Annotated in this window: 57 protein-coding genes and 1 pseudogene (1 of these 58 cut by a window edge); 13 read left to right on the top strand and 45 right to left on the bottom strand. The window is 40.0% G+C overall.

Annotation, left to right across the window (positions count from 1 at the left end; all coding sequences use genetic code 11):
- Positions 1-240, top strand: partial view of a DUF488 domain-containing protein gene (locus CD039_RS11710; RefSeq protein WP_103372458.1) — the 3' portion only. The gene continues 120 nt to the left of window position 1, outside the view; only the last 240 of its 360 coding nucleotides appear in the window; the start codon falls outside the window, past its left edge; the stop codon is at positions 238-240.
- Between the two features lie 82 nt (positions 241-322).
- Here CD039_RS11710 and CD039_RS11705 read toward each other — a convergent pair whose 3' ends face one another.
- The 23 genes from CD039_RS11705 to CD039_RS11595 form a co-directional block, all read right to left on the bottom strand.
- Positions 323-727 carry a F0F1 ATP synthase subunit epsilon gene (locus CD039_RS11705; RefSeq protein ID WP_040806347.1) on the bottom strand — a complete coding sequence of 135 codons (405 nt, stop codon included), beginning with the start codon at positions 725-727 and terminating at the stop codon, positions 323-325.
- 20 nt (positions 728-747) lie between these two features.
- Complete coding sequence (atpD, locus tag CD039_RS11700; RefSeq protein WP_002471643.1) at positions 748-2,160, bottom strand: F0F1 ATP synthase subunit beta; 1,413 nt, start codon at positions 2,158-2,160, stop codon at positions 748-750.
- Between the two features lie 21 nt (positions 2,161-2,181).
- On the bottom strand, positions 2,182-3,048 hold the full coding sequence (gene atpG / locus CD039_RS11695) for an ATP synthase F1 subunit gamma (protein ID WP_103372457.1): 867 nt from the start codon (positions 3,046-3,048) through the stop codon (positions 2,182-2,184).
- A 31-nt stretch (positions 3,049-3,079) separates the two neighbouring features.
- On the bottom strand, positions 3,080-4,588 hold the full coding sequence (gene atpA / locus CD039_RS11690) for a F0F1 ATP synthase subunit alpha (RefSeq protein ID WP_002471614.1): 1,509 nt from the start codon (positions 4,586-4,588) through the stop codon (positions 3,080-3,082).
- Positions 4,589-4,611: 23 nt separating this feature from the next.
- On the bottom strand, positions 4,612-5,151 hold the full coding sequence (locus tag CD039_RS11685) for a F0F1 ATP synthase subunit delta (protein ID WP_103372456.1): 540 nt from the start codon (positions 5,149-5,151) through the stop codon (positions 4,612-4,614).
- Positions 5,151-5,672 carry a F0F1 ATP synthase subunit B gene (locus CD039_RS11680; protein ID WP_103372455.1) on the bottom strand — a complete coding sequence of 174 codons (522 nt, stop codon included), beginning with the start codon at positions 5,670-5,672 and terminating at the stop codon, positions 5,151-5,153. Before CD039_RS11680 ends, CD039_RS11685 begins: the two co-directional genes overlap by 1 nt.
- Positions 5,673-5,767: 95 nt before the next feature.
- Positions 5,768-5,980: a F0F1 ATP synthase subunit C gene (gene atpE, locus CD039_RS11675; RefSeq protein WP_002471666.1), complete on the bottom strand. Its 213-nt coding sequence runs from the start codon at positions 5,978-5,980 to the stop codon at positions 5,768-5,770.
- Between the two features lie 43 nt (positions 5,981-6,023).
- On the bottom strand, positions 6,024-6,752 hold the full coding sequence (gene atpB / locus CD039_RS11670; protein WP_103372454.1) for a F0F1 ATP synthase subunit A: 729 nt from the start codon (positions 6,750-6,752) through the stop codon (positions 6,024-6,026).
- A 23-nt stretch (positions 6,753-6,775) separates the two neighbouring features.
- Positions 6,776-7,126, bottom strand: a complete 351-nt coding sequence (locus CD039_RS11665; protein WP_103372453.1) for an ATP synthase subunit I — start codon at positions 7,124-7,126, stop codon at positions 6,776-6,778.
- 160 nt (positions 7,127-7,286) lie between these two features.
- Entirely contained in the window at positions 7,287-8,417 is a 1,131-nt protein-coding gene (gene wecB / locus CD039_RS11660; RefSeq protein ID WP_103372452.1) for a non-hydrolyzing UDP-N-acetylglucosamine 2-epimerase, read from the bottom strand.
- Positions 8,418-8,438: 21 nt separating this feature from the next.
- A complete protein-coding gene (gene upp, locus CD039_RS11655) occupies positions 8,439-9,068 on the bottom strand; it encodes a uracil phosphoribosyltransferase (RefSeq protein ID WP_002471657.1) in 630 nt (209 codons plus the stop codon).
- 18 nt (positions 9,069-9,086) lie between these two features.
- A complete protein-coding gene (gene glyA / locus CD039_RS11650) occupies positions 9,087-10,325 on the bottom strand; it encodes a serine hydroxymethyltransferase (RefSeq protein ID WP_103372451.1) in 1,239 nt (412 codons plus the stop codon).
- A 20-nt stretch (positions 10,326-10,345) separates the two neighbouring features.
- Positions 10,346-10,870 (bottom strand): TIGR01440 family protein, encoded by a 525-nt coding sequence (locus tag CD039_RS11645; RefSeq protein ID WP_103372450.1) that lies wholly within the window; start codon positions 10,868-10,870, stop codon positions 10,346-10,348.
- A gap of 388 nt (positions 10,871-11,258) precedes the next feature.
- Positions 11,259-11,687, bottom strand: coding sequence for a low molecular weight protein arginine phosphatase (locus CD039_RS11640; RefSeq protein WP_103372449.1), 429 nt, complete (start codon positions 11,685-11,687; stop codon positions 11,259-11,261).
- On the bottom strand, positions 11,684-12,715 hold the full coding sequence (locus CD039_RS11635) for an L-threonylcarbamoyladenylate synthase (RefSeq protein WP_103372448.1): 1,032 nt from the start codon (positions 12,713-12,715) through the stop codon (positions 11,684-11,686). Before CD039_RS11635 ends, CD039_RS11640 begins: the two co-directional genes overlap by 4 nt.
- A gap of 174 nt (positions 12,716-12,889) precedes the next feature.
- Entirely contained in the window at positions 12,890-13,738 is an 849-nt protein-coding gene (gene prmC, locus CD039_RS11630) for a peptide chain release factor N(5)-glutamine methyltransferase (protein ID WP_103372447.1), read from the bottom strand.
- Positions 13,725-14,804 carry a peptide chain release factor 1 gene (gene prfA / locus CD039_RS11625; protein WP_103372446.1) on the bottom strand — a complete coding sequence of 360 codons (1,080 nt, stop codon included), beginning with the start codon at positions 14,802-14,804 and terminating at the stop codon, positions 13,725-13,727. Before prfA ends, prmC begins: the two co-directional genes overlap by 14 nt.
- The gene (locus CD039_RS11620) at positions 14,805-15,410 is read right to left on the bottom strand and encodes a thymidine kinase (RefSeq protein ID WP_049405694.1); all 606 of its coding nucleotides are present in this window, start codon (positions 15,408-15,410) and stop codon (positions 14,805-14,807) included. It lies immediately after the preceding gene.
- A 526-nt stretch (positions 15,411-15,936) separates the two neighbouring features.
- The gene (locus CD039_RS11615) at positions 15,937-16,197 is read right to left on the bottom strand and encodes a type B 50S ribosomal protein L31 (RefSeq protein ID WP_049405692.1); all 261 of its coding nucleotides are present in this window, start codon (positions 16,195-16,197) and stop codon (positions 15,937-15,939) included.
- 433 nt (positions 16,198-16,630) lie between these two features.
- A complete protein-coding gene (gene rho / locus CD039_RS11610; RefSeq protein ID WP_002471611.1) occupies positions 16,631-17,947 on the bottom strand; it encodes a transcription termination factor Rho in 1,317 nt (438 codons plus the stop codon).
- 421 nt (positions 17,948-18,368) lie between these two features.
- Positions 18,369-19,796, bottom strand: a complete 1,428-nt coding sequence (locus CD039_RS11605) for an aldehyde dehydrogenase family protein (protein ID WP_103372445.1) — start codon at positions 19,794-19,796, stop codon at positions 18,369-18,371.
- A gap of 175 nt (positions 19,797-19,971) precedes the next feature.
- Positions 19,972-20,295, bottom strand: coding sequence for a winged helix-turn-helix transcriptional regulator (locus CD039_RS11600; RefSeq protein WP_103372444.1), 324 nt, complete (start codon positions 20,293-20,295; stop codon positions 19,972-19,974).
- Between the two features lie 140 nt (positions 20,296-20,435).
- Entirely contained in the window at positions 20,436-21,695 is a 1,260-nt protein-coding gene (locus CD039_RS11595; RefSeq protein ID WP_103372443.1) for a UDP-N-acetylglucosamine 1-carboxyvinyltransferase, read from the bottom strand.
- Positions 21,696-22,559: 864 nt separating this feature from the next.
- Between CD039_RS11595 and CD039_RS11590 the strand changes: the two genes are divergently transcribed.
- Entirely contained in the window at positions 22,560-23,081 is a 522-nt protein-coding gene (locus CD039_RS11590) for a DUF2529 family protein (RefSeq protein ID WP_103372442.1), read from the top strand.
- Positions 23,082-23,278: 197 nt separating this feature from the next.
- Here the strand turns inward: CD039_RS11590 and CD039_RS11585 are convergent, their stop codons facing one another.
- The 3 genes from CD039_RS11585 to CD039_RS11575 form a co-directional block, all read right to left on the bottom strand.
- The gene (locus CD039_RS11585) at positions 23,279-24,892 is read right to left on the bottom strand and encodes a CTP synthase (RefSeq protein ID WP_103372441.1); all 1,614 of its coding nucleotides are present in this window, start codon (positions 24,890-24,892) and stop codon (positions 23,279-23,281) included.
- 355 nt (positions 24,893-25,247) lie between these two features.
- A complete protein-coding gene (gene rpoE, locus CD039_RS11580; protein WP_103372468.1) occupies positions 25,248-25,778 on the bottom strand; it encodes a DNA-directed RNA polymerase subunit delta in 531 nt (176 codons plus the stop codon).
- A gap of 212 nt (positions 25,779-25,990) precedes the next feature.
- The gene (locus CD039_RS11575) at positions 25,991-26,851 is read right to left on the bottom strand and encodes a GNAT family N-acetyltransferase (RefSeq protein ID WP_103372440.1); all 861 of its coding nucleotides are present in this window, start codon (positions 26,849-26,851) and stop codon (positions 25,991-25,993) included.
- A gap of 149 nt (positions 26,852-27,000) precedes the next feature.
- Between CD039_RS11575 and coaW the strand changes: the two genes are divergently transcribed.
- Entirely contained in the window at positions 27,001-27,798 is a 798-nt protein-coding gene (coaW, locus tag CD039_RS11570) for a type II pantothenate kinase (protein WP_103372439.1), read from the top strand.
- Positions 27,799-27,942: 144 nt separating this feature from the next.
- Here coaW and CD039_RS11565 read toward each other — a convergent pair whose 3' ends face one another.
- The 3 genes from CD039_RS11565 to CD039_RS11555 all read right to left on the bottom strand — a co-directional run bounded on the left by CD039_RS11565 (position 27,943) and on the right by CD039_RS11555 (position 31,177).
- Positions 27,943-28,608, bottom strand: coding sequence for a DUF2750 domain-containing protein (locus CD039_RS11565; protein WP_103372438.1), 666 nt, complete (start codon positions 28,606-28,608; stop codon positions 27,943-27,945).
- 188 nt (positions 28,609-28,796) lie between these two features.
- Entirely contained in the window at positions 28,797-29,993 is a 1,197-nt protein-coding gene (ldmS, locus tag CD039_RS11560; protein WP_103372437.1) for an L-aspartate--L-methionine ligase LdmS, read from the bottom strand.
- Positions 29,990-31,177: a M20 family metallopeptidase gene (locus CD039_RS11555; RefSeq protein ID WP_103372436.1), complete on the bottom strand. Its 1,188-nt coding sequence runs from the start codon at positions 31,175-31,177 to the stop codon at positions 29,990-29,992. The genes ldmS and CD039_RS11555 overlap by 4 nt, the downstream gene beginning before the upstream one ends.
- Before the next feature lie 270 nt (positions 31,178-31,447).
- Here CD039_RS11555 and CD039_RS11550 point away from each other — a divergent pair, with 270 nt between their 5' ends.
- Positions 31,448-31,918 carry an S-ribosylhomocysteine lyase gene (locus CD039_RS11550; RefSeq protein WP_103372435.1) on the top strand — a complete coding sequence of 157 codons (471 nt, stop codon included), beginning with the start codon at positions 31,448-31,450 and terminating at the stop codon, positions 31,916-31,918.
- Positions 31,919-32,058: 140 nt separating this feature from the next.
- Here CD039_RS11550 and CD039_RS11545 read toward each other — a convergent pair whose 3' ends face one another.
- The 3 genes from CD039_RS11545 to deoC all read right to left on the bottom strand — a co-directional run bounded on the left by CD039_RS11545 (position 32,059) and on the right by deoC (position 34,327).
- Positions 32,059-32,412 carry a DoxX family protein gene (locus tag CD039_RS11545; RefSeq protein WP_103372434.1) on the bottom strand — a complete coding sequence of 118 codons (354 nt, stop codon included), beginning with the start codon at positions 32,410-32,412 and terminating at the stop codon, positions 32,059-32,061.
- Positions 32,409-33,596 (bottom strand): phosphopentomutase, encoded by a 1,188-nt coding sequence (deoB, locus tag CD039_RS11540; RefSeq protein WP_103372433.1) that lies wholly within the window; start codon positions 33,594-33,596, stop codon positions 32,409-32,411. Before deoB ends, CD039_RS11545 begins: the two co-directional genes overlap by 4 nt.
- 83 nt (positions 33,597-33,679) lie before the next feature.
- Positions 33,680-34,327: a deoxyribose-phosphate aldolase gene (deoC, locus tag CD039_RS11535; protein WP_103372432.1), complete on the bottom strand. Its 648-nt coding sequence runs from the start codon at positions 34,325-34,327 to the stop codon at positions 33,680-33,682.
- A gap of 288 nt (positions 34,328-34,615) precedes the next feature.
- Between deoC and deoD the strand changes: the two genes are divergently transcribed.
- Positions 34,616-35,326, top strand: coding sequence for a purine-nucleoside phosphorylase (deoD, locus tag CD039_RS11530; RefSeq protein ID WP_103372431.1), 711 nt, complete (start codon positions 34,616-34,618; stop codon positions 35,324-35,326).
- A 105-nt stretch (positions 35,327-35,431) separates the two neighbouring features.
- Here deoD and CD039_RS11525 read toward each other — a convergent pair whose 3' ends face one another.
- From CD039_RS11525 to CD039_RS11495, 7 genes are all read right to left on the bottom strand, one after another.
- Positions 35,432-35,881 carry a Dps family protein gene (locus tag CD039_RS11525; protein ID WP_002471606.1) on the bottom strand — a complete coding sequence of 150 codons (450 nt, stop codon included), beginning with the start codon at positions 35,879-35,881 and terminating at the stop codon, positions 35,432-35,434.
- A 202-nt stretch (positions 35,882-36,083) separates the two neighbouring features.
- On the bottom strand, positions 36,084-36,488 hold the full coding sequence (locus CD039_RS11520; RefSeq protein ID WP_103372430.1) for a thiol-disulfide oxidoreductase DCC family protein: 405 nt from the start codon (positions 36,486-36,488) through the stop codon (positions 36,084-36,086).
- 142 nt (positions 36,489-36,630) lie between these two features.
- Positions 36,631-38,004, bottom strand: a complete 1,374-nt coding sequence (locus CD039_RS11515) for an EVE domain-containing protein (protein WP_103372429.1) — start codon at positions 38,002-38,004, stop codon at positions 36,631-36,633.
- 220 nt (positions 38,005-38,224) lie between these two features.
- Positions 38,225-39,205 (bottom strand): YeiH family protein, encoded by a 981-nt coding sequence (locus CD039_RS11510; RefSeq protein WP_103372428.1) that lies wholly within the window; start codon positions 39,203-39,205, stop codon positions 38,225-38,227.
- A 59-nt stretch (positions 39,206-39,264) separates the two neighbouring features.
- The gene (locus CD039_RS11505; RefSeq protein ID WP_002471655.1) at positions 39,265-39,498 is read right to left on the bottom strand and encodes a hypothetical protein; all 234 of its coding nucleotides are present in this window, start codon (positions 39,496-39,498) and stop codon (positions 39,265-39,267) included.
- Positions 39,499-39,517: 19 nt separating this feature from the next.
- A complete protein-coding gene (locus CD039_RS11500) occupies positions 39,518-40,453 on the bottom strand; it encodes a type I phosphomannose isomerase catalytic subunit (protein WP_103372427.1) in 936 nt (311 codons plus the stop codon).
- Positions 40,454-41,004: 551 nt separating this feature from the next.
- Positions 41,005-41,655 (bottom strand): SDR family oxidoreductase, encoded by a 651-nt coding sequence (locus CD039_RS11495; protein ID WP_103372426.1) that lies wholly within the window; start codon positions 41,653-41,655, stop codon positions 41,005-41,007.
- A gap of 152 nt (positions 41,656-41,807) precedes the next feature.
- Between CD039_RS11495 and CD039_RS11490 the strand changes: the two genes are divergently transcribed.
- The 3 genes from CD039_RS11490 (at position 41,808) to CD039_RS11480 (ending at position 44,236) form a co-directional block, all read left to right on the top strand.
- The gene (locus tag CD039_RS11490) at positions 41,808-42,113 is read left to right on the top strand and encodes an ArsR/SmtB family transcription factor (protein WP_103372425.1); all 306 of its coding nucleotides are present in this window, start codon (positions 41,808-41,810) and stop codon (positions 42,111-42,113) included.
- A gap of 11 nt (positions 42,114-42,124) precedes the next feature.
- Positions 42,125-43,093 (top strand): cation diffusion facilitator family transporter, encoded by a 969-nt coding sequence (locus CD039_RS11485; RefSeq protein WP_103372424.1) that lies wholly within the window; start codon positions 42,125-42,127, stop codon positions 43,091-43,093.
- A gap of 204 nt (positions 43,094-43,297) precedes the next feature.
- Positions 43,298-44,236, top strand: a complete 939-nt coding sequence (locus CD039_RS11480) for a hypothetical protein (RefSeq protein WP_103372423.1) — start codon at positions 43,298-43,300, stop codon at positions 44,234-44,236.
- An 86-nt stretch (positions 44,237-44,322) separates the two neighbouring features.
- Here CD039_RS11480 and CD039_RS11475 read toward each other — a convergent pair whose 3' ends face one another.
- From CD039_RS11475 to glmS, 3 genes and pseudogenes are all read right to left on the bottom strand, one after another.
- Positions 44,323-45,174 carry an HAD family hydrolase gene (locus CD039_RS11475; RefSeq protein WP_103372422.1) on the bottom strand — a complete coding sequence of 284 codons (852 nt, stop codon included), beginning with the start codon at positions 45,172-45,174 and terminating at the stop codon, positions 44,323-44,325.
- A gap of 58 nt (positions 45,175-45,232) precedes the next feature.
- Positions 45,233-46,022, bottom strand: a pseudogene (locus CD039_RS11470) (ABC transporter ATP-binding protein).
- A gap of 127 nt (positions 46,023-46,149) precedes the next feature.
- Positions 46,150-47,955, bottom strand: a complete 1,806-nt coding sequence (gene glmS / locus CD039_RS11465) for a glutamine--fructose-6-phosphate transaminase (isomerizing) (protein ID WP_103372421.1) — start codon at positions 47,953-47,955, stop codon at positions 46,150-46,152.
- Positions 47,956-48,573: 618 nt separating this feature from the next.
- Between glmS and CD039_RS11460 the strand changes: the two genes are divergently transcribed.
- Genes CD039_RS11460 through CD039_RS11445 form a run of 5 tightly spaced genes read left to right on the top strand, consistent with a single transcriptional unit; the run spans position 48,574 to position 53,751 of the window.
- Positions 48,574-50,115: a PTS mannitol transporter subunit IIBC gene (locus tag CD039_RS11460; protein WP_103372420.1), complete on the top strand. Its 1,542-nt coding sequence runs from the start codon at positions 48,574-48,576 to the stop codon at positions 50,113-50,115.
- Positions 50,116-50,154: 39 nt separating this feature from the next.
- Positions 50,155-50,979: a BglG family transcription antiterminator gene (locus CD039_RS12305; RefSeq protein ID WP_420853098.1), complete on the top strand. Its 825-nt coding sequence runs from the start codon at positions 50,155-50,157 to the stop codon at positions 50,977-50,979.
- Positions 50,980-51,003: 24 nt separating this feature from the next.
- On the top strand, positions 51,004-52,203 hold the full coding sequence (locus CD039_RS12300) for a BglG family transcription antiterminator (RefSeq protein ID WP_420853100.1): 1,200 nt from the start codon (positions 51,004-51,006) through the stop codon (positions 52,201-52,203).
- A gap of 7 nt (positions 52,204-52,210) precedes the next feature.
- A complete protein-coding gene (locus tag CD039_RS11450) occupies positions 52,211-52,645 on the top strand; it encodes a PTS mannitol transporter subunit IIA (RefSeq protein WP_103372419.1) in 435 nt (144 codons plus the stop codon).
- Positions 52,645-53,751 carry a mannitol-1-phosphate 5-dehydrogenase gene (locus CD039_RS11445; RefSeq protein WP_103372467.1) on the top strand — a complete coding sequence of 369 codons (1,107 nt, stop codon included), beginning with the start codon at positions 52,645-52,647 and terminating at the stop codon, positions 53,749-53,751. Before CD039_RS11450 ends, CD039_RS11445 begins: the two co-directional genes overlap by 1 nt.
- Before the next feature lie 128 nt (positions 53,752-53,879).
- Here the strand turns inward: CD039_RS11445 and glmM are convergent, their stop codons facing one another.
- The 3 genes from glmM to cdaA are packed head-to-tail and all read right to left on the bottom strand — an operon-like array spanning position 53,880 to position 57,000.
- Complete coding sequence (glmM, locus tag CD039_RS11440) at positions 53,880-55,232, bottom strand: phosphoglucosamine mutase (RefSeq protein WP_103372418.1); 1,353 nt, start codon at positions 55,230-55,232, stop codon at positions 53,880-53,882.
- A gap of 28 nt (positions 55,233-55,260) precedes the next feature.
- Entirely contained in the window at positions 55,261-56,193 is a 933-nt protein-coding gene (locus CD039_RS11435; protein ID WP_103372417.1) for a CdaR family protein, read from the bottom strand.
- Positions 56,194-57,000 (bottom strand): diadenylate cyclase CdaA, encoded by an 807-nt coding sequence (gene cdaA / locus CD039_RS11430; protein ID WP_049405639.1) that lies wholly within the window; start codon positions 56,998-57,000, stop codon positions 56,194-56,196.
- Positions 57,001-57,671: the final 671 nt, after the last annotated feature.

The raw sequence follows: 57,671 nt of genomic DNA, 5'->3' as shown, positions 1-57,671 counted from the left end.
AAAGAGGTGGCACCAACGAGTGATTTAAGAAAATGGTTCAACCATGATCCGCAATTATTTGGTGCTTTTAAAGAAAAATATGAAAAAGAGCTCAGAGAAAACGATGATCAAAAAGAAGCATTTGAAGAATTGAAACAAATTGTTAAAGAAAGCAAACAAGACGTCTTACTTCTCTTCGCTGCGAAAGACACTGAACATAACCAAGCGGTCATCTTAAAAGAATTGCTTGAAAATCAATAATCATCAAACGTACATTTACACACAACTCAATGACAAGAAACCAAAAAAAGAAGTTCCCATTACAGGAACTTCTTTTTCTATATTATTGCATGTTAGCGACACGAATTCTATTGTTCGCACGTTTCAAAGCACGTTTCGCTCTATAGATGTCGCTGTTATCATCTTCACTACTCAAATGAGATTCTGCTCTAGATTTTGCTAATTCAGCTCTAGCTACATCTATTTCAGTAGCAGGCTCTGCAGTTTGAACGATAATAGACAATTTGTGTTGTCTAATTTCAACAAAGCCTTCACTTACTGCAATGTATTCTGAACCATTCGCAAAGTTTACTTTGACGTGGCCAATATTAAGTGCTGCAACTGTAGGTATATGTCCATGCATAACACCCATTTCACCAGCTGTTGTCTTTAAGACAGCAAGTTCAACATCTTCGCGTTCATAAACAGAACCATTAGGAGTGACTATGTTTAGGCTTAATGCTTTCATCATCCATACCTCCTAATATATTAAACTTCAACACCCATATCTTTCGCTTTTTCAAGTACATCTTCCATACCACCAACAAGACGGAATGCATCTTCTGGGATATGGTCATATTTACCTGCTAAGATGTCTTTAAAGTCTTCAACTGTCTTCTTAACTGGTACATATGAACCTTTTTGACCTGTAAACTGTTCAGCTACGTGGAAGTTTTGAGATAAGAAGAATTGAATACGACGCGCGCGTTCAACTGTCTTCTTGTCTTCTTCTGATAATTCGTCCATACCGAGGATAGCAATGATATCTTGTAACTCACGGTATTTCTGTAATGTAGATTGTACGCCACGTGCAACTTCGTAATGCTCTTCACCAACGATAGCTGGTTCTAAAGCTCTTGAAGTAGAAGCAAGTGGGTCTACGGCTGGGTAGATACCCATTTCAGTTAATTTACGTTCTAAGTTTGTAGTTGAGTCTAAGTGAGCGAATACTGTTGCTGGCGCAGGGTCAGTATAGTCATCGGCTGGTACGAAGACCGCTTGGATTGAAGTTACTGAACCTTTAGTAGTAGAAGTGATACGCTCTTGTAATTGACCCATTTCAGTAGCTAATGTTGGTTGGTAACCTACTGCTGATGGCATACGTCCTAATAATGCAGACACTTCAGAACCTGCTTGAGTAAATCTGAAGATGTTATCGATGAAGAGAAGTACGTCTTGACCTTCTTCATCACGGAAGTATTCAGCCATAGTTAAACCAGAAAGTGCAACACGCATACGCGCACCTGGTGGTTCATTCATTTGACCGAAGACCATTGCAGTCTTGCTAATAACACCACTGTCGCTCATTTCGTAGTAAAGGTCGTTACCTTCACGAGTACGTTCACCAACGCCGGCGAATACTGAAATACCACCGTGTTCTTGAGCGATGTTGTTAATTAATTCTTGGATTAATACAGTCTTACCTACTCCGGCACCACCGAATAATCCGATCTTACCACCTTTAATGTAAGGTGCTAATAAGTCTACTACTTTAATACCTGTTTCAAGAATTTCTACATTCGTAGAAAGTTGATCAAATGCAGGTGCTTGTCTATGGATAGGATCACGACGTGCTGAGCTATCGATTTCACCATTTAAGTCGATTGGCTCACCAAGTACGTTGAATACTCTTCCTAAAGTCTTCTCACCTACTGGAACACTGATGCTTTGTCCGCTATCTTGAACTTCAGCACCACGTTTTACGCCGTCTGTTGAGTCCATAGCAATCGTACGAACGACATCGTCGCCGAGTTGTAACGCTACTTCTAAAGCAAGTTTATGTGTACCGTCTTCTCTTTCAACTTCAAGGAAAAGCGCGTTATTAATATTAGGGACTTCGTTATGTTCGAAACGAACATCAATGACAGGACCCATGATTTGTGTGACACGGCCTACTCCCATGCTTTATTCCTCCTTTAATTATTATTCAAAAGCTGTCGCGCCACCAACAATTTCAGTGATTTGTTGTGTAATGGCTGCTTGACGTGCGCGGTTATATTCTAATGATAAGTCATCAATAAGTTCGCTCGCATTATCAGATGCATTCTTCATCGCTGTCATACGTGCAGCGTGTTCACTTGCTTTAGCATCTAGAATTGTACCGTAGATTAAGCTTTCAACATATTGAGGTAAGATTACGTTCAATATAGAAGCCTTATCCGGTTCGAATTCGTATGAAGACATCTGTCCATGTCCAAGACTTGAATCTTCAGGAGATAATGGAAGAACTTTTTTCTTGCTTGGCTTGTTTTCTAAGACACTCACAAAGTGACTAAAGAAGATTTCTAATTCGTCAATTTCTTCATCACTATATAAATCTACTGCTTTAGTAGCGATAGATTGAATATCTTTGAATGTAGGTTGGTCAGGTACATCAGTCATTACTGTACGGATGTCATAGCCTCTATTTTCTAAGAAGTCTATACCTGATTGACCAATGACGAGCAATTCAAATTCATCTTGGCTATTGTGCTTCTCATCTAAAGTTTGAACGAGATTCTTAAGGATATTTGCGTTGTACGCTCCGGCTAAGCCTTTATCACTCGTAATCACTAAGTAACCGCTCTTTTTAACTTCACGTTGTCGAAGCATAGGATGGTTCGCTGTTTTGTCAGCACCTGCAACTGCAGTAATCGCATCTTGCATCTTGTCCATGTAAGGTTTGAATTGCTTAGTATTCTTCTCAGCACGACGAAGTTTAGAGTTAGAAACCATGTTCATCGCTTGAGTGATTTGTTTCATCTTCTTCGTCGATTTAATTCGAGTATCTATTTCCTTTAGAGACGCCATTATCTCACCACCTTCTCATTCACAAAGTTAATTATTCTGATACACTGAAGCTTCGTTTGAATTCGTTAATTGCTTGTTCGAATTTAGCATCGTCAGGTAAAGCACCTGAAGTTCTAATTTCGTTTAATAAATCACTTGCATTAACTTTAGCCCAATCATTAAATTCACTTTCGAAACGAGTGATATCTTCTGTTGGGATGTCATCTAAGTAGCCTTTAGTAAGTGTGTAAATAATTAACACTTGGTTCTCAACAGGTAGTGGTTTATTCTGCGCTTGTTTAAGCACTTCAACAGTACGTTTACCACGTTCTAATTTCGCTGCAGTAAATTCGTCTAAATCTGAACCGAATTGAGCGAATGATTCTAACTCACGGAATGAAGCGAGGTCGAGACGTAATGTACCTGCGACTTTCTTCATTGCTTTAATTTGAGCAGAGCCACCTACACGAGATACAGACTGTCCGGCGTTGATCGCTGGTCTTACACCTGAGAAGAATAAGTCAGATTGTAAGAAGATTTGTCCGTCTGTGATTGAGATAACGTTTGTTGGAACGTATGCTGAAATGTCCCCTGCTTGTGTTTCAATGATAGGTAAAGCAGTGATTGAACCGCCACCTAATTCGTCATTGAGTTTCGCTGCTCTTTCAAGAAGTCTACTATGTAAGTAGAACACGTCACCTGGGTATGCTTCACGGCCTGGTGGACGACGTAATAGTAATGAAAGTTCACGGTAAGCCGCTGCTTGTTTAGTTAAATCATCATAGACGATTAAGACGTCTTTACCTTGGAACATAAACTCTTCACCCATTGATACACCTGCATATGGAGCGATGTATAACATTGGAGAAGGTTCAGATGCTGACGCAGATACGACGATTGTGTAGTCTAATGCACCAGCTTGACGTAATTTCTCAACGTTAGCACGAACAGTTGATTCTTTCTGTCCGATTGCAACGTAGATACAAATTGTATCTTGGTCATGTTGGTTCAAGATTGTATCGATTGCGATTGTTGTCTTACCTGTTTGACGGTCACCGATGATTAATTCACGTTGACCTTTACCAATTGGTACAAGTGCGTCAATCGCTTTGATACCTGTTTGTAATGGTTCGTCAACTGATTTACGATCCATAACGCCAGTTGCTTTCTTCTCTACTGGACGTGTTTTTTCAGTATGAATTGGACCTTGTCCATCAATAGGTTGACCTAATGGGTTAACGACACGACCGATAAGTTCGTCACCTACAGGGACTTCCATGATTCTACCTGTACGTTTCACTTCGTCGCCTTCGCTAATGTCATCATATGGCCCTAAAATAACGACACCGACATTTGATTCTTCTAAGTTCTGTGCCAAACCTAGAACGCCGCTTTTGAATTCTACAAGCTCACCAGCCATAACGTCATTTAAACCGTGGATAAGTGCGATACCGTCACCGATTTGAAGTACCGTACCAACATCAGTTACAGACATTTCCGACTCATAATTCTCGATTTGTGAGCGTAATAATGCACTGATTTCTTCAGCTTTAATGGCCATCTATGTCACTCCTTCTTCGTTTATTAATTCACTCTAGTAAATTGCTTTTCTAGCTTTCTTAGATCATTCTGTACACTTGCATCCATCACTTTAGTATTTACTTTCGCTCTAATACCACCGATAAGAGAAGGATTAACATGATTAGTTACGATGAGATGATCTAAATTTGTTTGTTGTTTGATTACATCAGAAAGACGTTCAATCTCTTCTTCTGATAATTGATATACAGACTCGATCTCTGCGAAATCTTGGTTGTGATGCTCATTGTAAAGTGCTTGGAACACTTTAAATACGTCTGCTACATAACTAAGGTGACGATTGTCAGCTAGTATGTAGAGCATATTCTCAATATAGTCGTTCACATCTTTGAATACGTTTGTGACGAATCTACGTCTTTGATGCACATCCTTAGCAGGATCTTCGTCTAAATCTCTCAAAGCGTCGACATAAGATTCAACAGCTTGATCAATCGTTGCAAATTCTTCGTAAATTGCTTCAAGCATATCTTTATCAAGGGCGACATCGTAAAGGGCTTTGGCATATTTCTTTGCTAATTGAGCCATTATTTATCCCCTGCCTCTTTGATATACTTTTCAACTAATGCTTTCTGATCTTGTTCAGAAATTTCTTTTTGAAGAACTTTAGACGCAATCAGAACTGAAAGCTCTGATACTTGATTGTTAATATCTGCTAAAGCACGCTCTTTTTCACTATTGATTTCATTTTGTGCTGTTTCAATCATACCATTAGCTCGCACGTTCGCTTCATGAATAATTTCTTCATGTTGTTGACGTGCTTGGACTTTAGCGTCCTCAATAATACGATGTACTTCTTCTTGAGTTTCTTTAAGTGTTTGTTGGTTTCTTTCTTCTAACTCTTGTGCGCGAGCTTTTGCTTGTTCTGCATCGTCGATATCTTTGTTGATATCGCGTTCACGTTGGTCCATTACTTCTTTTAATGGTCCCCAAGCAAATTTCTTCAGTAAGGCAAGTAAGATTGCGAATGTAATTAACGTTACAATTACAGTACCCCACTGAGGGACGTGCGTCGCACCGAGTACGAAACTGTTTGTAGTCGCAGTCACTTCCTCAGTACACTCCTTTCATTCATAATAGCGTAATGCTTGTAAACAAAAATGAATGGCGAAAGTCGGCTGACTTCGCCTTTAACTGACTGTAATTATCTAGACATTACGATGAATGAAATTACAAGACCAAGGATAGGCAATGCCTCAACTAAACCAATACCGATGAACATAATTGACATTAATTGTCCACGTGCTTCTGGTTGACGCGCTACACCTTCGACTGTTCTTGAAACGATAAGACCGTTACCGATACCTGCACCTAATGCTGATAAACCGATTGCAATTGCTGCTGCTATTAAATTCATATTATAAAATCCTCCTAATAGTAAATAAGTAATAATTTAAATATTAATGGCCGCTTTGAACTTTGTGGGACATGTATACCATAGCTAACATAAGGAATATGTAAGCTTGGATTGTACCGACGAACATTGAGAAACCTTGCCAAACGACAAGACCAGGTAGCCCAATGATCCAGCCCCATGCTGGTTGTGCGAACACAAGTGTTGCAAGTAAACCTAAGAGAAGTTCACCAGCAAAGATATTACCGTAAAGACGGAGACCTAACGTAAGAGTTGAAGTAAACTCTTCAAAGATGTTGATGATTGCTAAAGGCCAATACGGTTTTGCATAATCTACAAAGTACGTCTTAGCACCTTTCATCTTCACACCATAGAAGTGTGTAAGAAGAACCATCAATGTTGAGAGTGTCAATGTGACAGTAGGATCAGCTGTCGGTGATTTCCACCACAATTTATCATCACCGGAAGCAATAGACATTGGAAGACCCAACATATTTCCGACGAAGATAAAGAGTATCAACGTGACAGCTAGGAAGTGGAACTGGCCACCTTTCTTCCACACCATGTTACTCTCAATAATCCCTCTTACGAAGTCAAACACCCATTCGATGAAGTTCTGCTTGCCTGATGGACGCTTCTTCAGATTACGAGTACATATGATTGCGATAATAAAAACGATAAGCGCTGTAATCACCATCATAAGAATGGAAGATAAATCAAAAATGATATCGAATCCGAAGAGTTTCCATGTGACAAGAGGATGATCGTGTTTCATAAACTCACCTCTTTCTTGTAGAACTATTTACTAAGATAGAAAGGTCTAAATATCATTAAAAGATAAGAAATGATTAGACCGATGACCACACCAAAAATATTAATATGCTCTTTGAACATAAACCATATGACACAGACAATAAACACTGTTAAATATCTCCAAATGCTGCCCGTAGAAATATGTATGGAATCTGCACTACTACTTCGTGCAAGGTAATATTCAAATATAAAAGTATTTACCAGTGATCCCGCCGTGCCTAGGATTAAACCTAATATAAATGGTGAGTTTGTGAAAAAAAGCACAATACCCAGTACAATTATAGCATACAGGTAGTATTGAATAAATTGTTGAAAAATGACGTAGAAACGTTTCAAATTATGAGCCTCATTTCTCTCGAAAAGTCCGCATTGAAAACCGTTCCACTCACATAGTTTTAATAATAATATAGGGGGAAATATGTGTCAATTCCATTAGAATTTTTCTCTTAAAAACACCTAAAAAATTCATGATTTTGTCACATTTCCCGCCATATTATTAACGAAATGGTTCCGGTTTTGTCTTTGATAAGCCTAAATAATATTTAATATGCCCTACTATTCTTTCAGAAGCGTGACCATCACCATAAGGATTGGACGCTTCACTCATTGAACGATATACCGCTTCGTCAGTAAGTAGTTCCTTTGTTGCTTCGTAGATGTCATCCATTTCAGTACCTACTACTTTTAACGTACCTGCCTCAACTCCTTCTGGACGCTCAGTAGCATCCCTCAAGACAAGTACAGGTTTACCTAGTGATGGTGCCTCTTCTTGCACACCACCTGAGTCAGTAAGAATAAGATGCGCTTGTTGTGCAAAGTTGTGAAAATCGATAACCTCTAAAGGTTCGATTAACTCTATCCGATCATGTTGACCTAAATATTTGTTTGCTAACTCACGTACTTTCGGGTTCTTATGCACCGGATAGACAACTGTAACGTCAGAATAGTCATCAACGATGTTTTTAACTGCCTGAAAGATATGTCGCATAGGTTCCCCGATATTCTCACGACGATGGGCTGTTAACAAAATCACACGTTGACCCGGATGTCGATTCATCACTGTAGATTCATAGTCCTCACGCACTGTATAAGCCATCGCATCAATAGCCGTGTTACCAGTTACGACAATGGACGATTCAGGCTTACGCTCTGCTCGAAGATTCTCTGCTGCTGTTACTGTCGGAGCAAAGTTCAAGTCTGCCATCACGCCGACCATCTGTCTGTTCATCTCTTCTGGAAACGGAGCGTATTTGTCCCAAGTTCTCAACCCAGCTTCCACATGTCCAATGGAAATTTGATTATATAAAGCTGCGAGACTGCCTGCAAAGGTCGACATCGTATCACCATGTACGAGTATCATATCTGGCTCCACTTCTTTAATGACACCATCAAGTTGCGTCAGGATACGTGAGGTCACCTCAGTTAATGACTGCCCTTGTTTCATGATGTTCAGATCGTAATCCGGTTCGATATGAAAGCTGTGCAATACAGAATCTAACATTTCACGGTGTTGCGCAGTTACGACAACTATGGGCTCAAACATTTCTTCTTTCTTTAAAGCTTGAATCAGAGGTGCCATCTTTATGGCCTCTGGTCTCGTGCCAAACACCGTCATTATCTTCTTCATCGACGCCACTCCTAAGCTTGACTATTTCGTACCGAATAATCGGTCACCGGCATCACCTAGACCCGGGATAATGTACGCGTTCTCATCTAATTTCTCATCTAACGCTGCGATATAGATATCAACATCCTCGTGTGCTTCTTTCAATTTCTCGACACCTTCAGGCGCAGCTATGAGACACATAAAGCGAATGTGCTTCGCTCCTCTTTTCTTCAATGAATGAATCGCTTCAATGGCTGAAGCACCTGTTGCTAACATAGGGTCAATTACGATAATTTCACGATCTTCAATATCTTGTGGGAGTTTCACAAAGTATTCCACTGCTTTCAACGTTTCAGGATCACGGTATAAACCTACGTGCCCTACTTTAGCTGCTGGCACTAAGTTAAGGATCCCTTGCGTCATGCCAAGACCTGCTCTCAATATAGGGATAAATGCAAGTTTCTTGCCTGACAAACGTTTCGCTGTAGTTCGTGTCACTGGTGTATCGATTTCGACATCTTGTAACTCGAGGTTACGCGTTACTTCGTATGCCATGAGCATGCCTACTTCGTCTACAAGTTCTCTAAATCCTTTCGTACCAGTGTTCACATCTCGAATATAACTTAATTTGTGTTGAATCAACGGATGATCAAATACATGTACTTTCCCCATGGTTATGTTCCTCCAATATTAATTATATAGTGGGTACTTAGAGGTTAGTGTACGCACACGTTCTTTCCCTTCTTTAAGTACTTGTTCATTCTCTGGGTCTTTCAAGACTAAGCTCATTATTTTTCCTACTTCTTTAAAAGCCGCTTCGTCAAATCCACGGGTCGTCGCTGCTGGCGTACCTAAAAGCAGACCACTCGTCACGAATGGTTTCTCTTCATCAAATGGAATTGTATTCTTATTACAAGTAATACCGATATCATCTAATGCTTCTTCAGCAACTTTACCAGTAATGCCGACTGAACCTTTAACATCTACACAGACGAGATGATTGTCAGTACCACCTGAAACGATACGGAACCCTTCCTCTTGAAGCGTTTCAGATAACACGCGTGCATTAGCGATAACTTGAGCTTGGTAGTCTTTAAAGTCAGGCTGTAAAGCTTCACCCAATGCGACAGCTTTAGCTGCGATAACATGTTCTAACGGTCCGCCTTGAATACCTGGGAAGATCGTCTTATCAACCTCTTTCTTATACTCCTCTTTACAGAGAATCATACCGCCACGTGGGCCACGCAACGTCTTATGTGTCGTTGTCGTCACGAAATCTGCATACTCTACAGGGTTTGGATGTAAGCCTGCTGCAACTAAGCCAGCAATGTGAGCCATATCTACCATTAATTTCGCTCCAACTTCATCTGCAATTGCTTTAAAACGTTTAAAGTCAATTTGGCGTGAGTACGCTGATGCAACTGCTACGATGAGTTTCGGTTGATGTTTCTGAGCGATGCGTCGTACTTCATCATAATCAATCTTCTCAGTTTCTTGGTCAACGCCGTATTCAACGAAATTATAGAACTGCCCGCTAAAGTTCACTGGCGCACCATGTGTGAGGTGTCCACCTTGACTTAAATTCATGCCTAATACAGTATCTCCATGTTCTAATGCTACAAGGTAAACGGCCATATTCGCTTGAGACCCAGAATGAGGTTGTACGTTCGCGTGTTCAGCGCCAAACAACTCTTTCGCACGAGCGATAGCGAGACGCTCAGACACATCGACGTAGCTACATCCCCCATAATAGCGACGGCCAGGATACCCTTCAGCATATTTATTCGTTAATACTGAACCTTGAGCTTCCATGACTGCTTCTGAAACAAAGTTTTCTGAAGCGATAAGTTCAATATTATTATTCTGACGATTAAATTCGTTCTGAATTGCGTCATAGATTTCTTGATCTTGTTTCTGAATGAATGACATAAGATAACCCCTTTTCTGTATTAGTCGTATTTCGCACGCTCGCCACCTATCTTCTTAGGTCTTGAGGATGCGATAGTGACAACTGCTTCCCCTATTTGTTTAACTGATGTACGAATTGGAATAGCAACATGTTTCAAATGCATACCAATCAATGTTTGTCCGATATCAATACCCTTTGGCACTGTAATTGATTCTACGACCATCGGATCTTTCATATGTTGATATGCGTATGTTGCGAGACTTCCTCCTGCATGTACATCTGGAACGACTGTCACTTCTTCCATCGTGTATGGATCGTAATCAGCTCGCTCTATGGTGATCGCTCGGTTAATATGTTCACAACCTTGATAGACGAAGTGCACTCCCGTTTCTTTCTCGATTTGTTGAAAATGCTTAAACAATGTTTCTGCAATTTCCATCGAGCCTACCGAACCAATACGTTCACCGATAACTTCAGAAGTCGAACAACCGATAACGCATAGTTCGCCTTTACGGAAGAATTGTTGTGCTTTGAGTTCGTCTAGTAATTGTTGTAACTTTTCCACACTCCCACCTCTTTCATTAGCAGATTGGAGACAAGCGTCCGCATGCTTCGTCGAATGATGTTGTCGCTTGCTCATTTACTTGAAGTAAAAACGCGGCTCTCCATCATGTTTTCTCCTTGCCTGACAAACGCTTTCTCTCAACCTGTTCCGACTTTGAAGGAAAGCGCAGGCAATCGAGGTTTAAAGTGGGTACTCACTCACTTATGCGAAGCTACACCACTTTTATTAAACTTAATGCCAAACGCTCTACCTTCGTATATCGGTAATCACAATTAAAATATTAAACAGACTCATAGCATGGTGCTATACAACTTCAATTATAACGTATTTGTTGGTCGTCTCATACTATAAATATATGAGTCATACATTTCATACGATCTCCTCAGCTTTACTGCTCATTTTCCAACTTTTTACTCAACAGACGAACCGCGTGGTCAATCTGCTCAAACGCCTTCTCATAAGTCGCTTTACTGCCACCAATTGGATCAGCAATATCTCCGTCTAGACCGACGTATTCATTAAGTGTAAAGACATTATGAACATCTGGATCCATTGACTGAATGATCTGCTGATGTTCACGCGTCATGGTCAGAATTAAGTCCGCTTCATTAACACCATCACCTAGCGACTGCGCAGAATCAGGTTCAGGATATCCTTTCGATTTAAGAATATCCATGCTATGAGCAGAGACAGGTGCGCCATCCATCGCAAAGATACCTCGTGATTCTATCTCTATATCAGGCATATATTGCTTAGCTATGCTCTCTGCAAGTGGACTGCGACAGGTATTTCCCGTACACACAAATATTATTCTCATAATTCATCCCCCGTTACTACTTCTTGGTTAGCAGCTTTCATCAAGCGATTCATATACGCTTCTGCTCTCGATTCATTGGTAAAACCATAAATATACGCACTCGTAATTTCATCGTCTGAATCTAAGTCATGCAATATGCGATAAAGATTATGGTTGGCCGCTTTCATATCTTCTTCGTCGTCACATAATGGTATAAAGTGACTTTCTTTTGGCACCCAGCCTTGTAAGGTCTGTGGAACGGCAAATGCAATATGTTGCCAATCTTTGTTATTTGGGATAGGCCCATTCAATTGTGTTAACACGGTCACCGGCGTATCAGGCGCATAATGTTTATATTTCATTCCTGGTGCGATAGGTTTCCCATCTTTCAAACCACTTTTACCCTCTACACTATGCGGTAACACAGTTTCAATCATCTTTTTTGTAATCGCTCCTGGTCGAGCAATTTGGAATGGATAAGTCGTACAATCTAGGACCGTACTCTCAAGTCCTTCTTCACTTTGATCGCCATTCACTATTCCAGCGACACGGCCATTCAAATCATCGAACGCATGTTGGAACATGGTAGGTGATGGTCGGCCACTCAAATTGGCACTTGGCGCCGCAATAGGCAAATTGACATACTGCAGTATACGACGCCCCACGGGATGACTTGGCATTCTTACTGCGATAGAGTTCAAGCCACCTGTCACACGTTCACATAAATATCCTGCTTTTAACGGTAAAATAAAGGATATCGGTCCAGGCCAGAACGCACGCATCAGTTCTTGAACTTCTGGCGAGACTTTCTGAACGAAATCACCGAGTTGATCCATGCTATGAATATGCACGATCAGTGGATTATCAGAAGGTCGTCCTTTCGCTTCATAGATACGTTTCACTGCTTCATCACTACATGCGTTGCCACCAAGGCCGTAGACGGTTTCGGTAGGAATTACAACGAGCTCGGATGCTTCAAATTGTCCTTTAATTTCAGCTAAATCTTGCTCACTAATGTGATCGCGCATATGCCAAACTTTCGTTTCCATTCTTCTTCCCTCCTTTGAATAGTAGATTGATTGTGAGTTATACATGAAGATATAAAAAAGAAGGTGTGAGCGAGCACAACTTTAGCTTGTATTCTAAAGTTTGCTCTTCTCACCCCCTTATGCTCAAGTATTCTAATTTGAGACATTACCGCTTATTATCATGTCTAAAACTGTTCACGATTCTGATGTCCATACAAATGAAGCAATACGCTCGTTGCCATTAATATCTTGAACGACGTCAACATTGAGCCATGGGTATAACGCATGAATTAATTGTGTAATACGCTCCCCTTGTTGGTAACCTATTTCAAAGGTTACCACTGCTTCTGAGTTCAGCACTTGAGGGAGTTCGTTTAAGATTTTATGATAAACTGCTAAACCTTGCTCTTCTGCAAACAACGCTAATTGTGGTTCGTAACGCTTCACAGATTCACTCATTACCTCAAGCTCATCTTCACTGATATACGGTGGATTTGAGATTAACCCATCCACTTTAATTCCACGCTCAATCAATGGCTCAAGCGTATTCCCCTCAAGAAATTCAATATCTACCTCGTGCATCTGCGCACTATCACGGGCAACTTGTAAAGCCTCTGACGAAAGATCAGTAGCGAGTACTTCAGTCGATGGCACAAGTTGCTTAATCATAATCGGCAGGTTACCGCTCCCTGTACCTATATCGACTACTCGCGCGTGAGGAGAAAGTTGCTTCACAAAGTGCAACATGACTTCCTCAGTTTCTGGCCGTGGTATAAGACAAGACGGATTCACCTTGAACTGCTCTCCGTAAAAGTACTGATAACCGAGGATATATTGAACAGGTTCACCTTGAAGTAAACGTTTCATTCCTTGCTCAAACTGGGTTACCTCATGTTCAGACATCGTTGCATCTTTCTTCATTATAAAGTCGTGGCGACGCCAGCCTAATAGCTCGAAAAAGAGCCATTCAACACTTGCATGTTCCACACCGTATATTTCTGCTTTGCTTTGTGCTTGTTGCAGAACGTCACTATAGCTCGCCATTATTAAGTTCTTTCAATTTCTCTGTTTGCTCAGATAATGTGAGCGCATCAATAATTTCATCGAGTTTACCTTCAACGATTTGATCTAACTTTTGAATTGTTAAACCGATACGGTGATCTGTCACACGATTTTGTGGATAGTTATACGTTCTGATACGTTCTGAACGGTCACCTGTTCCTACTGCTGACTTACGTTCAGACGCATATTTCTCTTCCTCTTCTTGAACTTTCATATCGTAGACACGTGCTTTCAAGACTTTCATGGCTTTCTCACGGTTTTTAATTTGAGATTTTTCATCTTGAGAAGTCACGACTGTACCTGTAGGCGTGTGCGTGATACGTACAGCTGAGTCAGTTGTATTAACGTGCTGACCACCTGCACCGCTTGAACGATACGTATCAATTTTAATATCCTCATTACGAATTTCGACTTCGACATCTTCTGCTTCTGGTAATACCGCTACAGTCGCCGTAGACGTATGGATACGACCGCCTGATTCTGTTTCAGGTACACGTTGAACACGATGTGCACCGTTCTCATATTTTAATTTAGAATAAGCACCTTGACCTTGAATCATGAAACTGACTTCTTTATAGCCGCCGTGATCACTAGCGTTCATTTCTACGATGTCTGTCTTATAACCTAATGTTTCACTATAGCGTGAATACATTCTTAGTAAGTCACCAGCAAAGATGGCTGCTTCGTCCCCACCAGCTGCGGCACGAATTTCCACGATAACATTCTTGTCGTCATTAGGATCTTTCGGGATAAGTAAAAATTTCAGTTGTTCTTCAAGTTCAGGAACTTGAGGTTTCAAATCGTTCGCTTCTTCTTTAAGCATGTCGATTTCGTCTTTGTCTTTCGTTTCTCTCAACATCTCATCAATGTCAGCTAAATCCTCTTTAACTTGTTTATATTCGCGGTACACATCGACCGTCTTTTGTAAATCCGCTTGTTCTTTAGAATAAGCACGGAGTTTGTCCGAATCATTGACAACTTCTGGGTCACTCAATAGTTCGTTTAATTGTTCATATCTTTCTTCAACAATATCTAATTGATCAAACACTTAAAGTTCCTCCTTCTCTTTCTCGTCATCACTCGGTGCAACGATATGATGTGCACGACACCGTGGCTCATAACTTTCATTGGCACCTACTAATATTACAGGATCATCTACTTTCGCTGGTTTACCGTCAATCAGCCGTTGCGTGCGACTTGAAGACGAACCACAAACTGCACATACTGCTTGAAGTTTAATGATAATCTCACTTACCGCAAGCATTGCTGGCATAGGTTCAAACGGCTGACCACGAAAGTCCATGTCGAGTCCTGCTGTCACAACCCGATGACCTTGATCAGCGAGTTGTTCCGCAATATGTACAATTTCAGCGTCGAAGAACTGCACTTCATCAATTCCAATGACATCGACATCTGATAAATCATATTTAAGAATTTCGGCAGCGGTAGTGATATTAAATGCTTCTATCGCATTGCCGTTGTGGGACACAATCTTATCTTTGTCGTAACGATCGTCAATCGCAGGCTTGAACACAATCACTTTCTGTTTCGCATATAGCCCTCTGCGTAATCGTCGAATCAACTCTTCAGATTTCCCACTAAACATGCTTCCTGTAATACACTCTATCCAGCCAGAGTGATAAGTTTCGTACATGATGTGATCCACCTTTTTAAAAACATAATCGGTTTATTATATCATATTTTGGGGAGTGAGACAGAAATCAATTTATTGATTTCGTTGTCTCACCCCCGCAAGGACGACTAGTGTTCGAAACTGCGTAAGCAATTTCGAATGCAGTCGTCTACTGCGCTAATGTCTACTTAAAAGTAATAGTGAAGGTCTTTAATATTATTTGATACTCCCACAATAGACCGAAATCTATTTGATTTCATGGTCTTGCCCCCGCAAAGCTGAGTAGCATGGTCAATAGCTGTTAAGCCATTGAACTTGCCCTCAGCTACTGCGCAATTACTTGATTAGAACTATCAGTAACTTACTCTTGCTTTTATTGTTAATACATTATTAAGACAGAAATCTATTTGATTTCGTTGTCTCACCCCCGCAAGGACGGCTAGTGTTCGAAACTGCGTCAGCAATTTCGAATTCAGTCGTCTACTGCGCTTATGTATAAATAGAAAAAGCATCCTCATACACGGATGAGAATGCTTGAATGTTAGAATTAATTGTTGTTGTTTGATTTGAAACCAAATTTCTTGTTGAAACGTTCCACACGACCATCCGCAGCTGCGAATTTTTGGCGTCCTGTGTAGAATGGGTGAGAATCAGATGAAACGTCTAAACGAATTACTGGGTATTCGTTGCCGTCTTCCCATTCCATAGTTTCTGATGATGTTTTAGTAGAACCACTTAAGAATTTGTAGTTAGTTGTAGTATCTAAAAAGATAACTTTGTGGTAATCTGGATGGATTCCTTGTTTCATTATTTTCAGCTCCTTTGCCCTGAACCATCTGGAACAGAGTTATTTATGAGTTTTTAACCAATACTAAACCATTATAAGTGCTATATTGATAAAACGCAACCCCTTGAGGTAGAACTCTTCATTCTATATATATTAAATTTCAATGTTATAACTCTCGCTTGCTTGGGAGAAGTACAGAAATCTATGATTTCGTTGTACTTCCCCCGTAAAGCTGACTAGAGTTCGAGAAAGCGACAGCAATCTCGAAGTCAGACAGCTACTACGTAGGACCACACTCAACTAATTCCTTAAGCTCTAAGAGCTCAAGGAATGGATTTTCGTTGTGGTCTAGCTCCATCAAGCGTCTCGAGTACACATTGAAAATTTAATCAATATCCATTTAAATAATGGTTAATTTTACCTCAAATTTATTATCTTTTATTCTCTCCAATCACTAAATAATTGGTTTACCTGTCTTCGTACTTTCTTTCGCTGCTTCTTGTAATTGGATAAAGAATTCATGGTTGTTATCAGTGCGTTTTAACTTGCGGATAAAGCGCTCTGTGAAATCGAGTGAATCTGTGAACATGTTGCGTAACTGCCATAGTGATTCAAGCTCTTTGCGAGAAATAAGCAACTCTTCTTTACGTGTAGAACTACGACCGATGTCAATCGCTGGGAACACACGACGCTCAGCGAGTTTACGATCTAGATGGAGTTCCATGTTACCTGTACCTTTGAACTCTTCGTAAATCATGTCATCCATACGTGAACCTGTATCGACGAGTGCTGTAGCAAGGATAGTTAAACTGCCACCTGCTTCGATATTACGTGCCGCACCGAAGAAAGCTTTCGGTTTGTGTAATGAAGCAGGATCAAGTCCTCCTGACAATGTACGGCCACTTGGTGGGATGACCAAGTTATACGCACGAGCAAGACGTGTGATAGAGTCCATCAAGATAATCACGTCTTTACCGATTTCAACGAGACGTTTCGCACGTTCTAACAATAACTCAGCCACTTTCACGTGATGTTGTGGTGGCTCATCGAATGTAGAATGCACTACTTCTGCACTTTCAACAGAACGCTCAATATCTGTCACCTCTTCAGGGCGTTCACCTACGAGTAAGACGAAGAGTTCTGCATCTGGCTTATTCTCGGCCATCGCATTAGCGATTTCTTTCAAGAGCGATGTCTTACCTGCTTTCGGTGGCGCAACGATAAGACCACGTTGCCCTAGACCGATTGGCGTGATTAAATCCATGATACGTGTTGAATAATTTGTTCGAGTTGTTTCGAGCATAATACGCTCTTCAGGATAGAGAGGTGTGAGTGCTTGGAAGTGAGGACGTTTCTTAACTTCTTCCGCATTCTCATCATTGACGAAGTCGACTTGAAGTAAACCGTAGTATTTCTCGTTGTCTTTTGGCTTTCTAACTTTACCCGTGACCTTATCACCGCGTTTGATTTCAAAACGGCGGATTTGGCTAGCAGATATATAAATGTCTTTCTCGCCTTTAGAGTAGTTGACAGTTCTCAAGAATCCGTAGCCGTCTGGTTGTATATCATCGAGAATCCCTTCCATGTAGTAATTCCCGTCTTTTTCCATTTGTGCTTCCATAATCGCAAGCACTAATTCTTTTTTATTTAATTTACTATAGTTGGAAAGCTTTAAGTTTTTAGCTTTTTGAGTGAGCTCTTTAGTAGTGTTGTGTTTATATAATTCGTGGAACGATTCATATTGAGGAGATGTACGTTCTTTTTCAGGCATAATCTTGCACCCATTTCATTTAAATTTAGTTAACAAGATTGATTGTTATATAACATTCTGGCATATCATCCAATAAGTCGAAGAGCGCCTTAAGAGATGATGAGATATGATATGTATAATTAAGCTGTATAACGTACAATTTACACGCGTTCTCGGTGCGCTATCATCTGAGTTGAATCGCAGTCCTATATTCAGTAATAGGTGACTACCAATTTCTTAAATTATATAATCTTCTCAATCTTATTACCTTAATTACTATAGCAAAATTTATCCGCAAATACAAAAACATTCTTGTCCTGACTTTGAGTTTTAAAATAACAAGTATTTAAACGTTCTCGCCATAACATTCTCACTACTCACGCACATAAAAAAGCCCGTTCAAAGCACGTGCCTTGAACGAGCCTGGAAGCATCATCGCCTATTATTTATAATAACCTGCAATAGATTTCACTTCTAAGAATTCTTCGATACCGTAGTCGCCCCATTCACGACCTAAGCCTGATTGTTTGTAGCCACCAAATGGAAGGTCAGGTTTACGTCCTGCTTCGTTAAGTTCTACAGTACCTGCTTCAATATAGCGTGCGATGTGACGCAATGTTTCTTTGTCTTTACCGAACACGTAAGAAGCAAGTCCGTATTTCGTATCGTTCGCAATTTCAATTGCTTCGTCAATGTCATTATAAGTGATGATAGACATAACCGGACCGAAGATTTCTTCTTGTGCGATTGTCATTTTATTATCTACATTGTTAAAGATTGTTGGACGTGCGAAGTAACCTTGTTCGAGACCTTCTGGTTTACCAGGGCCACCGAAGAAGAGTTCAGCACCTTCTTCAACGCCTTTATCAATATAAGATTGAACTTGGTCGAATTGTTTTTTACTAATAATTGGACCTACTTGCGTTCCTTCTTCACGAGGATCGCCGACTTTCACCGCTTCAAATTGTTTCTTCACAGCAGTTAAGAAATCGTCTTTAATGCTTTCTGGAACGAGCGTACGTGTACCTGCAGTACATACTTGTCCAGTGTTATTAACAACTTTCATTGTTGCTGCTTTCGCTGCCTCTTCGATATCGGCATCATCAAGAATGATATATGGTGATTTACCACCTAACTCAAGAGATACTTTCTTGAAGTCTTTAGATGCTTTCTCCATGATCTTGCTACCTGTGCCGCCTGAGCCAGTGAATGACATCATGCGTACTTTAGGGTGTTCACTTAGTGGGTTACCTACGCCTTTACCGTCACCGTTAACGAGGTTGAACATACCTTTAGGTACACCGACTTTGTCGAAGATTTCAGCTAAGATAATAGCTGCATAAGGTGTTTCTTCAGACGGTTTCAAGACAACTGGACTTCCTGCCGCAAATGCTGCTGCAAGTTTCAATGAAGTTTGGTTCGTTGGGAAGTTCCAAGGTGTTACGAGACCAGCGACACCAATACCTTCTTTAACTACTAAGTCGTCGCCACGACGTTCTTCAAATTCGAATGAATCTAAGGCATCTCTAGCTGCTTGGAAGTGATTAATGCCTGCTTGGTAGTGTACATCTTCAGAAACTTTAAGTGGTGAACCTAATTCATCAGTGATTGCTTCGATAATATCTTGCTTTCTATTCTTGTATTCTTGTAAGATTTTGTCTAATAACTCTTTACGTTCTTCTACAGAGCTATGACGGAATTCCACTGCTACTTTATCTGCAGCTTCTACCGCTTTATCGACATCTTCTTTATTACCTGCTGCGATTGTTCCTAACACTTCTTCTGTCGCAGGATTGATAACTTCGAGTGTTTCTCCGCTTGCACTCTCTACCCATTCACCGTTGATATATTGTTTATTATAGTTTCTCATGATTATTATACACTCCTTATTTCGTGTTGGTATTACTATTTCCTTTTTCGCAAATCATTAAACATAGTAAAATGGTAAGATTTATCATAGTCAAAAAAGCGATAGTATGCAACGAAATTGTTTACCGTCGCACACCATCGCTTGATGATTTGAATAATATATTGTCTCCTCAGCACTACTGCTCTTCAAGTTGAATGTGCGCTTGCGCCCATTCTTCAATCGGTTCAAGTGCTTGAGCGAGTGAAATGCCTTTGTCCGTAAGCTTATAAACAATCGTTACCGGATCTGTAGAAACGATGTCTTTCGTTAGCAATCCCCAATCGCTCAATTCTGTTAGCTTTAAACTCAGCGAGCGTGGCGTAATTGTCTTTAAATCTCTCTTCATTTCTGTAAAATGCGCTTGGTGCTCAGGACATCGTGAAAGATAGTTAATAATTAAACCGTTCCAACTGCGTCCGAGTATTTTAAAGGTTTCTTCAAGATAAGGACATACTTCCATTTGCATCACCTTTTAACCAAAGTTGGGATAACGACTCTAAATGAAATGATCACCTCACAAATCAACTGTAGCAATTCAATAAATGCCAAATGAGCGTTCTCATTCCAGTACAAATCTTATATTAAGTATAGCACATGACTTTAAACTTCTTCAGTCCAAATATCTGCACCTAAACGCTTCAACGTTTCCACAATTTGCGTATAACCACGATAAATGTGTTTAACATTGTAAATCGTAGTGACGCCTTCAGCGAGCAATGCTGCCACAATCAGACATGCGCCGGCACGTAAATCACTCGCATAAACGCTTGCGCCGTGGAGTGTTGAAGGCTTGATTGTCGCGGTACCTTGATCGGCAGAAATATCTGCACCCATGTTCTGAAGCTCTTCTACATGTTTGAAACGGGCTGGATAAATGGTATCTGTCACAAGTGAAATTCCCTCACTCAAGAAGAGTAGAGGTGTAATCGGTTGCTGTAAATCTGTAGCGAAACCAGGATAGACAAGCGTCTTGATATTCACACTATCATAAGGTAATTGACGACGAATCGTCACGCTATCTTCATGCATATCTACGTCGACACCTAATTCTTTCAACTTCACTGTGAGTGGCTCTACATGTTTAGGAATGATATGGTCAATCGTCATTTCTTCTGCACAAGCAGCTGCAATACACATGTAAGTCCCTGCTTCAATACGGTCAGGAATGACTTGATGACGTGATCCATGAAGATGCTCTACGCCTGTAATCTTAATCGTACTTGTACCTGCGTCTTTAATATTTGCACCTAAACTAGAAAGAAAGGCAGCGACATCCACAACTTCAGGTTCTTTCGCCGCATTCTCTATCACGGTTTGTCCTTTAGCACGTACAGCTGCAAGCATAATATTAATCGTCGCGCCTACACTGACCATGTCTAAGAAGATGTTTGCACCTACGAGTTGATCCGCTTCAATCTTCATAGATGTCTCACTCGACTCATCCACGACAGCACCTAACGCTTTAAATCCTTTAATATGTTGATCAATCGGTCTCGGGCCGAGTGGGCATCCACCTGGCAGCCCGATGACACATTTTTTGAAACGGCCAAGCATTGCGCCCATCATATAGTAGGACGCACGTAAAGATTGCACCTTGTTGTTCGGTAACGGTGCATTCTCAATTTCTGTCGGATCTACATCTAGCGTTGTACCATCTAAGTGCGTATGGATATTTAAGTCACCCAATAAGCTTACTAGCGTGTCGACATCTGAAATTTGCGGCAACCCTTCTACTGTCACCTTATCCTCCGCTAGAAGCGTAGCAGGTATTATCGCTACGGCACTGTTCTTAGCACCGTGATTATGTACTGTACCAGAGAGTGTCTGACCACCTCTGATTTTAATCACTTCTTGAGTCATGCCTATGTTCTCCTTTATCTCATCTCGATCATTTTCTAAAAATACATTATTAGCATTATAAATTATTATAATATAGTTTGCAAAGTTTCGTTAGCTTTGTCTGAATATAAGTGTAAAAATATTTATATTGTGTGCGTAAATCTAAATCATGTAAGTATATATCATAGTCGTGTGAAGATTTACGTTAATCATTTCCCGATTCTAACTGAATTAACCACAATCCACACAAGAGTCTAAATAGTTGAAAAAAGCCAAGCTTTATGACTTTAAAATCCATTACATCTTTTGAAGATCGCACTCATTCTTATAACGCAATTGAATATGTTTCATCATGCTATCTAATTCCAGAGAATATTATACCAAATTTCTGCCTAGAAAGTATAAAAATTATATGAGCGGAGAGGAAATTATTAATTTCAGTAGTCAGTCATCTTGAATGAGTCTTAGTGATGAAAGGTTGCTACTAAGCGCTGAATATCATCGATTTAGAGCATGCTAGATTAAACACAATTTGAAAATATAGCACGTGTTTGGGACAATAGTATAAAATAATGTACGAGTGAGTTGGAATTCATCACCAAACTAATTAATTAGTCCATTTTTCAATGTCGACGCAAGACGCTTGAGAGAACTAAAATCACAATGATAATTCATTTTTTGAGTTGCGTGATGGCGGAGAAATACTTTAAGAGACGCAGTAAAGACCTGGATTTACAAGCATTTTAACTCTTATAAATCCTAGCTCTCCATAGGGGAAACATTACGAAATCATAACCTTCTGTCTTTCTCCCAACAAGTGTCATAACATTGAAAAATAAGTTACCTAAGGTTTGTTTAGACTCATATCATGTAGGAGGTATCGCTATGTCGAAGATTCTCAATACGCAAATTAATGGCGTGTTCAATCGTTTAGAGAAACAAGAATTAGATATACAAATGGCTGCACAGTGCCTCATTCAAGCGATTGGTGGCGAAGGACATGTCTATGTCAAAGGCTATGACGATTTGAAATTCTATGAATCCTTCGTGACTACGAGTAGTGAACGCTTAGAATCAAGCAAATTATTAGATGAGTTAGCAGACTTCGATGAACTTGATACGACGGATAGAGTCTTTCTATTTGGTCCCTATTATTCTGAAGAAATGGCTGAAGATGTCCGCAAACTCATCGATATCGATGCAGATTTCGTCGTAATTTGTAATAAACCGAAAGAAACAGAATTTCCTGATCATCTCTTCCATTTCGTTAATTTATCTACACCGCGTCCAATCGTTTATACCGAAGATTATGATAAAGTAGTCACACCACATCCAATCGCTTTCAACTATGTCTATTATGAAATCTATACACAAATGGTCGAAATGATTCGTGATTTAGATCTTTAGCACAACAGAGAACAATAAGTTCATATTTACGAAAAAACATCTCATTTTAGCTGACTCTAATCAACAAATGAGATGTTTTTATATATTATGTGATTTTATAGTAAGCGATTTAGCTTTCGAGAGTGAAAAGAAAAATTCAACTCGCCTTCTGTTCATCGCCAAACAAGCACCTTCACATTAAAGTGCGCTTTCAAATCTTATTGTTGTTTCTCTTGATGTTTCAAGCTTGCTTCTACAAAGGCTTTGAAAATAGGTTGAGGTCGATTTGGACGAGACATAAACTCTGGATGGAATTGACAAGCTACAAAGAAATCATTTTCTGGCACTTCTACCATCTCAATTAAACGACCATCTGGGCTTGTTCCAGAGAAGACCATTCCATTCTCTTCAAGTTGTTCACGGTAGTTATTATTAAATTCATAACGATGACGATGTCTTTCTTCAATATCTGTTTCATTATAAATATCGTATGCAAGTGTGTCTTTTTTAATATGGCAAGGATAAAGACCTAAACGTAACGTACCTCCTAAATCTTCGATATCCTTTTGTTCAGGTAATAAATCGATGATTGGATGAGGTGTATTTGGATCAAGTTCTGCTGAATGAGCACCTTCTAAGCCAAGCACGTGACGCGCAAATTCAACTGTCGCAAGTTGCATACCGAGGCAAATGCCGAAGTATGGCACGTTATTTTCACGCGCGTACTTAATCGCCGCAATCTTACCTTCACTCGCGCGGAAACCGAAACCGCCTGGCACGAGCACGCCATCCACGTCTGATAAATATTCCGCCACGTTATCGTCAGTGACTTCACTAGAATCGATCCATTTCACTTTCACATCTTTCTTGAATGGATAGCCTGCATGTTTCAATGATTCAACGACAGATAAATACGCATCTTGCAAGCTGACATACTTACCAACGAGACCGATTGTTATTGTGCCGTCTAAATTATTCAATGTATTAAGCAAGTATTGCCACTCGTCTAATTGTGTTTCGTATTTCGCTTCAAGACCTAGGCGTTCAATTACGATGTCATCCATATCTTGATCGCTCAGTTGAAGTGGAATTTCATATAACGATTCTGCGTCACGACATTCAATTACGCTGCGTTCGTTAATATCACAGAATAACGCAATCTTATCTTTTAAGTCTTGCGTCATTGGGTATTCAGTACGGACGACAATTAAATCAGGTTGGATACCTAAACCGCGTAATTCTTTTACACTATGTTGCGTCGGTTTCGTCTTCATTTCTCCTGCTGCTTTGATAAATGGTAACAGTGTACAGTGTACATACATCACATTATCTCTACCTAAATCACTGCGAATTTGACGAATTGCTTCGATAAATGGAAGAGATTCGATGTCTCCTGTCGTACCACCAATCTCAGTGATAACCACATCCGCATTCGTACTTTCACCAGCTAGCAGTAAACGTTCTTTGATTTCATTAGTGATGTGAGGAATAACTTGAACAGTACCTCCGAGATAATCACCGCGACGCTCTTTCTTCAACACATCAGAATAGACTTTCCCAGCAGTGACGTTAGAATATTGATTCAAGTTAATATCGATAAAGCGCTCATAGTGACCTAAGTCTAAGTCTGTTTCAGCCCCATCATCTGTAACGAAGACTTCGCCGTGTTGATATGGACTCATCGTACCCGGGTCAACGTTCAAGTATGGATCAAATTTCTGAATCGTCACGTTGAGACCGCGGTCTTTCAAGAGTCGTCCTAGCGATGCTGCCGTAATTCCTTTACCTAGCGATGATACTACGCCACCTGTTACAAATATAAACTTCGTCATTGTTCGACCTCCTATTGTCGTGCAAATTTAAGTTTTAACATTTTCAAATTAATCAATTCGTATGTACATTTATTCATCCGTAGTGAGAGCGATGCATTGCGCTAATCATACGTCGTACATTCAGCCTGTGTATGTAGGTAAAATTGTTACCGTAAAACGTGTTGCTATGCATTGGATCAAAATCAACTTAGACTGCTTGTAACATCAATCTTTCTCTCACTTATAATAAAAAAAGCGCTCCCTCTCACACGTTGTAAGGGGGAGCGTATAACATTTATACACGTCGTCCTATTTTAAGGAGCCCGAATAAAATTTTATCACTTTTACAGAAAAAGTCAATCATCGCCAATAACGATTAATCGTTCATATCTGTTTCATCTTCGAAGACTTCTTCGTCTTCTTCGAGACCGTCTTCATCTTCATCGATCACGATGTCGTTCTCATTTATTTCGTCTTCGACTTGTTCCTCATCTTCGTCTTCGACATCTTCTTCAGTTTCGCCTTCGTTGTTAGGCTTCTCTTCATCGTCTTCTTCCTCGTCACCGAGAAGTTTGAGGTTCTCATCTTCTTCGTCATCATCGTCTAAGATGTCGAATTTTTGAATCGTTGGCGCGATTTTTTCTTCAATATCATCTACAGAATACCAGTCTCGAAGACCCCATTCGTTCTCACCTACGTTAAGGAAACGACCATCTGTATTTAAATCCGTATAGAATTGCACGATTCTGTTTTCAATTTCATCGTTCTCATAATGACCGAGTTCTTTAAATTCATCGATAATATCGTATAAATTCATAGTTTCGCCTTTTTGATTTAACATCGTATAGGCCATATCGATAAATGATTTTTCGTCTACCATTTCTTTAGTATAATCTTGAATCTTCATCATCCATATACTTCCTTTCACAGGCTGTTCTTTATCATAGTTAACAATCACTGAGTGGAGCAACCTCACCTTTTACCAAGTGAAACACATACTCATACTGCGTTCACTCCTGTACTGAAGTCTCCTCTCAGACTTGCTTGCATTCGTATTTCATACTTAATCATATTAACAAAGTTAAATGATAAATGACAATATTGAATTTCGCAACCCACTTAATAATTGATATATTTTTCAAACATCACGTAATGCTCTGTCGCACTCGTCTCCACGAAGTTACTGTGTGTACACATCGCTCGGAACTCGTTATGCGCGCCATAGAGCGTTATTGTGATCACTTTCACGTCTTTAAAATGCTTACGGACGTACGTGGCAATTTGACGTAAAGCGCTTTGTGCAATACCACTTTGACGCATCTCTTCGTCGACCTCAATCGCTGCAATATTGATTCTGGAGGTATGTAATTCTAATGCCAGAAAGCCCACTTTCTCATCATCTTTCAGTAAGTCTACGATGTAAATGCCATGATCATCCTCTTGGGTGTTCGGCTTGAGGCGGAGCGAAGACACAAACTTCGCATCTAAATCGAGATAGTAGAGTCGCTCCTTACCAATCGGTCCCTCCTCTTTTGTGGCCGCATGCATAAACCCTGAGCGTTCATATAAGTTCCATGCCGCTTCATTCTCTGCATCTACAACAAGATACAAGTGGTTGAAGTCTGGGAAGAGCTCCTGTACGTATTGTGGTAAATACATCATCACCTTTGTCCCATACCCATGACCTTGAAAGGCTTCATTTACCGATAACGAACGCACATACACCACATGGTTTGGTGTATCATAACCTTCATGTTGATAATATTCATGTAGCACGAAGAAAGCGACAACTTCCCCTTCATGATTACGTGCAATATTCGCGACACGATGCGGGTCCTCGAGTGCTTCATCGAGCACGTCCTTTGGTAATGACGAATAAATTTGTTGACGCTCACTCAATTCAAATTGTTCAACTGCTTCACGATAGCATTCTTCAAATTCTTGTACGATTAAATCTTCAAACTGTGTTTGATAAACCATTCATAATCCCCTTTTGTTAGTCTCTTGTTATCTTACCCAATTTATTGTATTTAGTAAAAAGTTACAGTTAATTATTTCTCTAACCTTGATTTACCCACAAATTATTATAATATTAGAGATGATGTAAATATAAGTTGAGGTGACAACATATGAAAATCGGTATCGATGCCGGAGGAACTTTAATCAAAATTGTGAAAGAAGAAGCAGAAACACGTACATATGAAACCAAATTAACGACTGAAATCGATGAAGTGATCGAATGGTTAGATCAAGTGGACTGTGAAAGCATCAGTTTGACTGGTGGTAATGCAGCATTAATCAATGCACGTTTAAGCTGTCCATCTCGTGTCTTTGTGGAATTCGACGCAGCGGCTAAAGGTGTAGAAATGTTACTGCAAGAACAAGGTCATGATTTAGATAATTATATTTTTACCAATGTAGGCACAGGGACTTCTTTACACTACTCAGATGGCGACGGCCAACAACGTGTAGGCGGTATCGGTACTGGCGGTGGTATGATTCAAGGATTAGGCTACCTTCTCACCAATATCCAGGACTATGAAGAGTTGACCAACCTAGCACAACAAGGTGATCGTGATAAGATTGACCTTAAAGTCAAACACATTTACAAAGATACAGAGCCCCCTATACCAGGTGATTTGACTGCAGCAAACTTTGGCAACGTGCTCAACCATGTGAATGATGAGATGACTTTAGCAGACAAACTCGCTTCAGTCATCGGTGTGGTCGGCGAAGTCGTAACGACAATGGCGATTACGGTGGCACGTGAATATCAAACAGAGAATGTCGCTTATATTGGCTCTTCATTCCACAACAATCCTTTATTGAAATCAGTCATTGAAGACTATACTGTATTGCGTGGATTCAAGCCGTATACGATTGATAATGGCGCGTTTTCAGGCGCTTTAGGCGCGATTCATTTATAATATGCTGATTGACGGTTAAGCTTTAACCATATTTATAAAATACAACAAGCCCCGAGCTAGAAGTGAGTGCGTCGAGTGGTAACACGTTTAACGATGTGTCGCCTCTTCAAGCTCTTCATTCTTGCTCGGGGCATTATATATACTTTAGAATGTTAATTCATTTGAAACTTTTTGTGCAGAAACAACTGTGCCTACGACGCCAGTCTTCAAATCGATGGCAACTGCATTGTCATCATCGCGCAATTCGTCTAACCATTCTCCAAAGACTTCACCTTCTACTTCGATGAGTTCGCATTCTTCAAAGTCTTGATCGCGAACGGCTTGCGCTCTCGCTTTATCACTCCACACTGGCATAATGTTAGGTTTCTCATTCTCATTGTCACTGATCATCATAAACTGTTGTTGACCTTTTTGAGATAAACCATAAACCGCGTCTTCTTTCGCTACAACTTTAACGAACTCTTTGAGGCGAATGTTGTCTAAGTCAGACATCAATTCATTAGTTACAGCTACGACATCAACGAGTTCCCCTTCACTAGGGCCTGTTGGGTTGATAAGAATTTCATCGCCTTTGTCAAAGACCTCATCTAGTTCATAAGTAACGAAGCGGTCAATATCCATTTGATGAATCTTGTCGTAATTAATATCTTCTTTCTTTAAAAATGCTTCTGCATCTTTTTTCTGCGTCCACATGCATACTACATTCTTACCTAATACTTCATGTTTCACTAACTTTTTGTCATGTGTTGCAATAAAAAATATTTCATTCACTAATATGTCTTCATAAAAAGAATAGTTTCTGTATGACATAGAATTCCCTCGTTTCTAATACTATAAATGTCACTCATATAAAATATAAATTAGATTAATTTTCGAGTCAAACAAGTGGATTAGCAAACGCTTTCCTTATCAAGTTGCAGGCACACGGGGTAGATGTACTTTCAGTCAGCCCTATTTTCTTACGCGCCATACACTCTACCGGTCAATTTGCACAATCTCTAAACTCGTTCTAACTCTTTAAGAAACTGAGTCTCTAGCTCTTCAACTTCTTCTTTATTACGACCATGCCAAATACAACCAAAGCGCGAACCCACAAATTCATCTGTAAACCACTCGCCATCATAATATGACAAGGGATATAGCACACCCTTCTTTACATATTTAACAATCGTCTCATAAAAATGCGCATTATCCTTTTTCGCAACATAACTAAAGAACTTATGATAACCCTGCGTTAATAAAGGCTCAAGTAGCAACATATCTGTCGAACCATTCTGTCTGAAATTCAAGTCAATTGCGTAGACTTCCCCTTGCTCATCTACGAGCAAATCAAATCCAGCCACACCATGAAATCCCTTGCTTACACCGACTTCCATAATCCGACGTCCTGCTTCAATTACTTGTTCCGGCACTTCAGCCACATTTTCATTACCATTATAAAAACCGTAATCGTTCGTCAGCTGTTGTGCACTACCTAAATATTGAATCGGGCCATCTTTCTTACACGCAAATTGCACACAGTAATTCGCTACAGCTTCGACCTTCTCTTCAATAATCATATGGTCCGTTTGTTCTTGAGCCGCTTCGATACGCTGTAATGCCTCTGCTAATTCTTGTTCATTGTAGACGATAATTACGCCGTAACCGCCAGCAGTAGGTAAATCATCGCCTGGTTTCAATACATAGGGAAAGTTCCACTGTCGAACTTCCTCCTTCAATTGATCTACTTCTACGACAGCACGTTTAGGTAAGTACCGCCCCGTCGTCCACTCAGGAATCTTCGCTTTATTATTTAACGCGACGAACGTCGTTTTATCCAACGCATAATATGACGCCTCTAATATATCGTCATCATGCACGTACTGAAAGTAAATCTTCTTTCCTTGTTCATGCGCAAGTTCTCGCAACAAGTCTTCATAACTTTCCTTACTGTTAAAAGGCAAGACGTGCGACGGCTTCGGCATGTCCACGAGTTGAAATAGATGTTCCAATTTCTCCGTTACACACGCTTCATGCACGATAACCGGCAATTCATTTGAAATTAGTAATTCTCTCCCAGTTAAAAAGTTAGATTGATGTTCCTCGGGTTCTAACCAAGGATTTGAAATGTAGGAAGGCCTCGCAGAATATACGACATCTTCCGCGTACAAATCACTCAAAGTTAACTTTGGCTTAATCCCCTTACTTTCTGTCATTTAGTCGTCCCCTTTATATGTTGATACTCTGTGCGAATGGCTTCTAACAATTGTGGATCTTCTATTAAGTTCATTCCCATCAATGCAATAATCTTAGCACCTCTCAATAGAGCTTGATCTCCATGCGCGCTAATCGCTGCCTCACGAAAGCGATGCGTGTGTCCGACGAGATTACGCGAACCAATTTTAATATGAGGATGAATTGTAGGAACAATGTGACTTACGTTACCAGTGTCAGTCGAACCGTAACCGAAATCTTCGTCACTGACTTCTTCACCCATTTCACGTGCATAATGTTCAAACAAGTCATCTAGTAAAGGTGCTTTCACAAACTCATTCACTCCATTTTGAATCGGTTCAAATTCGTAATCACACCCAGTTTGAATCGCAGCGCCACGTGCAATCTCTCCTACTCGCTCGGTTAAGTGATTTAAAGCTTTGCGTGTTAATGCACGGGTGTAGAATCTTGCATGTGTGTAATCTGGAATAATATTTGCAGCTTGTCCGCCATCTAGTATGACCCCGTGCACTCGCTGATCTTGTTCAATATGTTGGCGTAGTTGCGCAACTCCATTAAAGTAAGCAATCATGGCATCCAATGCATTTCGTGCCTCGTAAGCTTTCTCTGATGCGTGCGCACTTTTACCATAGAACTTAATATCGAGTACATCCACGGCTAACGTATCAATCGTACGGTACGTCTCGTTACCAGGATGGATCATTAACGCCACATCGAGTTCGTCGATGACCCCTTCTTTCACGTAGGATGCTTTCGCGCTACCATTCTCTCCACCTTCTTCAGCCGGACAACCTAAGACAATCACTGTACCGCCGAGTTGATCAATCACTTGTTTCAACGCGATACCTGCGAGCACACTTGCTGTTCCGATGATATTGTGCCCACATGCATGACCTAAACCTGGCAAGGCATCATATTCTGCCAAGTATCCGATCGTCGGTCCTGGTCGCTCACTTTCGTATCTGGCGATAAACCCTGTGCCATGGCCTGCAATCCCTTTCTTTACCTCAAAGTCATGTTGCGTGAGTTGATCGATAAGTGTTCGTGAAGCAAAGATTTCTTCGTTTCCCAACTCAGGCCGTTGATGAATCTGATGGCTAATGGTTAAGTACTCGTATTGATGGTTGTCGATATAGTCTAATAGTTGTTGTTTAATCCCCGTCATGTTTGCGTTGCCTCCCGCATGTGCATCTGTTAAATTGTATTTAATATACCTAATTTTCTGAAATTATTATATAAAAATCATGTCCTACTCTCTGTTAATGCCTAAGAGTAGATTGCTATTTATTTTAGCGGAATACGTGTCATTTGTCATTAACTTTACCTCGTACATTTATGTAATTTGCTTCACCCGCCATATCACGCATGACGTTCATTGTAAAAGGCTGGGAGTGTTGTTACAATAATGAAGAATCTAGTAGTAGGAGGAAATAGTATGCCAAAAATGAACGTTGAAAGTTTCAATCTCGACCATACTAAAGTGGTTGCGCCTTTCGTTCGCTTAGCTGGTAAGATGGAAGGTCAGAATGGAGATACCATTTATAAATACGACATTCGCTTTAAACAACCGAACAAAGAACATATGGAAATGCCAGGCCTTCACTCTTTAGAACACTTGATGGCTGAGAATATTCGTAATCATAGCGACAAAGTTGTAGACATTAGTCCAATGGGTTGCCAAACAGGTTTCTACGTATCATTCATTAATCATCAAGATTATGATGATGTCTTACAAATTCTCGAAGATACACTTAACGACGTCTTAAATGCTGAAGAAGTGCCTGCTTGCAACGAAGTTCAATGCGGTTGGGCAGCAAGCCACTCCTTAGAAGGAGCGAAAGAAATCGCACAAGCTTTCTTAGATAAACGTAATGAATGGAACGAAATCTATAGTTCAGCTCAATAATATTTAAAAAATGCCATTCGATGTTACGCACTTCGCGTTCATCGAATGGCATTTCTATGTGTGCGACGAATTAAGGCAACAGAGCATTAATTTTTCTGATCTTGCATACTTCTAATTCTGTCGCCTAACCTTCACATATTTTACAATTTGCTAATCATACGCATTAAAATAAATTGCATTGGTAATCTAGCATAAAGTACCCATGTTGGTAATTGCTTGTCACCTAGAGGCAATTTCTTACGTGCCATATAAATATTAGCCGGGAAGACAGCAATTAAGAAAGCATTGATACTCTTCTTCCAGAATTCACTTGGACGTTTGATCGTCATGATGATACCGAAGAGAATTTCGAATACACCAGTCACTAAGACAGCTGTCTTACGTAATGGCAAGTAATGTGGCACGATATTTCTAAATTGACGTTCTTTCACAAAGTGTAAGATACCGATTCCTACGAAACCGATACCTAATAAGATTCGGATGAATTGTTTCATCTGTGAACCCCCATTTCTTTTAAATAGCTTTTACCATACTCAGGCAGATCAACTCCAAAGTTGTCTGCGATGGTCATACCGATTGAGCTGAACGTAGCATCGAGCGAAAGCTCATAGCAATAATCGACTTGCGGACTATACATCAAGACAGGAACATACTCACGCGTATGGTCTGTGCCTTCTGCGGTTGGATCATTACCGTGGTCAGCTGTAATAATCAGTAAATCATCCTCGTCCATGTGCTCGAGAATTTCTGGTATGCGATCATCAAAGTCTTTCAACGCTTGCGCATATCCTGCTTTATCACGACGGTGACCAAATTTCGCATCAAAGTCCACTAAGTTGAGGAAACTCAAACCTTCGAAATCTTGCTGTAAGGTCTGAACGAGACGATCTACACCATCCATATTATCAGCGGTACGTATCGCCTGCGTCACACCTTCACCATCATAAATGTCATTGATTTTACCTAAAGCAATTACGTCATAATCCGCTTCTTGCAACGTATTCATTACTGTCTTACCAAAGGGCTTCAATGCATAATCATGACGGTGTGCTGTGCGAGTAAAATGCCCTGGTTCACCAACATATGGACGCGCAATCACACGGCCTACGAGATACTCAGGATCCTTCGTGATTTCGCGAACTTGTTCACAAATATCATAGAGTTCGTCGAGTGGAATGACCTCTTCGTGCGCAGCGATTTGCAATACAGGGTCAGCTGACGTATAGACGATTAAATCGCCTGTCTCAAGTTGATGCTCGCCCCACTCTTCAATAATTTGTGTGCCTGATGCTGGACGATTCGCCACAACTTTACGTCCTGATACACGCTCAATCTCGTCAATGAGCTTCTGCGGAAAGCCCTCAGGATAAACTTTGAACGGCTGCATAATATTGAGACCCATTATTTCCCAGTGCCCTGTCATCGTATCTTTACCAATTGATGCTTCACTCAGCTTGGTATACCATGCTTGTGGTGTTTCGGTAGAAGGAACGCCTGGCAATGAGTCAATATTACCTAACCCGAGTTGAGCGAGATTCGGTAATGTCACACCGCTATCTTCAAGCGTGTGTCTTAACGTATGTGTCCCCTCGTCGTTAAATGCGGCTGCATCTGGGCCTTCTCCAATACCTACGGAATCCATCACGATAAGATGAATTCGTTTAAATGGCTTAACCATTATGTTTCAGCTCCATTTCTTCTCTACACTTATTCTAAATCATCTATGAAATCATCGACAATCATCACGCATGCGTGACATCATTATTCTAAAGCGTCAATGATCGCTACGCCTGCACTTGCGCCGACACGCGTCGCACCTGCTTCAAGCATTTGTAGGAAGTCATCAGCTGTTCGAATTCCACCTGACGCTTTCACTTCCATCGCTTGGCCTACAGTTTCTTTCATCAATTGAACATCATGTGTCGTTGCACCGCCACCTGTGAAACCAGTAGATGTCTTCACAAAGTCAGCACCTGCAGATTGACTCAATTCACATGCTTTCACTTTCTCCTCATCCGTTAATAAGCACGTTTCAATAATCACTTTCACTGTCTTATGATTTGCGGCTTGAACGACGGCAGAGATATCTGCTTCTACACGTTCATAGTCTTGTTCTTTCAGTGCTCCAATATTGAGCACCATATCTATTTCTTGCGCACCATTTTTAATCGCATCTTCAGTTTCGAACACCTTAGTTTCAGTAGAAGTTGCGCCAAGCGGGAAACCAATCACGGTACAAATTAACACGTCACTGTCGCCTAACTTCTCTGCTGCATGACGTACATGTCCTGGATGGATACAAATAGATTTAAATTGATATGCTTTCGCTTCATTGATGAGTTGATCGATTTGTTGAGTCGTCGCATCTGGTTTTAATAATGTGTGGTCAATATACTTCGCATATGACACAACGATGCCCTCCTTCAGTTATGGGTAATATGAGTTTAATGTTGAGTATGTTAAAAGACGTTGAGAGGTCGTTCTACGAATAAAAATAAGCACTTATATGGGAAATCGTATTTACAATTTTAATCTTTATGTAATCGACCTTTCTATATTTAAAACACAACGCACTTTCAAAACTTCAAACATTCAAACTCTGTTAAAATAATTTCCATTTTTATACTACAAAAATTCGCCAAAATAATAAACCAATGTTATCTTAAGAAAGAAGAAAAAATGAAGGAGCAATGGAACATGACTCAAGCTACACCGCATATTCAACCTAATGGCGTACCTATCGCTAAGACCGTTCTCATGCCAGGGGATCCACTCCGTGCGAAATATATCGCTGATAACTATTTAGAAGACGTGCAACAGTTTAACGAAGTGCGCAACATGTTCGGCTATACAGGAACATATAAAGGGAAACAAATCTCAGTAATGGGTTCTGGCATGGGCATGCCAAGTATTGGTATTTATTCATACGAACTCTACAATTTCTTTGATGTTGACACGATTATTCGTGTAGGTTCATGTGGCGCGTTACAAGATGACATCAATCTGTATGACATCATCATCGCCCAAGCCGCTTCTACAAACTCAAGTTATGTAGACCAGTTCAACATTCCAGGCCATTACTCACCTATCGCTGATTTCCATCTCATCACTGAAGCACAACGTCACGCTGATGCGTTAGGCGCTACAACGCATGTAGGGAACGTGCTCTCATCTGACACTTTCTACAACGCTGATGAAACGTTTAATACGCAGTGGAAACGCATGGGCATTCTCGGTATTGAAATGGAATCTGCTGCCCTTTACTTAAATGCAACCTTTGCTGGTAAAAAGGCTTTAGGTATCTTCACCGTAAGTGATCACATTTTTAGAGACGAAGCGACAACAGCTGAAGAACGTCAAAATGCCTTCACACAAATGATGGAAATTGCTTTAGAAACAGCTGAATAAATACGAAAGCCTAGATGCAACGCTTTAAATTAAGCGTGTGGCATCTAGGCTTTTTAACGTTATCAGCTATTAATATAAGGTAAGAGTCAAATTGTTACTATGCTCTTATTCACCTAAATAAGATTTCAACATCCAGTTGTGTTTATCAATATCTGTTTGCATACCGATAAACATATCTTCAGTTACGTCATCTTCTGCTTTACCTGCAACTTCAATCGCTTCTTCTAATTGTTTAGAAACATTTGTGAAGTCTTTAGAGAGTTCAGCAACCATTTCTTCAGCTTTGTAATATTTACCTGCTTCATCGATGATTGAAATGTCTAAGCTTTCTCGTAATGTTGCTACAGGATTTCCTCCGATAGCTAAAATACGTTCAGCTAAATCGTCAATAAATTGACTCGCTTCATCATATAATTCTTCAAATTTAGTGTGTAGAGCAAAGAAGTTAGGCCCTTTCACATACCAGTGGAAATTGTGTAATTTAGTAAATGCAACTGTCCAATTAGCAACCTGTTGATTCAATACGCGTACTACATCTTCATTATTATTAGCCATGATAATCTCTCCTTTAAGTTAGACGTCGACTAAAACGCCTTATCTTTAATAGTTATTATATCATAATCACTTTAATCTTCAACACTAAAGCTCATCTAGCTAAATATTTTAAAAATGCCTTTATCATAGCTTATAAAACCTCTAAACTACTATAACAACCTTAATATTAATTGAGAAAATTAAAATTTAATTGATAATACGCTTAGTCTTCTGCATGCTCTTGCTTATCAATAAAAAATGATTTTTCATAGTCGTTCGGTCGATGCCAATGCGTTTTCCACATAATTTTACGGTTTTGAGCGAAAAAGTCATAAGCTGCATCACGTATCACACTTGGAACTAATTTCAGTAAATAAGCCATCCACTTATATTTAGGTAAAGTTGCAATAAGTGATAGAATCGCATCTGATTTATATTGTAAGTGGTCGCCATGTTGTACGATTACAGAATCATATTTTTGAGATTCAGGATAATCATTTTTAAGTTTTTTACCTGCATCGCTTTGTAACTGCACAAATTCATAACGCGGAGATAAACCATGTTGAATGAGCCAAATCGCATAATTATAACAATAAACACACGTACCGTCGTAATAAATAATAGGCATGAAGTTCACTCCATTCAAATTCGTTCTTACTCATAATATATCCTTTTTAGTCTCACTTAAATCATTAGAGCTATTCCACGCTTAAGTAGAAAAAGAGAACTTAAGCTACTCATTAAAGTAACTCAAGTTCTCATGTTCAAGATTAGTTGTCCTCATTCACACGGACAATGCGTGTATATTTCAAGAATTGAGGACTATATTTCGCTTTAATCGTTGCTAAATCATCATAGGTGATGCCTATGATGTGCCAATTCGGATTGAAGTGGTAGAATGAGTCTTTTTTACGAGACCACTTGATCATCTTGCCTTCTTTGTTATAACGAGGCAGCGTGATTTCATAACCATCAAGGACATTTAAATACATTTGAAAGACATCTGGATCAATTCGGTTGAAATTATCTATAACAAGATAACTTTTATCTTTACGTGGCATATTCTGCGTGATAAAGCCCTCTCGATAATAAAGCGCACCATTCTCATTAGGTAAATATTTACCATATAGCATATCCTCAGTGAAATCAGGATGACCTGTCGTAATCACAGGATTGGCATTCGTCTTCTGCAACAACTCTTGCGCTGCCTCTAAACCTTGTTTATACCGATTCACCGCGAGCAAGATGAACGGCTTAATATCATCATCTTCTGAGTCTAACACGTGTGTTTTCTCTACTTTCTCAAACTGCGGTTTCAAACCATTATTTTCGCTCATCTCGAGGATCGCTTCATATTGCGTTTGAGATAAACTTGCAATCGCTTGTTTCGCATTTTCCTGTAAAAAATATAAATTCTTCAATTTCGGATGTTTGTTCAGTGTCGTCAACGTCACTGGATTAATGGTGCGTTCGAAATAAACTTCGATGGCCGAGCTATTCGTGCGACCAGGAATCGGTGGTTTCTCATGTAAATGATGCGACACCTCACCTAAACCGATGACAGATTGATTCGCATTCTTATTAAAGAAGACGAGTTGATCTCCAACTTCAAGCTGCGTATAGTGGTGGTATCCATTACGCTTAATACCGTTGTATGTATGCGTGTAAACCGTGTATTGTTCACCAGGTTCAAAGTCTTGTGTTTCTGAAAGGAAGAAATAACGAGGAATCTTCGTTTCTCCACGACCTAAGCTCACGATTAATTCAAATTCTTCTTGTGTAATTTGATTAAACAGAGTTTCTTTCATATTACGCATTCTAAATTCAAGTTGTTCACTTCGTTTCAAATAGTCAGATGTGAGCGGTTTTAACTCTTCTTTCAACTCGAAGTGTACGCGTATCTTATTCTGCGCGCCGGTTTGCACACTGACAATCTCCCCGTGACCTAGAAGACCTGTATCCATTTGCACTTGATAGAAGATAACTTGGTCTCCTACTTGCGCATTTTTAAAAGCTCTAAAGCCTTGTGAAGGATTAAAATGGGCTCCTGATTCAAATAACGTAGTCTGCCCGACAAGAGGTTCGTGATGATCCCAACGATTATACCCACAATTCAACCAAAAGTAATTTGTTTCCTCAGCCATGTAGAATACTCCTTGCTTCTCTAAGTTTATACTATCTTGTCTATTATAAGTTTAAAATGTAACGAGTACAAGAGATTCTGAAATCATCTCTATGTACTCGCATGTAAAATAAGTGTTATTAAATGAATGGGAATCTCAGCATAAACGTAATATACAGAGCTCTTCATATGTGATGTGTTAAAATCTCCTACACTCTCTCAACGTTAGACGCTGTCTACCTTTACAATAAATGCGTGAACCACATCGTCACTAAACTTGAAACGATAACTACGAACCATGTGATGAGCCCGAGTAGAATGGGTTTAAATCCTGCTTCTTTAAACTGTTTAAAATCAACACCTAGACCGATACCCGCCATCGCAATACTGATAAAGAACAGAGAAATCTTTTGAAAAACATGAATGACCGCTGGAGAAAAGTTAAATACTGTACTGATGAGTGAAGCGAGAATAAATCCAACGATAAACCATGGAAAGATCTTCACAATCGATACGTTGGCGTCCTTCGATTTCATCTTATTCATGGTTCTCACTGCGAAGAATAATACCACTGGAATAATCATGAGTGTACGTGTAAGTTTGACGATCGCACCTGTTTGAAGTGCTTGGTGACCGTAAATTGAGGACGCAGCAATCACACTTGAAGTATCGTTAATTGCTGTACCACTAAAGTAACCAAAGGCCGTCTGACTCATGTGAAAGAGATGTCCCATAGGTGGAAAGATGAATACAGCAATCAAATTGAACAGAAACACCGTAGAAATCGAAAATGCAACTTCACTTTCTTTAGCACGGATAACAGGGCTCGTCGCAGCAATCGCCGAGCCGCCACAAATCGATGTCCCTACGCCGATGAGTATGCCAATGTTCTCATCAATATGTAATAACTTTAGCAATAAATAAACGATTAAAAACGCCACAATCAATGTAATAAAGATAATAGGTAGAGATTTCCAGCCTACACTACCAATCGATTGAAAGCTGAGCGTAAAGCCGAGCACAATAATGCTGTAGTGAAGCACTTTCTTACTGCTAAATTGAATTCCGGGTTGGAACGTGTCAGGAACACGCCAGATGTTACCGATCACCATACCGATGACGATAGCAAATATTGCGCTACCAATAATGGGTAGCCAAGTGCCAAGTATGGTCGCTATAATTGCGATGCTAATCGTCAGAATTAATCCTTTCAAACGATTCATGTTATCACCTTTTCTGTAAATCTTCTAAGTTCGTGATGACTAAAGGGCGAATAAGAACCTCATTGATGCATCATTGAAAATGCACCAAATAACGGCATAATGTTGATGAGTAATCCTCCGAGTTTCAGCAAGCCATTAACCTCTTTGTCACGCAGCGTTACTGCAACACAAATAATTCCGAGAATATTTAATACTATCGGCACAAATAACACTGGAAAGATTGGAAGTTGAAGAAATATACCTGCGCCTGTGATGACACCACAAATCAGTGCGATATAAATAAACTTCTGCATCGTCCATACGCTCCTTATATTATAAATAACTAATGATGAGTTCAAAGTCACCTTCGAATACTGTATCTAAATCGTGGGATGTGAGTATAAAGTTGGAACCTTTTTCAATAGCAAAGATTTCTCCATCAGTAATCACTTCACCTTGGCCATCGATAACTGAAACTAATACAAATTCACGCGGTTTCATATAATTCAATGTACCTGATATTTCCCATTTCACCATGGTAAAGAAATCATTAGACACCAGTTGTGTCCGTTTGTGATTCTCTCGATACTCAACATCTGTCGTCGAAACATTTTCAATATCAGGTGTTTCTAACACTTCAAACGCTTGGGTCTTGTTTAAACCACGATGATTCTTATCATATTCTCGACCATAATCATAAAGACGATAAGACACATCTGAGGACTGCATCGTCTCATACACGAGCACGCCAGCGCCGATTGAGTGCACCATACCAGCTGGAACATAATAGAAATCGCCTGCTTGTACTTCAACTTTATTGAAAAGCCCATCATAGTCTTGCTGCTGTAGACGCGTGAGATTATCTGGCGCTTCCTCATCTTTGAAACCGTAGATAATCTCGGCTCCTGGTTCCGCTTCAACGATGTACCAACACTCAGACTTCCCATATTGCCCATCTTCGTTCTCATACGCGTAGGCGTCATCGGGATGAACATGGATGGATAAAGGCCCCTGTGCGTCAATCAACTTCGTCATGAGTGGAAATTCATGGCTTGGAAAGTCTCCAAACAATTCTCGATGTGAATCCCACACCTCATCCAGTGTGCAACCTGAGAATCGACCTGTCGTAATCTCACACCGCCCACTTTGATGTGCAGAGATCGTCCATGCCTCACCCACTGTGTCACTAGGCAAATCGTAACCGAATGTCGTTAACTTCTTCCCACCCCAGACTTTGTCTTTCAACACTGGTTTTAAGAATAACGGCATTACTGCACCTCCGTCTTAGTATTCGCTACACTCTATCTCTCTATAGCTTTATATGTATATTCAATAAATTGTCGTCAATATATATTTGAAACCTTACTTTTATTAATATCTTAACGAACACTTACCTTGATTGTATCACAACATGCGGGCTACGCGGTAATTGAGTTCAGTATAGACCACAGCTCAAGTCGCAAACGTCACAAATTCTTAATACTTTCACTACAGTTTGTTGCTTTTTGTAGTTAAAAGTAAATAATTGCACTAAATCAAGCCTTGTTTTCATTTTAAGATAGGCATTATAATTGAATTAGGAAGTTATTAGAGACTTCCGGTCATGATTTAAGCATATAAGGTAATAGATATGATAAAGCAATAAGTTGATTGAAGCGCAACTTATTGACTTGAAAATTTGCGAAAACCCCAGTCGTCAATTACGACTGGGGTTGTTTTATACGATATTTAATTACATCAATATTAACTAGATCACTTAATGAAGCGACGAGCATCTTAACCCTTCACCGTCACGTCACTTATGCACACGTTTCTCCACATTATATTTGAGCAATCGCTTGCTTAATATCTGTGGAACCTTGAACAATTTGGAACTCTTGATTATCTTCACCGTCTTCATGTGCAACTTCTTTCAGCACTGTCGCGACATCTTCACGGGGAATTGCGCCATTACCTTCAAAGAAGGCACCTACGTCAATTTTACCACTACCAGATTGATCTAAGAGCAGACCTGGATGTACGATCGTATACGTTAAGCCTGATTGCTTAAGATATTCGTCCGCATAGTGTTTCGCAATCGTATAAGGTTTCAAATCACCGCTTGCGTCAAACGCTTCACGACGAGAGTCATACGTTGAAACCATGATAAAGCGTTGTACACCCGCAATCTTGCTCGCTTCTATCGTCTTCACTGCACCATCAAGATCAACGATGATTGTCTTATCAGCGCCTGTGTTACCACCTGAACCTACAGAGAAGATCACTTTGTCGAATCCTTTCACTTTCTCTTTCAACGTATCAATGTCATCTTTATCTACATCAATGAGTTGCGCTTTAATACCGCGTTCCTCTAATTGCTTCTGCTGATCTTCAGAACGCACACCTGCAGTGAAATCTTCACCATCTTGAGTTAATTGATCTACAAGCTTGCTACCTACGCCTCCATTGGCACCAATCACTAAAATACTCATCTGTTCGGCCTCCTATCTTGTCTTGTTCATTAAGTATTTGAGTATAGCTTACCGTAACAAGTCGCTACCCTCTTGTCCAAAGTTTGACTCAGCACGAAGAATATTTTAATATATGAATATATGTTCATATATTAAAATAGGAGTTAATACATATGGATAATCAAACGCAAGATATCGAACGCCATACACTTGAACGCGTGACTGAAATATTTAAAGCGCTCAGTGACGGCACTCGTGTAAGAATCTTACATTTATTAATTCAACATCCCTGCAGTGTCGGCCACATTTCACACACGTTAAATTTAAGTCAATCTAACGTCTCTCATCAACTTCGGTTATTGAAACAAGCGCATCTGGTTCATGCGCAGAGACAAGGTCAATCTAAGATTTATCAGCTCGATGACCAACATGTGACACAACTGTTAGAACAAGCACTCAATCATGCGACACATCATTAGGAGGCTCAATTATGTCTGAACACACACACGACCATTCACATGCGCACAGTCATGTTCATACGAACAACAAGAAAGTGCTGCTCATTAGTTTTATTCTTATTTTTACCTTTATGATTGTAGAAATTATTGGCGGTATCATTGCTAATAGTTTGGCATTACTATCAGATGGTGTGCATATGCTGAGCGATGCGATTTCGTTAGGCGTGGCGCTCATCGCTTTTATCTATGCGGAAAAACATCCTACCGTTAACAAAACGTTCGGTTACAAACGCTTTGAAATTCTTGCTGCGCTCTTTAACGGTGCGTTGCTCTTCGTCATTAGTATCTTTATCATTATCGAAGCGATTCAACGCTTTATGCAGCCAGCCGAAGTGCAGTCCACACAAATGTTTATCATCAGTACGATCGGTTTAATTATCAATGTGATTATCGCTGTCATGATGTTTGCCGGAAGTGATACAGAGCATAACTTGAATATGCGCGGCGCTTTCTTGCACGTCATCGGTGACTTGCTCGGCTCAATCGGTGCGCTCATCGCAGCTGTGCTGATTTGGTTGTTTGGTTGGAATTTAGCCGATCCTATCGTCAGCATTCTCATGTCATTGATTATCTTGAAAGGCGCTTGGGGCGTACTCAAATCTTCTCTCAACATCTTAATGGAAGGTACACCTGAGAACGTTGATTTAAATACGATTATTGAAGCAATTACTGAAGAACCTGAAATTGACAATGTGCACGATTGCCATATTTGGACGATTTCTAATGATATGAATGCGCTGAGTTGCCATGCTGTCGTCTCACCGTCGCTTACGATGGTTGAAACTGAAGCGGTCTTGAAACGTGTAGAACACAAGTTGAATCACTTAAATATTCAGCACGTGACAATTCAATTAGAGACGGCCAATCATGATCACGAAGATGCAGTATTCTGTTCAACACTCCATCATGATGAACATCACCATGCGCATTCACACGCTTAAATAGAAACTGTGGGTAAGTAACGATATGGACGAGTTTCAAATCGTTTTGACGAACTTGAACATATTGTGAGTTTACTCACGGTTTATTTTTGTGTTAAAACTATGTAAAGTCAACGATTGAGAGGCTTAATCGTTGTCTATTTATTTTGAAAAAGATATAGTATTTGATATTGTGTGTATATCAGTGAAAAGGAGTGCTAAAAATTGTTTAGTTTTCATACATCGGCTTTTAAAAGTATTAAGCCACAAAACTGGAAAGTCATAGGCTATACAGTTATCAGCGCAATTATGCTATTGATATTGCTTATTCCAAGCGCTTTTCTTATTGGTTCTGCAATAACTAATTACCATGTACAAGAACAAATGCAATCTCAATTGGGCGGTGGCGGTAGTAATGTATCGAATATGTTACCTGTATTTGCATCCATTATTATTGTTGCTTTAGTATGGATACTCTTAGGATATCCTGTATTCTCTAGTTTAGTTTATATGATAAGTAAAGCGACCCGAGGAGAAACGGTCAATATCCGTGATATCTTCTCAACATTCTTTAAAGGTAGATATGCGAAGTCATTATTGATGGGACTCATATCATCTATTATTTTCGCGATTGCATACGCTATCTATAAATTAATAATGCGCCTTTATATTATGTTAGCAAGTTCAATAATCAATCACTTTGCTAGTTCATTACAGAATGTAAGCAATCCTAATAATATTTTGACTACAATTCAAATAGTTAATTCAGTTATTTCTGGTTTAGTTTTATCTATTGTCATGATAATCGCATTTATGATTATTATTAACATGACAACTTCATTTGTGAATGATGTTGAGCGTAGTGCAGATACCCATATCAAAAATGGATTTAAAGGCATTAAAAATGGTCATAAAACTTGGTTTAAATTCTTTATCGGTACCGTGTTGATATGGTTGATAAGTATTATTGTTCTAAATGTGCTTATACCATTAATTAGTCTTTCATTACATTCAATGTCACAACGTGTAGCAAGCATAATATTGATTGTTCTTATCATCATAGGCTTAATCATCTCTATTATTTTGCTATACATCATCTTTGTTGCAATGGTTCATTACTTTAACCGCAACGGCAAGAAGCCAGAAAAAACAACAAAAGCATAAGTCAAATAGAGAAGCCAGTCAGTGGATAACCGTTTCCACCGACTGGCCTTTTCTATTATAAAGTGATTCATCGTATCCTCTCACAACTATAGTAAATGCTCCTCAAGGTAACGCGCCGCACCGTCTTCTTCGTTCGTCAACGATGTCACATCTTTAGCTAATGCTTGAACTTCAGGACGCGCATTCTTCATCGCCACAGTGTAGTGACCGAACTCGAACATCGCCTGGTCGTTATCACTATCACCGATAACTAAAGTACTTTCACGTGGAATGTTGAAGTGTTCAATCATCTCTTTAATCGCTGTACCTTTATTCACACCATACGCCATCGTCTCCGCATTAAAGCGTGAAGAATTGGATACTGAAATATTCAACTGCTCTTGATCTTTAACCAATTGGTTACGGAAAGCTTGAATTTGTGATTGCTCTGTTGAGAATAAATAAATCTTCGCATACGGTTCATCAGGTAAGGCTTCAACCCATTCCACCTTATCCTTTAAAGCATCTTTACGCGAATGCCATTCACTCACGCTCACTCCGCCTACAGGTTCCTCTTCAGCAACCATTGCTTCTATCCATTCTCTATCTTCTGTTAAAATGCGTCTTTGACCATCATATGGAAAGACTTCATAATAGATATGGTTCTCTTGAGCTAACTTCACAATGTCTTGTACTTGAGCTAAAGTCATACCATGTTGGAAGATGATTTCTTCTTGAACCTTACCTTGCGTACCGTTCGAGCTAATGATGCCATCGACACTAAAGTCATCTGATACGAGATAGTGAATTTCATCGTGAGAACGCCCTGTAGCGAGAAAGACTTTGTAGCCACGATGTCTCAACTCTTGAATAATTCGAGTCGTATCATCACTGACTCGGTTATCACTATGTAAGATCGTTCCATCCATGTCGAGAAAGATTGCTTGTACATTATCCATTATGCTTGACCTCCAACGTCACTTATTAATGCTATTATCTCACTTCGCTGGAGCGGACTCAATCACTTGAGCTTTGTAAAAATAAGGCGTAGCGTCCATGAAGTTGGGTTAACTCCACTGGTCGTCCGAAAAATGCTGAAAGTGTCGCTGTTCATAACCGTTTCAATTGCACCTTGCTTATAGCATTCTCCATCTTTTAATAGGAATCCTTTTCCCACCTCAGAAGTTAGTTCCTCAACGAAATGTGTGACGTAGATCACTGCTAAATCAGGATAATGATGATAGAGATTGTCGAGCGCACTCAGAACCGCTTCACGTGCGATAAAGTCCAATCCAGAGACCGGTTCATCTAACACGAGTAAATCAGGTTGCCCCATTAACGCACGCGCAATGAGCACGCGTTGTCTTTCGCCAGTAGATAGTAGGCCATAATACTGCTCCTTAAAGTCCTCCATTTCTACTTGCTGGAGTAATTGCAACGCATTCTCTTGTACTTCCTCAGACGGCTCCGTATATAAACCGATAGATTTATAAGCCCCACTCATTACGACGTCTTTGACAAGTTCTCCTTCTTGAAAACGTTCCATTAAACTATTAGACACAAAGCCAATATGACTGCGCACGTTGTCGGCCGAATAACCGATCTTACCTGGTTGCATACCAAATAAAGTCATCTCACCTCTTGTAGGGGATTCGTATGCATTGATAATATTTAACAATGTCGTCTTGCCTGCGCCGTTGAGCCCATAGAGTACCCAGCGATCACCTTCATTTATCGTCCAGTCAATATCATTGAGTATCGTCTTCCCCTTTTTAATACGTCCGATATTTTTAAGATTAATTAGCAAGTGCTTCCCCTCCTTTAGAAGATTAGGTTTATTGTACGATAATTCAGATATTTTTCAAAGTGCATGATAGAAAAAAGAGAGTAAATGCCCGAAAGCATCTACTCTCCTCTGATAAATCATACCACTCTTATTCAACTGTTACAGATTTCGCTAAGTTACGTGGTTTATCTACATCTAAGTCACGGTGTAGTGCTGCATAATAAGCAATTAATTGTGTTGCTACTACAGATACGAGTGGTGTCAATAATTCGTGAACTTGTGGAATCACGTAAGTGTCGCCTTCTTTTTCAAGACCTTCCATTGAAATAACGCAAGTGTTCGCACCACGTGCTGCAACTTCTTTCACGTTACCGCGAATTGAGTTATTCACGTTCTCTTGTGTAGCAAGTGCTACTACTGGCGTACCTTCTTCGATCAACGCGATCGTACCGTGTTTCAATTCACCACCAGCAAAACCTTCAGCTTGGATGTAAGAGATTTCTTTCAGTTTCAACGCACCTTCAAGACTGACATTGTAATCAATTGTACGTCCGATGAAGAATGCATTACGTGTATCATCCATAAATTCTTTCGTAATATCTTCTAACTTCTCAGCGTCGTCTACAATCGCTTCGATTGCTGTTGTCACTTTCGCAAGTTCTCTTAATAAGTCTACTTCAGCTTCGCGACCGTGTTCTAAGGCAACGATTTGAGACAAGATTGAGAGCACTGCGATTTGCGCTGTGTATGCTTTCGTAGAAGCCACAGCAATTTCTGGACCTGCATGTAAGAGTAAAGTGTGGTCCGCTTCACGTGACAATGTAGAACCTGGAACGTTTGTAATCGTGAGTGATTTATGGCCTAATTTCTTCGTTTCAACGAGCACAGCACGACTGTCTGCAGTTTCTCCTGATTGAGAAATGTAGATAAATAATGGGTTCTCTGATAATAATGGCATGTTGTAAACGAATTCAGAAGCAACGTGAACTTCTGTCGGAACGCCTGCCCATTTTTCAATAAACTCTTTACCTACTAAACCAGCATGGTAGCTCGTACCTGCTGCAATAATGTAGATACGGTCTGCTGCTGCAACGTCATCCACGATATCTTTATCCATCTTCAAGTTACCTTCGCAGTCTTGATATTCTTGGATAATACGACGCATTACAGCTGGTTGTTCATGAATTTCTTTAAGCATGTAATGATCGTAAACACCTTTCTCAGCGTCTGCGGCATCAATTTCAGCAGTGTATGTTTCACGATCTTGAACATTGCCATCTTGATCTTTAATGACTACACTATCACGTTTAACAATAACGATTTCATGGTCATGAATTTCTTTATACTCATTTGTCACTGGTAACATTGCTAACGCGTCTGAAGCAATGACGTTAAAGTCATCACCGACACCGATAAGCAATGGCGATTTATTCTTCGCAACGTAGATCGTGTCATTGTCTTGATCGTCTAAAAGTCCAAGTGCGTATGAACCTTCGAGCATTGAAACTACTTTAGTAAATGCTGTTTCAGTATCTAAACCTTCGTTAGCGAAGTGTTCGATAAGTTGTACAACGATTTCTGTATCTGTTTCTGATAAGAAATTCACATCACTTAAATACTCTGCTCTTAACTCTTCATAGTTCTCGATTACACCATTATGTACGAGTGTATAACGTTTAGAAGCAGATTGATGTGGATGTGAGTTTTCGTGGTTAGGTACACCGTGTGTCGCCCAACGTGTATGACCGATACCAAGTGTACCGTCAAAGTCATTATCATCTGCTACTTTTCTTAAATCAGCGATACGGCCTTTTTCCTTAAACACTTCTGTACCTTCATCGTTAGTTAAAGCGATACCTGCTGAGTCATAACCTCTATATTCTAATTTCTCTAAACCTTTAAGCAATAGTTCTTTGGCATTATCATGCCCAATATATCCGACAATTCCGCACATAATATTTCCTCCAATAATTACACGAAACAAGCTATAGGAGCTTAGTCTAGAATTGCGCATAGTAAAAGAAGACATCGATGGTTCTATCCATGTCTGTGATCACACACGCTTTAGCGCATCCTAGCAACTGCTCTCTTACAGTTCGTGTTTTGCTATAGTCATGTAGGCTTGCTTAATAACTTTGTGCACTAGGTTACCCTAATGTTTTCATCATTAAGCTTACGAATGAGCCTAACCATCCGGGATAGCATCCGCCGAAATCTCGATAACTATCCACCTCGTCTACAAATACAGACGACCTATCTATTAAGATTTCTGATATTAAACCTTAAATGCTGGATAAGACACTGCATTTGTACTGGCGCTTTAACTGAATTATGTTGTCTGTCCTCCTTTCTACCAACATACATAATTCTACAATGTAATGGTATTGTAATGCAAACATTACCACATTGGAGCCGCCCCTTGTTTATCCCATTTCTACTATTAATAAACATGGTTCACAAAGTGATGTTTGTCACACTTCTACTGACAAAGTTGTCATTAGTTATGATTGTGCTAACGCTTACATGCCTCATACAATAGACTTACAAACTTATTGAAAAAGAGGTGTCCTCTATGTCAGATACACAAGAGAACAAAGGAATTGGCCGCAAAGTCCAAGCTTTCGGATCGTTCCTCAGTAGTATGATTATGCCAAACATTGGCGCGTTTATCGCTTGGGGTTTAATCGCAGCGATTTTTATCAAAGGCGGTTGGTGGCCTAACAAAGATCTCGCAGGTTTAGCTGACCCAATGATTAAATATTTAATTCCACTACTCATCGCATATAGTGGTGGTCGTCTCATCCATGAAATGCGTGGCGGTATTATTGCTGCTGTTGCAACGATGGGTGTCATCGTGGCTATGCCGGATACACCAATGTTGCTTGGCGCTATGGTTATGGTACCTTTAGTCGGTTGGTTGATGAAGAAGACAGACCAATTCATTCAACCTCGTACGCCACAAGGTTTCGAAATGTTGTTTAACAACTTCTCAGCCGGAATCCTTGGCTTTATCATGACCCTCGTAGGATTTAAGATTATTGCACCTATTATGCACGGAATTATGTACATCCTATCCGTAATCGTGGGTAGTCTTGTACACGCGCACTTATTACCTATCGTGAGTATCATCGTTGAGCCAGCAAAGATTGTGTTCTTAAATAACGCGATTAACCACGGTGTGTTCACACCTCTTGGTGCAGACCAATCTGCACATTTAGGTAAATCTATTCTTTATACGATTGAATCTAACCCTGGACCAGGTCTCGGAATCCTTGTCGCTTACATGATCTTCGGTAAAGGAACTGCTAAAGCCACATCTTACGGCGCAGGTATCATCCACTTCCTCGGTGGTATCCATGAGATTTACTTCCCATATGTATTGATGCGTCCGTTACTCTTCATCGCAGTTATCCTTGGTGGTATGACAGGTGTTGCAACTTATTCACTCTTTGACTTTGGTTTTAAAAGTCCAGCGTCACCAGGTTCATTCTTGGTCTACATTTTCAACACGCCTAAAGGCAACTACTTGCATATGATTCTCGGTGTGCTGCTCGCAGCGCTCGTTTCATTTATTGTCGCATCACTCATTTTACGCTTTACGAAAGAACCTAAACAGAATCTTGAAAGTGCTACAGCACAAATGGAACAAACGAAAGGTAAGAAATCAAGAGTATCTTCACAACTATCAGGGAACAAAGATACTAAAGATGCATCAGCACAAGCAGACAAAGCTGAAAATGAAAGTACTACGTCTGAAGCTAGTGCTGAAGAGGAAGAAGACCTAACAGAGAAATATGATACTGAGAATGTCGATGCGCACGACTACAGCAAGATTAACCACGTCATCTTCGCATGTGACGCGGGAATGGGCTCTAGTGCAATGGGTGCAAGCATGTTACGTAATAAATTTAAAAAAGCTGGCTTGACTGACATTGACGTCACGAATACAGCGATCAATCAGTTACCACAAGATGCACAACTTGTCATTACTCAGAAGAAATTAACAGATCGTGCAATCAAACAAGCACCAAATGCGATTCACATCTCTGTAGATAATTTCTTAAACTCACCTAGATACGAAGAGCTACTCGAACAGTTAAAGTCTGATCAGTAATCTTTCAACCCCAGAGACAAATTAAAGGAGGACACAGCTATGTTACTGAGCAAACGTGAAAGAGCCATCACTGAAATGTTACTCAAGCATCAAGACCAATATTTAACGATATACGATATTGCTCAAACGCTCGCTGTCTCCTCTCGTACAATCCATCGTGAATTAAAGTCATTAGAAGAGACATTGAACCAACTGGATTTAACATTGGAACGTGTGGTACGTAAAGGCTTGAAGTTAAGTGGCACACCTCATGCGATTAAGCGTTTACGTCAACTCATCCAAGAGCAAACTATGACAGACTTATCTGAAGAAGAGCAGCAAGTCATTATTCTATATGCTTTGATCCAAGCAGAGGACCCCATTAAGCAGTATAGTCTTGCACATGAGATAGGGGTTTCAACTCAAACCCTTTCTAAAATCTTGGATCAACTGGAGCAAGTACTCAATAACTATCAACTCAAACTGCAACGTAAACGCGGCGAAGGAATTTCATTACAAGGTCCAGAATCTAAGAAACGTGAACTGCTTAGTTTATGGATGGTGAATGATTTAAATAGTACGAGTGTTTATTCGGTCATCGAGAACCACTTCGTCTATCAATCGCTCAACCAAACGCAGCTATCTATGGTGGATATGGACAAGATATTCCGAGTCGAGCGGCTATTGATGGATTATCTTGACTCACTTCCTTATACACTTATCGAGTCGAGCTATATCACGTTAACCGTTCATATTGTACTGAGTATTGATCGCATGCAGAAGAATGAATATGTCTCCTTAGAACCTAAAGTTTACGAAGAGGTACGCAATACACGTGAATTTGAAGTTGCCACTGCGCTCGCATCTCGCTTAGAGGAGATTTAAGAAGTCACTTTTACTAAAGCCGAAATTACCTTTATTACGATTCATCTCAGAGGTGCTAAACGTAAAAACCTCCCTGATGAGGAAGCGCATGATGCAACGCTGATTCATCGTTTTATTCAACGTGTCAGTATTTATGCCGAGATGGAATTTACTGAGTTAGACACGCTAACTGAAGGGTTGAAATTGCATCTCATTCCGGCCATAAACCGTTTGAGAGCGAATATTGAAACTTATAACCCGCTCACTCAGATGGTGAAAGAGAAATACCCTCATCTCTTTCACAGTGTGAAGCTAGCTGTAGAGGAGACGTGGAGTGATTTACACTTTCCTGATAGTGAGATTGCCTTTCTCGTTCTCCATTTCGGTGGCGCTATTAGACGTGAGGGTCAGCGCGAGTTAAATGTGTTAGTTGTTTGTAGTAGTGGTATCGGCACGAGTCGACTATTGGCCACACGCTTAGAACAAACCTTTCCAGAGATCACTTCGACGCAACAAGCTTCAGTTGGAGATTTAGCGCATATGTCATTCGAGAAATTTGATGCGATTATTTCGACGGTCAATCTTGATATTGAAGCGGATTACTTAACTGTAAATCCTTTACTTCCGGATACAGATATTCACCTTGTCGCTCAATTTTTAAAAAGCCAGAGTGATTATGCGCAAACTGAAACACGGACGGAAGTTCCGAGCAACCTTTGGAAACCAAAGCAAGCCGCTCAAACACAACTTGATACTGAACAAATCTTAAAGCAAGTTCGAGAAGGACTACAACTTCTTGATCGATGTGAAGTCGAACATGTTCATGTAGAAGATGTAGTTAATTATCTGACAGACAGCTTGTATCAACGAGAAGTTATCAACGATCGTCAGTCATTCTCTGAATTGCTGGTAGCTCGTATGGAGCAAGATGGGTATGCTTTAGCGCCCTATCCCCTTGCGCTTCCACATCTAAGAAGTTCACTCATCCAGAAATCGATGTTGCTTCTCACATTGTTGGAACAACCACTCGAGCTACCAAATCATAATGACACACCGATTCGTTATTTAATTAATATATTTATTCCTGACGACCCTGGCTTAGCACAACTCGTCAGTCATTTTACCGGTGAACTGATTCACCACCTTGATGAAATCGACGTACTGATGTCAGAACCGGACAAATTGATTTCAATATTGAAGGATCAGTATGTCGCCTATTTAAAACAAATCTTAATTATGGAGTGATACGATTATGAGCGAATTATTTAGCAATGACAATATTTATCTTAATCAATCAATTGGTACACAAGAGGAAGCCATTGAGCAAGCTGGTCAAGCGTTAGTTAAAAGTGGTGCAGTGACTGAAGGCTATATTCAAGCAATGAAAGAGCGTGAACAACTCGTGTCTACGTTTATGGGTAACGGTTTAGCAATCCCTCACGGTACAGACGAAGCGAAGACAGAAGTCATTCAATCAGGATTATCTTTAATTCAAATTCCTGAAGGTATCGATTGGGATGGTGAAACAGTGAAAGTCGTAGTAGGTATTGCAGGTAAAGATGGCGAGCATTTAGACTTATTATCCAAAATCGCGATCACGTTCAGTGAAGAGGAGAATGTTGAACGTATCGTCAACGCACAATCTGCAGAAGAAATTAAGCAAGTCTTTGAGGAGGCCGATGCATGATGAAAGCCCTACATTTCGGTGCCGGCAACATTGGTCGAGGTTTCATCGGCTTCATCCTTGCTGATAATGAGGTCAAAGTAACCTTTGCGGATGTCAATGAGACAGTGATTAATGAACTTGAGCAACAACATGAATACGACGTTATCTTAGCTGACGAAGAACGTACGACAACACGTGTGCACAATGTTGATGGTATTAATTCTAGCGAACCTTCAGATGCGTTGAAACAAGCAGTGTTGGAAGCGGATATTATTACTACTGCTGTCGGCGTAAACATTTTACCACTCATTGCGAAGACGTTTGCGCCTTACCTCAAAGAGAAAGAAACACCTGTTAACATCGTAGCGTGCGAGAATGCGATTATGGCTACAAACACGTTGAAACAAGCGATCTTAGATATTACAGGACCACTAGGTGACCACATCCACTTTGCGAACTCAGCGGTTGACCGTATCGTGCCTGAACAGCATAACGAGAATCTGTTGGACGTCGTAGTAGAACCGTTCTTTGAATGGGCGATTGAACGCCAACACTGGTACGGTCCTGAGTTAGATCATATTCACTACGCAGATGATCTTACACCTTACATCGAACGTAAATTGCTTACAGTGAACACAGGACATGCATTCTTAGCTTATGCAGGACGATACCATGATAAAGCCACTGTGTTCGATGCTATGAAAGACACTCAAATTAAAGACGGCTTGAAACAAGTGCTTTCAGAGACGAGTCAGTATATTACGTCTAAATTCACTTTCACAGCGTCTCAACAAGGGCAATATGTGGAACAAATCATGGAACGTTTTGAGAATCCAAATCTCTCTGATGCGGTAACGCGTGTTGGCCGAGGCACTTTGCGTAAAATTGGTCCTCAAGATCGCATTATTAAACCGCTCAACTACCTTTATCAACAGAACTTACCTCATGAAGGATTGCTGAAAGCTGCAGCTTATCTATTAAAATACGATGATACTAATGATAAAGAGACGGTTGAGAAGAACGATTATATTAAAAACAACGGTGTTGAAGCATTTCTTAAAGAATATGCGCACACTGATGAAGGTTTAACTCAAGAAATTGTGCGTGAATACAACGTACTAGGATAAACAAAAGGATTCGAGCTCGAAGTGAATAACTTCATGCTCGAATCCTTTTTATATGATGTGATATCAGAATAAGTCAGGCATAGCATAAGTCGCCCTATCACTCATTGTACTAAATGGTTGAATGGCGATTATTCTAGCCCCATATGTTCTTCAACCACTTTGGCAATACGTTCTGCATACTCTTGTGCTTTCTCATCTGTAGCTGCTTCAACCATGACACGTACGAGTGGTTCTGTACCTGAAGGACGTACGAGAATACGGCCTTCTCCGTTCATATCCACTTCTACTTTCGTCATTTCTTCTTGTACTGCTACATTTTCTTCAACACGGTGTTTATCTGTTACTTTCACGTTGACGAGTGATTGTGGATATTTCTTCATTTGTGCGGCTAATTCGCTTAGTTTTTTACCAGTAAGTTTAATCACTGAAGCTAATTGCACACCTGTAAGTAAGCCGTCACCCGTCGTGTTGTAGTCCATCATCACAATGTGACCTGACTGTTCACCACCAAGGTTGTAACCGCCACGACGCATTTCTTCCACTACATAACGGTCGCCGACTTTCGTCTTGTTTGATTGAATACCTTCCGCTTCTAACGCTTTGTAGAAACCGAGGTTGCTCATCACTGTTGAAACAATCATATTATGATTGAGTTCTTGGTTCTTCGCCATTTCTTGCCCAATAATGAACATGATTTGGTCACCATCGATGATGTCACCTTTCTCATCTACCGCGATCAAGCGGTCACCATCACCATCGAATGCAAGACCGAAGTCACATTCTTTCTCAACCACTGTTTCAGCCAGTTTCTCAGGATGAGTAGAACCTACTTGGTCATTGATATTGTAACCATCTGGATTACAACCGACCGTTACTGTGTCTGCTTCTAAATCCCCGAATAAGAATGGTGCAAGTGATGAAGTAGAACCATGTGCGCCATCTAAGGCAATCTTCATACCTTCGAAATCTACATCTACCGTTGATTTAAGATAGCTTAAGTACTTCTGAGAGCCTTCGAAGTAATCAGAGTAGTGTACTAAATCTTCTCCAACCGGTCTAGGAATGTCAGGATTCTCTTTATTAAGTAATGCTTCAATTTCTTCTTCTTGAGCATCAGAAAGTTTGAATCCGTCTGAACCGAAGAATTTAATACCGTTATCTTCAACCGGATTGTGTGAAGCAGAAATCATTACACCAAGCTCTGCTTCCATTTCTTTAGTTAAGTAAGCCACACCTGGTGTAGAAATCACACCTAAGCGCATAACTTCCGCTCCGATTGAAACGAGACCTGCGATGAGCGCAGACTCTAACATTTCACCAGATACACGTGTATCACGTCCTACGAGGACCTTAGGATGTTTCTTGTCTTTATTATGTGCAAGTACATAGCCACCATAACGTCCGAGCTTAAAGGCAAGTTCAGGTGTTAAATCTTGGTTTGCGACACCTCTGACACCATCAGTACCAAAATATTTAGCCATTGTTATTAACTCCTTTGTATCTTACGTATTATTTAATATAGACTTTCGCTTGTGTCTGATCTGGATCAGCTTTCGTCACATGCTTAGGCAATTTGAGAGTGACCTCTTTCTCAGTATCTTCACTCTCATTATCGACATCAATTTCCCCTGTGATTTCGTCGATATCCTTTAAGTCATCTTTATTTCCATAAATTTCAATTTCATCATCATCGAGTTTCACTTTATCCACTTGATGTCCATCGGCTAAACTACCCACCACTTTAGGTGCGATCTTCACCTTTTTACTATAAGGTTCAAGTTTAGCTGATAAATTCACTTCTTTAGGTTGAATCGTCACATCCACTTTATTGAGCTGACTATCAAATGCAGTAATTTGCGCTACATCTGTAGTATCTTCAGAAATTGTACTTGAATCTTTATACGTCGCTTTCAAGTAGGCAATCTTCTTAATCTGTTCTTGTCCGCCAGTTACTTTCACAGTGCGTGGAGAAACAGTTTGTTCGCTTATCTTATGCTCTCCATCTACATTGTTCTCGCTGACATCTGGCTCAACTTTCATCGTCTTAGTGACTTTCTGTTCGAGATTGACACTCGCATCTTTCGGTTTCACTTCATAATCTAAATCTTCATCTAAACCTTTGACTTCAAAATCTGCTGAATGTTTTCCCGCTTTTTCACCAGTTAAATCAAGCACAGCTTTCACATCTTCGTTCTTTTGTGCTTTTAACACTTGGGAACGTGTGCCTGATAAGTCTACATTGACTGTTTCTGGTGCGCCACTCGCATAAAGTGATTTGTGATCATATTTCACCTCAACAGGAACATCATTCAATGTCTCTGTCGAATTCTGTCCGAATTTATCTGCATTGAACACATTACCGAATACATTATTAACGGATAGGAAGAATAATACCGCAAGTGCTAACGCAATTAAACGCAGCCCCCATTTACTTTCTAACATCTATTTCACACCTTTCTCTTGAAAGTGTGTGCCAAACCAATGTTCAGCCAACAATTCTTCAAATGCATCTGTAGAAATATCTTTACGCAACTTACCGTCGAATGTCACAGAGATAGACCCTGTCTCTTCAGAAACGACTGCAGTAAATGCATCTGAAACTTCAGATATACCTACAGCTGCTCTATGACGTGTACCTAAACTCTTCGCGATCTTCGCACTATCAGAAAGTGGAAGGTAACAAGCTGCACTTGCGATCTTCGTACCCTGGATAATCATCGCGCCATCGTGCAGTGGTGTATTAGGTATAAACACGTTCGTTAGCAACTCTTGAGAAATGTCAGAATCGAGCGGTATACCCGTTTCTATATAATCTTGTAAACCAGTCTCTTTTTCAAAGACAATGAGCGCACCAATACGACGTTTCGCCATGTATTGAATGGCTTTCGATACCGCTTCAATTAGCTTATCTTCATTGCTGTTTAAATTACTTGTATATCTTTTAAATAAACTGCCTCGCCCTAGCTGTTCAAGAGCTCGTCGAATCTCAGGTTGGAAGATTACGATAAGGGCTAGTACCCCCCATTGGATGACGAGATCAAACAAGTGGGATGTCGCAGTCAGGTTAAGCATCTTACTCACTTGTTGGCCAATGACGATGACCACAATACCCTTGAGCAATTGAATCGCTTTCGTACCCTTAAATACTGTAATAACTAAGTAAAGGACATACCAAACGATGAGTAAATCAAGGATGCTCGTAATGACGCTTACCGTATTCCAATGATTAAAATAATTGGATAATTCCATAACATCTCCTCCGGTAATCTGTTCCCATGCTATCCATTATACCAATCATAACTATAACTGTCATATATAGTTACAGCTAAATTCTTCTTTAGTTTGAAAATTGAAATATTAGATTTATATGGCAGAAACTTTTTGAGAATTTGAGGTGTAGTTAAAGTGGAAATCGTGAATTGGAGTAAAGTTTCTGTCGGAGAAAAATAAAAAAGCGGGAGCGAGCGAGAAAATAGGATATTTTCTACGCTCCTCCACGCATTGAAAAGTTGAAGTTTATTTGAATGTATAGCTATTTTTAGTGGCAAATCGCTCTAATTACAAAAATAGCAACGGGCCTGGGACTTATTAATTTTCAATGTTATAACTCTCGCTTGCTTATGGGACCACACTCAACTAATTCTTTTCGCTCAAAGAGCTCAAAGAATGGATTTTCGTTGTGGTCTAGCTCCATCAAGCGTCTCGAGTTCACATTGAAAAATTTGCTCAAGAATTTATTTTAAGTTTGCTTTTTATTTATCTCAGAAGTCAATCCACATATATGTCCCAAGCTCTATGCATCTGTTATATGTGAGAAGTTATACATTTTAAGATTGTCACTTCTTAACTAACAACTCATCTCATTTCTCCTCATCATTATAATAACGATTCGCCTAAGAAACTTCCGATTAAGCCGACAG

The organism is Staphylococcus argensis (assembly GCF_002902305.1).
Classification (GTDB): Bacteria; Bacillota; Bacilli; order Staphylococcales; family Staphylococcaceae; genus Staphylococcus; species Staphylococcus argensis.
Note: the sequence above shows the minus strand (reverse complement) of the source record. Positions and strands in the feature narration are given on the sequence as shown.

Bases quoted from the DNA above. Each gene is read 5' to 3' on its own strand.
- CD039_RS11705 (WP_040806347.1), bottom strand. From the start codon at position 727: ATGAAAGCATTAAGCCTAAACATAGTCACTCCTAATGGTTCTGTTTAT.
- atpD (WP_002471643.1), bottom strand. From the start codon at position 2,160: ATGGGAGTAGGCCGTGTCACACAAATCATGGGTCCTGTCATTGATGTT.
- atpG (WP_103372457.1), bottom strand. From the start codon at position 3,048: ATGGCGTCTCTAAAGGAAATAGATACTCGAATTAAATCGACGAAGAAG.
- atpA (WP_002471614.1), bottom strand. From the start codon at position 4,588: ATGGCCATTAAAGCTGAAGAAATCAGTGCATTATTACGCTCACAAATC.
- CD039_RS11685 (WP_103372456.1), bottom strand. From the start codon at position 5,151: ATGGCTCAATTAGCAAAGAAATATGCCAAAGCCCTTTACGATGTCGCC.
- atpE (WP_002471666.1), bottom strand. From the start codon at position 5,980: ATGAATTTAATAGCAGCAGCAATTGCAATCGGTTTATCAGCATTAGGT.
- atpB (WP_103372454.1), bottom strand. From the start codon at position 6,752: ATGAAACACGATCATCCTCTTGTCACATGGAAACTCTTCGGATTCGAT.
- wecB (WP_103372452.1), bottom strand. From the start codon at position 8,417: ATGAAGAAGATAATGACGGTGTTTGGCACGAGACCAGAGGCCATAAAG.
- upp (WP_002471657.1), bottom strand. From the start codon at position 9,068: ATGGGGAAAGTACATGTATTTGATCATCCGTTGATTCAACACAAATTA.
- glyA (WP_103372451.1), bottom strand. From the start codon at position 10,325: ATGTCATTCATTCAGAAACAAGATCAAGAAATCTATGACGCAATTCAG.
- CD039_RS11640 (WP_103372449.1), bottom strand. From the start codon at position 11,687: ATGAGAATAATATTTGTGTGTACGGGAAATACCTGTCGCAGTCCACTT.
- CD039_RS11635 (WP_103372448.1), bottom strand. From the start codon at position 12,715: ATGGAAACGAAAGTTTGGCATATGCGCGATCACATTAGTGAGCAAGAT.
- prmC (WP_103372447.1), bottom strand. From the start codon at position 13,738: ATGGCGAGCTATAGTGACGTTCTGCAACAAGCACAAAGCAAAGCAGAA.
- CD039_RS11620 (WP_049405694.1), bottom strand. From the start codon at position 15,410: ATGTACGAAACTTATCACTCTGGCTGGATAGAGTGTATTACAGGAAGC.
- CD039_RS11615 (WP_049405692.1), bottom strand. From the start codon at position 16,197: ATGAAACAAGGAATCCATCCAGATTACCACAAAGTTATCTTTTTAGAT.
- rho (WP_002471611.1), bottom strand. From the start codon at position 17,947: ATGCCTGAAAAAGAACGTACATCTCCTCAATATGAATCGTTCCACGAA.
- CD039_RS11605 (WP_103372445.1), bottom strand. From the start codon at position 19,796: ATGAGAAACTATAATAAACAATATATCAACGGTGAATGGGTAGAGAGT.
- CD039_RS11600 (WP_103372444.1), bottom strand. From the start codon at position 20,295: ATGGAAGTATGTCCTTATCTTGAAGAAACCTTTAAAATACTCGGACGC.
- CD039_RS11595 (WP_103372443.1), bottom strand. From the start codon at position 21,695: ATGACTCAAGAAGTGATTAAAATCAGAGGTGGTCAGACACTCTCTGGT.
- CD039_RS11590 (WP_103372442.1), top strand. From the start codon at position 22,560: ATGTCGAAGATTCTCAATACGCAAATTAATGGCGTGTTCAATCGTTTA.
- CD039_RS11585 (WP_103372441.1), bottom strand. From the start codon at position 24,892: ATGACGAAGTTTATATTTGTAACAGGTGGCGTAGTATCATCGCTAGGT.
- rpoE (WP_103372468.1), bottom strand. From the start codon at position 25,778: ATGAAGATTCAAGATTATACTAAAGAAATGGTAGACGAAAAATCATTT.
- CD039_RS11575 (WP_103372440.1), bottom strand. From the start codon at position 26,851: ATGGTTTATCAAACACAGTTTGAAGATTTAATCGTACAAGAATTTGAA.
- coaW (WP_103372439.1), top strand. From the start codon at position 27,001: ATGAAAATCGGTATCGATGCCGGAGGAACTTTAATCAAAATTGTGAAA.
- CD039_RS11565 (WP_103372438.1), bottom strand. From the start codon at position 28,608: ATGTCATACAGAAACTATTCTTTTTATGAAGACATATTAGTGAATGAA.
- ldmS (WP_103372437.1), bottom strand. From the start codon at position 29,993: ATGACAGAAAGTAAGGGGATTAAGCCAAAGTTAACTTTGAGTGATTTG.
- CD039_RS11555 (WP_103372436.1), bottom strand. From the start codon at position 31,177: ATGACGGGGATTAAACAACAACTATTAGACTATATCGACAACCATCAA.
- CD039_RS11550 (WP_103372435.1), top strand. From the start codon at position 31,448: ATGCCAAAAATGAACGTTGAAAGTTTCAATCTCGACCATACTAAAGTG.
- CD039_RS11545 (WP_103372434.1), bottom strand. From the start codon at position 32,412: ATGAAACAATTCATCCGAATCTTATTAGGTATCGGTTTCGTAGGAATC.
- deoB (WP_103372433.1), bottom strand. From the start codon at position 33,596: ATGGTTAAGCCATTTAAACGAATTCATCTTATCGTGATGGATTCCGTA.
- deoD (WP_103372431.1), top strand. From the start codon at position 34,616: ATGACTCAAGCTACACCGCATATTCAACCTAATGGCGTACCTATCGCT.
- CD039_RS11525 (WP_002471606.1), bottom strand. From the start codon at position 35,881: ATGGCTAATAATAATGAAGATGTAGTACGCGTATTGAATCAACAGGTT.
- CD039_RS11520 (WP_103372430.1), bottom strand. From the start codon at position 36,488: ATGCCTATTATTTATTACGACGGTACGTGTGTTTATTGTTATAATTAT.
- CD039_RS11515 (WP_103372429.1), bottom strand. From the start codon at position 38,004: ATGGCTGAGGAAACAAATTACTTTTGGTTGAATTGTGGGTATAATCGT.
- CD039_RS11510 (WP_103372428.1), bottom strand. From the start codon at position 39,205: ATGAATCGTTTGAAAGGATTAATTCTGACGATTAGCATCGCAATTATA.
- CD039_RS11505 (WP_002471655.1), bottom strand. From the start codon at position 39,498: ATGCAGAAGTTTATTTATATCGCACTGATTTGTGGTGTCATCACAGGC.
- CD039_RS11500 (WP_103372427.1), bottom strand. From the start codon at position 40,453: ATGCCGTTATTCTTAAAACCAGTGTTGAAAGACAAAGTCTGGGGTGGG.
- CD039_RS11495 (WP_103372426.1), bottom strand. From the start codon at position 41,655: ATGAGTATTTTAGTGATTGGTGCCAATGGAGGCGTAGGTAGCAAGCTT.
- CD039_RS11490 (WP_103372425.1), top strand. From the start codon at position 41,808: ATGGATAATCAAACGCAAGATATCGAACGCCATACACTTGAACGCGTG.
- CD039_RS11485 (WP_103372424.1), top strand. From the start codon at position 42,125: ATGTCTGAACACACACACGACCATTCACATGCGCACAGTCATGTTCAT.
- CD039_RS11475 (WP_103372422.1), bottom strand. From the start codon at position 45,174: ATGGATAATGTACAAGCAATCTTTCTCGACATGGATGGAACGATCTTA.
- glmS (WP_103372421.1), bottom strand. From the start codon at position 47,955: ATGTGCGGAATTGTCGGATATATTGGGCATGATAATGCCAAAGAACTA.
- CD039_RS11460 (WP_103372420.1), top strand. From the start codon at position 48,574: ATGTCAGATACACAAGAGAACAAAGGAATTGGCCGCAAAGTCCAAGCT.
- CD039_RS12305 (WP_420853098.1), top strand. From the start codon at position 50,155: ATGTTACTGAGCAAACGTGAAAGAGCCATCACTGAAATGTTACTCAAG.
- CD039_RS11450 (WP_103372419.1), top strand. From the start codon at position 52,211: ATGAGCGAATTATTTAGCAATGACAATATTTATCTTAATCAATCAATT.
- CD039_RS11445 (WP_103372467.1), top strand. From the start codon at position 52,645: ATGAAAGCCCTACATTTCGGTGCCGGCAACATTGGTCGAGGTTTCATC.
- glmM (WP_103372418.1), bottom strand. From the start codon at position 55,232: ATGGCTAAATATTTTGGTACTGATGGTGTCAGAGGTGTCGCAAACCAA.
- CD039_RS11435 (WP_103372417.1), bottom strand. From the start codon at position 56,193: ATGTTAGAAAGTAAATGGGGGCTGCGTTTAATTGCGTTAGCACTTGCG.
- cdaA (WP_049405639.1), bottom strand. From the start codon at position 57,000: ATGGAATTATCCAATTATTTTAATCATTGGAATACGGTAAGCGTCATT.